Raw genomic sequence first — 49,175 nt, 5'->3', positions numbered from 1 at the left:
GTATGCGTTTCAACCTTGTTTGCCCTAAAGAATTGAATCCTACGGATGAATTATTGAACCGTTGTAAAGAAATCGCTGAAGAAAACGGTGGCGAAATCTTAGTAACAGACGACATCGATAAAGGTGTTAAAGATTCAGACGTACTTTACACAGACGTATGGGTATCTATGGGTGAACCCGATGAAGTTTGGGAAGAACGTATCAAATTATTGAAACCTTACCAAGTAAACCAAGACATGATCGAAAAAACAGGTAACCCACATGTTATTTTCGAACACTGCTTACCTTCATTCCACAACACTGACACAACAATCGGTAAACAAATTGAGGAAAAACACGGCTTAAAAGAAATGGAAGTTACAGATGAAGTATTCGAAGGTAAACACTCTGTTGTATTCCAAGAAGCTGAAAACCGTATGCACACTATCAAAGCTGTGATGGTTGCGACTCTAGGAGATATTGGATAATTCAATTTCACTTTATAAATAAAGAAATGCCATGGTAATGGGGTTCAATCCCTACCATGGCATTTTTACTTTAGACTACCCTCAGTCTTATTTATCTGTTTTTTCGTTCTTATTAAAGCGTCTTGCGATAAAACCTAAACCAAACAATGTCAACAATGAACCTAATAACGGCATTGATGATGTTTCATTACCTGTTTCAGGTAATGCTTGTTTATTAGTCTTACTTTCTTTTTTTATGAGTAAAAGTTTTAGAGTTTAAAGTTGTTGATTTTTTATCTTGAACATCTTTTTTCACTGATTTTGTTTTCACATTTTCTATGTCATTGTGTGTAGTTACTTCACCAGTGCTTTCTTTTGATGTGTCATTGTTTTCAACAGTAACTTCATCATTTTCTTCCTCTTTTTCAGACTCTACTACTGTATCTTCTTTAGAAGGAGAAATTTCAGTAGACGTTTCTTCTGTTTCTTTTACTGGTTCTTTCTCAACTGGAGTCTCTGATCCTGTCGATGTTGGTTCTTCTACCGGTTCCTCTGGCGTTACCCCTGATGTCGGTTCTGTCGGTGTTGCTTCTTCCACAGGTGCTTCCGGTATTACTTCTGGTGCCGGTTCTATTGGTGTTTCTGCCTCTGGCTCGGATGGCACTTCTGGAATCTCTTCAACTGGTACTTCCGGTGCTGTCGGTGTTGCTTCTTCTGCCGGTACTTCTGGTGTTACCTCTGGTACAGGTGTTGTCGGTGTTACCACCTCTGGCTCGGCTGGTACTTCAGGCACTTCTTCGACTGGAATTTCCGGCTCTGTTGGTGTTGTTTCTTCCACCGGTACTTCTGGTGTTACCTCCGGTGCTGGTTCTGTTGGTGTTTCTGGTTCCGGCTCGGCCGGTACTTCAGGCACTTCTTCGACTGGAATTTCCGGCTCTGTCGGTGTTGTTTCTTCCACCGGTACTTCTGGTGTTACGTCTGGTGCTGGTTCTGCTGGTGTTTCTACCTCCGGCTCGGCTGGCACTTCAACCAACACAATTTCACTTTCAACTGTGTCAGATTGATTTTCCGCTAAATCTTTAGCATATACTTTCACAGTTTCATTACCTATAAGAGATTGTCCATCTAGTAATTCAACATTCCAATTACCTTCTGCATCTGCTTTAGTTTCTAAAATCTTACCATTAGCTAATACTACAAACACATTTGAATTAGGCTCTGCCGAACCACCTATAGCTTGATCAGTAGATTTAATTTCATTCACAATAGGTGCTTTCGGCGCCACAGTATCTTTGACAGTTTGTGTTGCTTCTGGTGATTTGTTGTTCGCTACGTCTGATGTTACTGCTTTAATAACTTCATTATGTGCTAATGGAGTTTCTAGTGTAGTTGTCCAAACACCTTTATCGTCCGTCTTAACTTCTGCAGTTTTGCCGTTCGGTAATTTTAAAGTTACCGTGCTCAATGGTTCGCTTGTTCCGCTTACTTTTTTAGCTCCCGCTTCAATTGCATCGATTGTCGGAATGGTTGGAACTACTGTATCTTTCACAGTTTGTGTCGCTTCTGATGATTTGTTGTTCGCCACATCTGACGCCACTGCTTTGATCACTGCGTCATGTGCTAACGGTTCTGCCAATTCCGCTGTCCACTTGCCATCTGCATCTGCTTTCACTTCTGTTGTTTTACCATCCGGCAATGTCAATGTCACTGTGCTTAATGGTTCACTTGTGCCATTTACTACTTTAGCTCCTGCTTCAATCGTATCAATTGTCGGAACGGCTGGTGCTATTGTATCTTTCACAGTTTGTGTCGCTTCTGGCGATTTGTTGTTCGCTACGTCTGACGTAACTGCTTTAATTACTGCGTCATGTGTTAATGGTTCAACTAATTCTGTTGTCCACTTGCCGTCTGCATCTGCTTTTACTTCTGTTGTTTTACCGTCTGGCAACGTCAATGTTACTGTGCTCAGTGGTTCGCTTGTTCCGTTTACTACTTTGTCTCCCGCTTCAAGCTTATCGATTGTCGGAGTTGCTGGTGCTGTTGTATCTTTCACAGTTTGTGCCGCTTCTGGTGATTTATTACCTGCCATGTCTGAAGCTACTGCTTTGATTACTGCGTCATGTGCTAGTGGTGTTTCTAATGTAGTTGTCCAAACGCCTTTGTCATCTACCTTAACATCTTTAGTAGTGCCATCTGGCAACGTTAATGTCACCGTACTCAATGGCTCGCTTGTTCCATCCACTACTTTAGTTCCTGCTTCGATTGTGTTGATTACTGGTGCTTCTGGAACTACTGTATCTTTTACCGTTTGAGTCGCTTCTACTGATTTGTTTTCTGCTGCGTCTGAAGCTACTGCTTTGATTACTGCGTCATGTATTAACGGTGTTTCTAATGTAGTTGTCCAAACGCCTTTATCGTCTGCGTCGACTACTTTTGTTGTACCGTTTGGCAACGTTAACGTAACTTTACTTAATGGTTCACTTGTTCCAGTTACTGTCTGACTACCAGCTTCAATTGCGTTAATCACTGGTGCTTTAGGTGCTACTGTATCTAAAGCTTTGACAGAAATCGGTTCAGATACTGTACCGTGTTTACCTGTTGCATATACCTGTGTAACATCGTTATGTTCTAAAGATGTTCCTTCTGGTAATTGTGTTGTCCACTGCCCATCTTTATCAACTTCTACTTCTGCTTTTTTGCCATTCGCAAAAGTAAGTGTAATTGTGCTTTCTGGCTCACCTTTACCGCTGATGCTTGTCGCACCTGCTTCTACCTTGTCCACAGTTGGTGTATCAACTTGATAAACCGCAACTAATGGGTTTTAAGATTTGTAGCAATTCTTCCTTAATCGCAGGATCAGCATATTCAACACCTGTGAAGACATTAAATAGTTCTCTGCGATAATCTCTCTCAGGATGATTTTTAATTTCTTCTGCTACGTGTGTTACATCTTTTCTAATCTCTTCATCATAACGACGGTTTGCATCCGCTTGTGTTTCACCATCTACAATAAATCCTTTATCAGTTAGTGTATAAGTTAATATTTCTTTTTCAGCATTTTGTCTAGAAATCGCTACATTATCTTTGTTTTCATTTCTGACTAACACACGACGAGCCGCTGGTTCACGATGGCGAACGATAACTTTATCGCCATATTCTAAATCGAAAGTTTGCAGTTCTGATGCAAGACTTTTGTTACCAACTAATGTTCTATCTAATACTGTCGTACCATCTGCTTTTTGAATAGTTACATGTGCATATTCATCAGTGAAGTATAAATGTGGTTGTCCTGGATTTTGTTTATACGTTACTTGTTTAGTATCTGGATTATAGTTGACTGTAGCCATTTCCCAGTTGCCTAATCCTCTTAGTGAGATGGTTTGTGTAATGTTGTTTTGGATATCATCTTTTTTAGGATAATCAAGCGTTGCTTGATTATTACCGCCTTCTCTAACTACGAGATATTCACTTTCAGGTAATGCGTCTGTTGTTGAAAGAGGTGCGACAATTTTATAAACACCTGCACGTAAATTAGAGAATGCAGCTTTACCATCTACAACTTCTGCACTCGCAATTTCTTGTGTGCCTTCCATCAAGCTTACTTTGACGTTATCTGGTAAGACTTGTCCATTTAAATTCACATTCACTTGTGCATCTTCATGAATCGCCGTATCAGCTAAATCTGATGATTTTACAAGTTCATAAATCGTAGATAAACCTAATTTATCTTTAATACGTTGTTGTTCCTCAGGATTAGTAATCAATGCTGCTAATGGGTATGTGAATGTATTGTTGTAAGTGTCTAAATCATCTTTTAAAGCTTGTGGCATTTTCACTTTGTATAAATCAAAGTAGGCTGTGCCATTAATGCCGTTATCAGCTAACCAATACGTTGTAATCCATCTCGGTACATCTTGTTCAAATGGTTTACCTGCTTTGCCCATATCCGCTTCTTCTTGACGAATACCTTTCCACATATCCGCAAAGCCTTCAATGCCCGTTAAACGCACCATTTTTGTCATGAAATCAAGACTGCCACGGAAACCTGCATTATAGAAATTCATTCTTCCATCCATTACGCGCTCATGGAAATCTTTCTGCATGCTTTCTTGTCTGCCTTCATAAGCCCAACCGTCTTTGACACCCATGATAGTCGTTTGATATTGGTTGGCTAAAATATTGTTTTCAATTTCAATTAAATTCATTTTAGGATCATACGTCATTGCACCATCATAACCATGACCGACTTCATGCAGTGCTAACCAACCTCTTTCAAGATAACCTGACATAGATGGGTTATTAGATCCCATATTGTTTGTTGAGTAATAAGCAAGACCTGGCCCATGAGCATCCGCAATCGTAAAGTATTTTTGGCCGACATTATAGTGGACAGAATTAATGTCATCATTTAAGCCAACCCATTTATCATAATGATTAATAACATCCTCATAATAACCGATCATGTCATCTAAGTTCTTAAAGCCCCATTGGCCTGGGTTTTTACCTAAGTTTGCGATGCGTTCACGGTCCACATTCGGTACTAAGAAAGCAATTTTATCGCCGTCTACATAACCATAGCTTGTATTACGAGCAGCCCAATCTGCATCAAATGCTGCTTTATCTCCACCTTTACGGTAAGTAGGCAGTGTGACGCCAGCATCACCTTCAACATAGTATTCTACAACTGGTTTTTTAGTTAAACCTGTTGGAATACGTACGAAGGCACCGCTATCCATAGTTGTAGAGATTTGTGTCCAGCTTCCGTCTCTAGAAACTGTCGCATTACGAACTGTTTGTCTATCGTTAGTCATCAAATCTACACGTAAATCTTCTTCATTACTGCCTTGTGCTTGTCTGATATAGAGCTTTTTATTTTGCGGTACAATCAAACCTAAACTTTCTCTTGCTTGATAAATACCACGTTGCATTCTTGCTGTTCTTGCAGCTTCTGATTTTTCATATACAGGAATCTCTTTCGCATAAACTTGCTCATTAATTCCTTGGATTTTTTCAACAGGATGTGCGTTCGCAGCGGGTGCTGGTGCACTTGTATTCGTAATTGGTTGAGCAGGTGCTTCTGTCGTTGTTGTATCGGTAGTAGCGGCAGCTCTTGTCGCAACTTCAGCATCTGCAGGTTGAACAGCAGGTTCTGATGGCGTAACAGTAGTAGCTTTAACTTCAGTAGTCGCAGCTTCTTTTGGCGCATCTGTCGATGGCTCTGTTGCTTTTTGTGTATCAACTTTCGGCGCATCAGTTTGCGTTGTATCTGTTTTTGTAGGTTGTGATACTTCTGGTGCTGTTACAGGTTCAGGTTTTGTTGCTGTTTCGCTTGTTTGATTATCAACAGAAGGTTGTTGAATCGTAGTGTCTTGTGGAGTAGGAGAATCATTCACTGTTTCATTTGTTTGTGTTTTTGTTGACTCCGCAGTTGCAGTGTCACCGTTTGTTTCTGGTTGTGTTGTAGGATTTACAATAGCGGTATCAGTGTTTTCTGCAGCTTGTGCTTGTTGATCCAGGGATGTATAAACTAGTGTTCCAAATAGAACTGAAGCAATCCCTGCGCTAAATTTTCTAATGTGGTATTTATTTCGTAATTCTTTATCGAATAATACATCGTGTTGCTGTTTTCTAGGCATTAAATGTTTCACTTCTTTCGTGTGTAATTGTTCTACACAATTCTATCATTAATTTTTTGGAAGATGTAAAAAAATTTATTGATTTACACAAGTTTTACTAAAAATTTTAAAACCTTTTAAAAGAGATAACTTCCGACACACTTTTCAAAGCACTTGTGTTTAAAGCGTTTTCAACATAAAACAAAATCAATTAAAATAACTATCAATTCTCATATCATCTTAAACACAGTAAAAGAACTCATCTTGCTAGACTTATATTTCATTGAAAATATACAACAGAAAAAGTAAAAAACTTAAGGTATTGTTCTATTTTCAAAGCAGAATCTCTTTATCGGTATACATGATATGCTCGACCTTAATACATACAAAAACACGCCCTCAACTCAGCATGATCATATGCTTTGTTAAGCGCGTGTTTTGAGAATTATTTATTCTAATTTGTTATTAACGTTGAGATACAACACCAATAATAATCCTAATAATACGATAGATTGGAGTAACACTGAGACAATCATGAATGTGTCATTGTCTAAAAATAAGAATACTATATCAGCCAATAGCCAAAAGAATGAAGCGAACACCGTATACATAAATACCTTTGTAGACTGTTCACCATACTCTTTTTGAGCCAGCATCCAATTCTCTTTATTTTTCTTAGACTTTCTTGTTCGAAATCCCCAAAAATGATTAATATCATCTGGCGGTACTTGTCGAAATAATTTTCCTAGTATCCATAGAAAAATACTGCTAGGAAATAACACCATACTTAAAACATCCCTTCTCTGTTTTCTATCTCAGTAGACGTTTCATATCATTTAAGAGAATTGATTAATTTAGCGCAGTAAACCAAAGAAATCTATTATTTTTAATTCTTTTTCTTAATATTATCCTCAAAAATCATATATTTATCTTTAATTCCAAGCGTTATTGATATAGTATTAAACATAGGCGCATTATCTCCTTAATTATTGGTTGTAGGATACTTCTAATTATAGAGATAATTGCGCTTTTTTTGTATCAAAATAGGACTAGTGATTATCACCAGTCCTAAATAGTATAGAGCCAAAAAACACGCCCTCAACTTAGCATAATCATATGCTTTGTTAAGCGCGTGTTTTTTAGTTAGTTGTTTATTTACTTAATTATACGTTGAATCTGAAGTGAACAACATCGCCGTCTTGCATGATGTATTCTTTACCTTCTAAACGCATTTTACCTGCTTCTTTCGCACCTTGTTCACCGTTATTTTCAACATAGTCGTCATAACTTGTTACTTCTGCACGGATGAAGCCGCGTTCAAAGTCAGTGTGGATGATACCCGCACATTGTGGGGCAGTCATACCTTTTTTGAATGTCCAAGCACGTACTTCTTGTACACCTGCTGTGAAGTATGTCGCAAGACCTAACAAGTTGTATGTGCTACGGATTAAACGGTTCAAGCCAGGTTCTTCGATTCCTAAGTCTTCTAAGAACATGTCTTTATCTTCGTCATCTAATGTCGCAATTTCTTCTTCAATTTTCGCACTGATGACAATAACTTCTGAACCTTCTTTGTCAGCGTATTCTTTAATTGTTTGAACTTTTTCGTTGTCCGCTTCATTCACTTCATCTTCACCAACGTTTGCGATATAAATCATTGGTTTTGATGTTAATAATTGTGCTTGTTTCACATATTTCGCATCTTCTTCATTGAACTCTAAGCTGCGAATCGGTTCGCCGTTTTCTAATGCTTCTTTAATACGTTCTAAAATGCGTACTTCATTCAACGCATCTTTATCTTTTTGACGTGCCATTTTTTCAAGACGTGGTAAGCGTTTATCTACAGATTCTAAATCTGCAAGTACTAATTCCATATTGATAACTTCAATATCATCTAGTGGATCTACACGACCAGATACGTGTGTCACGTTATCATCATCGAATGCACGAACTACTTGGCAGATTGCATCTACTTCACGGATATGAGATAAGAATTTGTTTCCTAGACCTTCACCTTTTGAAGCACCTTTAACAATCCCTGCAATATCAGTGAATTCGAATGTTGTAGGAAGTACTTTTTTAGGATTAACGATATCTGCTAAAGCATCTAAACGTGAATCCGGAACTTCTACAATCCCGACGTTCGGGTCGATTGTAGCGAACGGGTAGTTCGCCGCAAGTGCACCCGCTTTTGTAATTGCGTTAAATAATGTAGACTTTCCGACGTTTGGTAAGCCTACGATACCAGCTGTTAAAGCCATTAGTCATTCTCCTTCTCTTGTATATCATGTGATACAAGTATTTTCTTTAATTTTTTATTAAACTCTGTACGAGGCATCATAATACTTCGATTGCAATGTTCGCATTTAATTCTGATATCTGCACCCATACGAATTATTTTAAATCGGTTTGCGCCACAAGCATGCGCCTTTTTCATCTCCACAATGTCATTCAGACCATACTGAGCTGCCATTTACAATCCTCCATCATTATGAATTCTTATTACTGAGATTTTTGTCCATTAAACTGCATCATAATAGGGGTTGGTGATTTAATTCCTTCTTGATTCAAGAAATTCGCAACCTCTTTACGTAAGATACGAGCGCCTGGCACAGTATTATTCGGTGTTGTTTCTGCCGCTATTTTCATTATATAAGCATTACCTGTTAAATCCTCGATACCAAGAATTTCAGGTTTTGAGACAAAGATAAAGTAATTGGAATGTAAGGATTCTAAGAAGTCTTTCAGCTTACTTTCTACCTTATCGACATTCTCTTCCATCGCAATCGGTACTTCTATCAATGCTTTACCGTTACTGATTGAGAAGTTGGTAATCTCTGACATTACACTGTTCGGCAACACGGTCAACTCTCCTGTATACGCATGTATACGTGTTGAGCGGATACCGATAGATTGAACTGTACCTTCTGTGATAGGTGCACCGTTCAAGTTGATTTTAACATAATCTCCCACATCAAATTGATTCTCAAATATAATAAAGAACCCTGTGATGATGTCTTTAACAATGGTTTGTGCACCAAAGCCGATTGCTAAACCGACTACACCAGCTCCGGCTAATAATCCTGTGACACTAATTCCGAATTTACCTAATATCGTTGTTAATACAATAAACCATACGACATAACGCACAATATTCTTCAACATCGCACTTAATGTATGAGATCGTTTTCTACCATGTGCATTGCGGTTTTGTAGTTTAAAGAACTGATCAATCGACTTATTGACTAAGTTGATAATAATCATCGCAACGACTACGTAGATGACAATCATGATGAGCTTGTTGAGTATCATTGCGTACGTTTCAGGCTTTGTAAACGGCTCAACGAGTGAGTTGAAAACACCTTGCATTGTATTCCAAAACGTATTCAAAAGTTCGTCCTCCTGTCATTTCACAACAATTATATATTTTACCATGAATACAACATAATTTCTTATGTTTCACTGTGTAATTGTTGAATCAAACGCTTAAATTCTTCTTCTGATTTGAATTCAAAAGTGATTTGTCCTTTATTTCGCTTAGTTGTGATCGCTACATTGGTACCAAAGCGCTCTTTAAGCAAGCGTTCCTGCCGTTCAATCATGCGCGGTTTCTTTGTCTTTTTCTTAGCATCATCTTCTGAAGTAGGTGAAGTCAGCTCTGCAATGTATTTTTCTAAGTAACGCACACTCCACTCTTCTTTCATGACTTGTTTAGCGATTTGTTTCATTTTGGTCTCGTCTTTTAGTATTAATAATGTGCGACCATGCGCACCTGATAATTTGCCGTCTTTTACCCACTCGGCGACAGCAGGCGGTAAATTCAACAATCGCAACATATTCGCGATATAAGGACGGGATTTACCTAAACGTTCAGCCACCTCTTTTTGTGTGATATGTAAATCATCCATCAGCTTACGATAACTTTCCGCTTCTTCAATCGCATTCAAATCTTCCCGCTGCAGGTTCTCTATAATGGCGAGTTCCATCATCTCAGCATCAGACATCTCTTTGACTATCGCTGGTACTGAGTTCAAGCCTGCTAAATGAGAGGCTCTGAAACGGCGTTCACCTACGACAATATGGTAACCTTGCACCGTTTTGCGTAAGATAATCGGTTGTAAGACGCCATGTTCACGAATAGAAGCTGCGAGATCTGCTAATTTTTCTTGATCAAAATGTTTTCTAGGCTGATAAGGGTTTGGCCGAATTGCATCTAAATCGATATATTCTACATGTCCATCGTTCTCATTTGTTATGTCACGCACGTTCCAGTCACCTCACTTTCGTCACTAAAATAGTGTTACATTTTTAATTTTTGCTCCTCTCTTATTGTAAGGAAAATCATGAATGCAATAAAGGAATTTTCATTCTTAAATTGAAAAATAATGACTGAAAAATGGCTTGATTCAAAAAAATTTTAAAAATTTTTCAGCAACGTCCAACCCTTGATACGCTTATGTTTCTCTCGTTTTTAATTGTCAGTAAAAACCTACTATTCTGAAAATTCTGTTGACAAACAAAACAGAACCAATATACAATGTGGTCATCAACAAAAAACAAACCTTTCAACACGAAAGAGAAACAATTGAATATCGTCTTGAAACACGATAATAAGGAAAGTAGAACTTACACTGCTGACACAGAGAGCTTCTGTCCGCTGAAAGGAAGCACAGAAAGAAAGTTTGAAAATGGCCTTGGAGTGGTGGTGTCGATATGAGGCATCAACGGGGGCGCCCGTTATAGCGCTACAGTATTAACATTTTTGCATAATGGCGTACTGGAATGACGCACACGTTATTGTTATTTACAGCAACAGCTGATACATATAACGGAACCGACCTTCAGTAGCTGCCATGAACAGATTTAGCGTACTGGAAGAGGTTGCTTTAGCAATAAAGCAGCGAATTAAGGTGGTACCGCGAAGCTCAAGCTTTCGTCCTTTACATCCGAATCTTTTTTCGGGTTTAAAGGACGGAAGCTTTTTTTCGTGGTCAGCTTCCCTCCTTAGTTCCAGAACTTCCGCAGCCAAAAGCAATCTCAATAACTAAAGGAGTGTATATGTATGTCACTATCATCAGAAACAAATTTAATTAAGTATCATCAATTCCCGCACATTTTAGCAGCCAACCCGCCACTTTATGACTCATCGACTTTCCCGACAGCATTGATTGGTTCAGAGGTCCCTTACGATTACGCAAGATCAGGCCACCCGAACCGAGCATTGTTAGAAGAAAAGCTTGCAGCACTTGAAGATGCCGAGTACGGTATCGCTTATAACTCAGGAATCGGAGCAATTTCAGCAGTTTTCTTCTTACTGAAATCAGGAGATCACTTAATTATTCCGAATGATGTTTACGGTGGGACATACCGCTTATGCGAACATGTTTTACCAGGATTTAATATCGAAGTCACAGCAGTAGATACGACAAACCCATTAGCAGTTGAACAAGCGATTCAGGAAAATACGAAACTAATTCATCTGGAAACACCGTCAAATCCATTATTTAAAGTGACAGATATTCAAGCCATTGCGGATGTCGCAAAGAAACATAATATCCTTGTTTCAGTCGACAATACATTCTTAACACCCCTATCACAAAAGCCATTGCATTTAGGTGCTGACATTGTGATTCATAGTGCCACTAAATTCTTAAGCGGCCACAGTGACTTAATTGCAGGGGCAGTTGTAACAAACAACGCGGAAGTTGCAGAATCATTACAATTCTTACAAAACACTTTAGGAAGCGGATTATCAGCTCAAGACAGCTGGACACTGACAAAGCATCTTAAAACGCTTTATGTACGATGGAATCAATCAGTGAAAAACACTGAAAAGATTGTTGAATTCTTAAAATCACGTCCTGAAATTACTGATGTATATTACCCAGGAAATGATGAAATCAATCAACGCCAAGCTGAAAATGGCGGTGCAGTACTTGGCTTCAGATTAAGCGAAGCAGAAAAGGTACCGACATTTGCGAAAGCATTAAAAATACCGCAAATCGCAGTCAGCCTAGGCGGTATTCAAACTATCGTCTCTCATCCAGCCACAATGTCACATGCTTCTGTTCCAGAAGATGTGCGTAACGAACGCGGAATTACGTTCGATCTCTTGAGACTGAGTGTGGGCTTAGAAGACCCAGACGAGTTGATTGCAGATTTTGAAGCAGCATTGGAGGAAGCATACTATGAGCCGGTTTCTACAAACTTTGAGCAAGAACGTATTAGTAGCTGACGGTGCAATAGGAACGATTCTCTACTCTGAAGGGATCGATACTTGCCCTGAAGCATATAATCTTACACATCCAAAGAAAATCGAACAAATTCATCGATCTTACATTGAAGCTGGTGCGGATGTCATTCAAACCAATACTTACGGTGCTAACTTCGAAAAGCTTCAAGCTTTCGGATTAGAACACCAAGTAAGAGACATAACACGTGCCGGTGTCAGAATAGCGAAACAAGCAGCCAATGAAGACACGTTTATTTTAGGAACTGTCGGAGGTTTTAAAGGCGTGAAACAAAATGACTTGTCGCTATCGACGATTTTGTATCACACAGATATTCAAATTGAAACACTGATTGACGAGGGTGTTGACGCACTCCTCTTTGAAACTTATTACGATTTAAACGAACTCTTGCAGGTGATCAGAGCGACGAAGAAAAAGTACAATATTCCAGTTATCGCACAGTTAACTGCTTCAAGCACCAACTACTTGCAAGATGGAACAGAAATTAACGAAGCACTTAAACAAGTTGAAGCAGAAGGCGCAGACGTTATCGGCTTGAATTGCCATCACGGTCCGCACCATATGCAACAATCTTTCACACATATTGAGATTCCGCAACATGCGATTCTCTCATGTTACCCGAACGCAAGTCTCTTAGACTTTGAAGATTCTACGATTCACTACAGCGACAACGCTTCTTACTTCGGTAAGATAGCTGAAACGCTAGTGAAAGAAGGCGTACACTTAATCGGCGGTTGTTGCGGTACTACACCTGAACATATCCGCTTCATCAAGCAAGCGGTTGAAGGTTTAAAACCAACTTTAGAAAAGAAAGTTATTCCGATCAGAAGAAAAAGTAATTACCCTTCTATTCCGGTCAAAAAGAATAACTTAACGACTAAAGTCAAAGCTGGTCCGACAGTCATCGTTGAACTAGATACACCAAAGCACTTAGATACAACGAAATTCTTTGCGAATGTCACAAAACTAGACAAAGCGAAAGTCGACGCTATCACACTTGCAGATAACTCACTCGCAACGGTACGCGTTAGCAACATCGCAGCAGCTAGTATTATTAAGCAGAATTACAACATTGAACCGCTGGTCCACATTACCTGCAGAGACAGGAACTTAATCGGTTTACAATCTCACTTACTCGGCTTATCACTGCTTGGTATTAACGAGATACTCGCGATTACAGGTGACCCATCTAAGGTGGGGCATCTGCCAGGTGCGACGAATGTTTATGATGTAAATTCAAGAGGTTTAACTGAACTCGCTGTTCGTTTCAACCAAGGACTTAATATTGACGGCGGCGCATTGAAAACGAAAACGAACTTCAATATTGCCGGTGCGTTCAACCCGAACGTCCGCAAGATGGAAGCAGCGGTGAAACGCTTAGACAAAAAAGTAGACTGCGGTATGAGTTACTTCATTACACAGCCTGTCTACACTGTCGAGCGTATTCAAGAAATTGCTGAAAAGACAGCACATCTTGATACCCCATTCTTTATCGGTATCATGCCAATAACAAGTTATAGAAATGCAACATTCTTACACAATGAAGTCCCTGGCATTTCATTGCCAGATGAAATATTAGATCAGTTCGAAGCGGTTAAAGATGATAAACAAAAAACCAAAGAACTGAGCTTGCGCATCTGTCGCAAATTGATAGATGAAGTTATCAAACACTTTAATGGACTCTATATCATTACACCATTTGAACAAGTAGACTTTTCACTCGAACTTACACATTACTTTAAAAAACAAACTGCAAAAAATCAGGAGGCAATAATATGACAATTACAACAGCTAATATCGGATTCCCACGTTTAGGACGCAAGAGAGAATGGAAGAAAGCAATCGAAAGTTACTGGGCAGGTAAAACAAACTATGATGAATTAACAACAACATTAAACGACCTGCATAAAGAAAACTTATTATTACAAAAACACTACAGTATCGACAGCGTACCTGTTGGAGACTTCTCATTATATGACCACGTATTAGACGTATCATTATTATTCAACATCATCCCAGAACGTTTCCAAGGTCAAGAAGTCAACGATGATTTATTATTCAATATCGCACGTGGTACAAAAGAAAATGTCGCAAGTGCCTTAATTAAATGGTTCAACACAAACTATCACTACATCGTACCTGAATGGGACAACGTAGAACCTAAATTAAACCGCAACGTTTTATTAGAACGTTTCGAATTCGCTAAACAATTAAACGTAAATGCACACCCAGTGATTTTAGGTCCTGTAACATTCGTTCAATTATCACGCGGCGGTGATCAAACATTTGAAGAGAAAGTTGAAGCATTGCTTCCATTATACAAAGAAGTATTACAATCACTTGTTGATGCAGGTGCTGAATACATTCAAATCGACGAACCTGTATTAGTAACTGATGATGCAGAACAATTACAAGACGTTACACGTCACGTCTATGAATACTTCGATAAAGCTGGGTTAGCTGATAAATTAGTCATCCAAACTTATTTCGAACATGTAGATTTAGACTTTGTGAATAGCTTACCTGTTAAAGGTTTCGGTTTAGACTTCGTACATGACGGTGGTAAAAACCTTGAACAAATCAAAGCAGGCAAATTATCTAAAGACAAAGCATTATACGCAGGTATTATTGATGGCCGTAATGTATGGGCTGCAGATATCGAAGCAAAAAAAGAATTGATTGAAACTTTAGAAAATTATACTGATGAGTTAGTTATCCAACCATCATCTTCATTACTTCATGTTCCTGTTTCATTAGACGATGAAGAATTAGATGAATCAATTGAAGAAGGTTTAAGCTTCGCAACTGAAAAATTAGACGAATTAGACGCTTTAAAACGTGTTATCAACAACGGCGACAGCGAAAAATACGATAAATTAAAAGCAGCTTACGAGCGCTTCCAAAACCAAGCATTCAAAAACCTTGAATACGACTTTGACAGCGTACGTACACAACGTGAGTCAGCATTCCCTGAACGTAAAAAAGTTCAAGATGCACGCTTAAAATTACCAGAATTACCAACAACTACAATTGGTTCATTCCCACAAACGAAAGAAGTTCGTAAAAAACGTGCTGACTGGAAAAACCAACGTATCAGTGATGAAGAATATAACCAATTCTTACGCGATGAAATCGCACGCTGGATTCAAATCCAAGAAGATATCGGCTTAGATGTATTTGTACATGGTGAGTTCGAACGTAATGACATGGTTGAGTTCTTCGGTGAACGTTTACAAGGCTTCTTAGTTACAAAATACGGTTGGGTTCAATCATACGGATCTCGTGCTGTTAAACCACCAGTTATCTATGGAGATGTTAAATGGACTAAACCAATCACAGTGGAAGAAACAGCTTATGCGCAAAGCTTAACTGACCACCCTGTAAAAGGTATGTTGACTGGTCCTGTAACTATCTTAAACTGGTCATTCGAACGTGTAGACATCCCACGCCATGAAGTACAAGACCAAATCGCTTTAGCTATCAACGAAGAAGTTTTAGCATTAGAAGATGCAGGCATTAAAATTATCCAAGTAGATGAACCAGCATTACGTGAAGGTTTACCATTACGCTCTGAATACCATGAAGAATACTTGAAACAAGCGTTACGTTCATTCCGCTTAGCAACATCTTCAGTGTCAGATGCGACGCAAATCCATACGCATATGTGCTATTCTCAATTCGGCGAAATCATCCATACTATCCACGACTTGGATGCAGATGTTATCTCAATCGAAACATCACGCAGCCATGGTGCTTTAATCAAAGACTTCGAGGATGTAACGTATGATTTAGGTATCGGATTAGGTGTATATGATATCCACAGTCCACGTATCCCGACTGAAGAAGAAATCACAGTCGCAATCAACCGTGGTTTACAAGAAATCGACCGTTCATTATTCTGGGTTAACCCAGACTGCGGTTTGAAAACACGTAACGAAGATCAAGTAAAAGAAGCATTAACAGTATTAGTTTCAGCAGTTAAAAAATTAAGAAACAAAGAAGGACAAGAAACAGCTTAATTCACTTGTCATGAGTGGTTTACGAGTGAGCCCGCAGTCTTAAAACTCACTCGTGAATACACTTATATCAGCCCTACACAATTTTAAGCAGTCATGAGGTGTTTATAATGAGTTATCCTTTATGGGATCAGCTGAAAAGTCTAAAAGAAAGTGAATGGGTCGATTTAACCCATACCTTTGACACAGACAGCCCACATTTCAGCGCATTAGAAGCTGCATATATTGATACAATCAGTACCGTTGCAGAAGATGGTTATTTTGTACAAAGATGGAGTGTTGCCACACAATACGGCACACATATCGATGCCCCCATCCACTTTGTCGAAAACAGAAGATATTTACATGAATTAGATTTGAAAGAATTAGTGTTACCGCTTATCGTACTTGATTACTCTAAAGAAGTTGCGGAAAACCCCGATTTCCGTTTAACTCGCGATCATTTACTTGAGTGGGAAGCACAACATGGCCGAATCGAACCTGATACGTTCGTCGCATTCCGCAGTGATTGGTCACACCGTTGGCCGAATGTGGAGCAATTTGAGAATAAAGATGCTGAAGGTAACCCTCACGCACCCGGATGGTCACTCGATGCATTACAATTCTTACTTGAAGAACGCGGTGTACGTTCAGTCGGTCATGAAACATTCGATACAGACGCTTCAGTCGATGTCGCAAAACACGGCGACTTAATCGGTGAACGTTATGTACTCGGACAAGACACGTACCAAATTGAGCTCCTAACGAATTTAGACCGCCTCCCAGAACGAGGCGCAGTGATTTATACAATATGTCCAAAACCGGCAGATGCGCCAGGATTCCCGGTCCGTGCATTTGCGATTAAGCCAAACGCATAGTCATGGACCCGCGATTATCCATGACATGCAGCCATTATTAAATCTTAAAAACGAAACTCCTTTAAAAGTTATGAATAAATACAATAAAAGTTGGCTACATTGCCCTGGGTCCACAGGAATTGGGGCAATGAATCGCCACTGTTCTTAACCCGATAAGAACAATTCTTTTCATAAACGTTACTATTTTGAACCCGATACAAAATAGTAAGTAAATTCCGATTACCCACTCTCCCGATAATGGGTAATCACTATACTCCTTTTTACTACTTATAAAAAATCACTGAATATAAAGTACATGTCCCACCACCCCGTGAACAAAAAACTTTATATTCAGTGCTTCATTTTTGTTTAAAAAGATAATAAATAATAGCCGATTGTGTTAGAGCACAATCGACTATCTCATAAGCCTAGGTAGAATATGGCTTAGACCATACGCCTAACATTTTTACACTCAGTCTTCTTCGCATAGACTTCTGAGTGTTTTTTTCTACACTAACATTTAACACCTTTTGAAAAATTTTATAATCAATAATATACGTATAAACATCTCTATGATAACGTTATGAGGGATTTTATTCACTACTTAAATAAAAGATTATTCTTTGTACATCGCACTAAGTGATTTCAACCGCTTCGCCGCTTCATCTAATTGCTCATCCTCTAACGCAAGAGACACCCTTACATAATGACGTCCATTTTCACCAAATGGAATACCTGGCGCCACTAAAATAGATTGATCTTGAAGTAAGAATTCCACAAATTGTTCTCCGTCATATCCTTTTGGTGCTTTCAACCATAAGAAGATGCCACCTGTCATCGGTTCATAAGGGATGTTTCCTTCATCTAAAATCGCAGTGAAACGATCGCGACGTGCTTTAAAGACTTCACTTTGTTTATCTAAGAAATAATCATAGTTGTTAAGCGCAAATGTCGCCGCATCTTGAAGCGCACCAAACATACCCGCATGGTGATGTGTATGATATTTCTTCAAAGCTTGAATCACATCTTTGTTGCCGACTGCGAAACCGACACGATAGCCAGACATATTATAGCCTTTAGAAAGTGAATACACCTCGATTGCGACTTCTTTGCCTCCAGCTGTCTGTAGGATACTCGGATTTTTATGGTCAAAACCGAACGCTGCATAGGCAAAATCATGTACAATTTTCGTTTGTGTACCTCTGAACTTTTGAACTACATCATCAAAGACATCTTGTGTAACAGTTGATCCAGTCGGGTTATTAGGATACGTTAAATAAATCAATTTAGTCTGACTTAAGACTTCCCCTGGCACTTTATCAAAGTCAGGTTGATAATATGGTGGTTCTAACTCTAACGCATAAGGTTTCGCATCTGCGAACAACACCCCTGCTAGGTAATCTGTATAACCTGGATCTGGCAATAAAACGTAATCTTCAGGGTTAACAATACAATTCGGCAAACCTACTAATCCATTCTTTGTGCCATATAAAATACAGACTTCATCATCTTTATCCAATTCAACATTATATTGTCGTTTATAGAAATCAACAATTGCTTGCTTAAAGCTTTCTTTACCATGAAACGCACCGTACTTTTGGTTTTCAGGCACACGTAATGCGTTCGCAAATTCATCGACAATGCCTTTAGGTGTTTCCCCATCTGGGATGCCTACTGCCATATTGATGAGAGGAAGCGGACCATGTTCTATCTTTCTCCCCATTGTTTTTCCGAAATAACTATCTGGTATCTTCGCTAATCTTCTTGAAATCACCATTTAAGTTCCCCCTTTGTTTGATGCGCCTATTAAAAAAGCTATATATCACCTATAAGCGACATATAGCTTTCTATGTATATGGCACCTATCTTTCAAGTTATACTTGTTGGATGTAGCACAGTCAGATTCAATGCCTGGATCTTCTGTTGCTGAAGTGTCATCGGGCCAATTCCCTCTACTTCTCTAGATAAGTTTTAATGACTTCTATTGTACTAAAAATTCTGACATTTATCAATTTAAGTTAAAATGAAAAACTCTACAGCTCAATGAAAGCCGTAGAGTCAATATTCTTTATTCAGGTTGGCCTTTTGAATCAAATTTCTCAACTGAACCATCCGCATTCACAATGTATGAGCCTGCTAAATCACCTGATTTATCTACAAATGAGAAGCCCCAGCTTCCATCACTCTTTTGTTCAGGTTCTTTATACGTATACGTGCTTGTATCTAGTTTGTGACCTTCATATTCTTCTACTTTATCAATGACATTTTCACGTGTGACTTTATCTTCAGAAGAAGATGAATGACTTTCAGAGCTAGAATTACTGTTGCTTTCTTGTGCTGCTGATTGTGCATCTTGATTTGTGATTCGGATTAAATTTGCTACTTGTTTAAAGTTCGGTTCATCTTTGTATTGTATATATAGATCTTTAAGATTATAAACTGCTCCCATGTTTGCTAATTGTTGATATGGATTGATACCTTGTGTTCCTGATACCAACACTTGTGTATCACTCACACCAATAACTGCCGCAAATGGACCTTTAGAGTTAGTTGTGCCATAAATTACCATATTTTGAGGTTTATTTGTTACGATTTCAGAACTACCTGTATAAAGTGTTAATTGCTGAATTTCTCGTTGTCGCGAACCTCCATTTCCATTTTGAACATAGCTATGGTTTAATAATTCATTCGCTGTCACTGTAAATTCAGCTGTTTTAGGTGCATATAACGCTAAAGCGACCTTTTCTTGTGGTGTCAGCTGGCTGATAGCTTGTTCTGTCGTTTGTTTATGAGTATGTGATTTTTCATGTTTTGATGTTTGTTCATGTTGTGTGTTTTCTTTTTTCTCTGTTTTTTGATGGTTTGCTTTGTCTTTTTCTTCGTGTTTTTGCGTATCTTCTTGTTTTTCATTTGAGCCGCAACCTGCTAGTAAAATTGAAAGTGCTGCAGCGGTAGTCAATACATGTTTAAATTTCATAGATAGCTTGCTCCTCTTTGTATATTTGAATATATAATTTCATTATATAGAAGGTACGGGACACATATTGTCCTGAATTAAAAGAAAGCATGAAAAAACCACTCGCAACGAGGCGAATGGTTGTTAACGTTTATATACTCTGATTTTAATTTCTAAATAATCATCGTGGTCGCGTTCTTTTTGTTCGACACGGATACCGCTTTGTTCGATAGTTTCAAAGCTGTTTTGTAGTGTTTCGCGTGCTTTCGTCAAATCTTTGGCGAATTGAAGCGGCACTGCTTTAACTTTTTCAGGTCCTACTTTGGCTTTGACTCTCGCTTCTGTTTGTTTCACGTTCAAGTGTTGATCAATAATAATTTGGACCATTTCTTCTTGTTCTTCGTGAGATAAACTTAACAAAGCACGTGCGTGACGTTCTGTAATCTTACCTTCTGAAAGTTTCGCAAGCACTTTAGGAGCAAGTTTCAGTAAACGCAATTTGTTTGCGATAAAGCTTTGGCTTTTACCAACACTTTGTGCTAATTCACTTTGTGTTGTGTCTCCAAGCTCTAACAGTTTCTGATAGGCTTCCGCTTCTTCAACTGCTGATAGATTCTCACGTTGAATATTTTCTATTAAAGCGACGACTGCTGTTTCTTCATCCGTCATATCACGAATAATCACATCTGCATAAGCCATATGAATACTGCTCATAGCTCTGAAGCGACGTTCCCCAGCTATGATTTCATACATTCCTTCTTCAATCGGTCGTACCACAATCGGTTGTAGCAATCCATGTTCTTGGATGGATTCCGCAAGTTCATTAATCTTGCTTTGATCAAAGACTTGTCTTGGTTGATAGCGGTTCGGCACAATCTTTTCAATTTGAATTGATTCAACATGATTATTGCGTTCATCTTCAGTAGCGCCTGTCATTTCTTCATCTTTATTTGTTAAACCGAATAGTTTAGAAAAAGGCTTTTTCATTCCGCAATCTCTCCCTCTAAATATAATTATATACTAATATTTATTTTTATTTTAGTAAAGGAGATTTGTTAGGCGTTCCGGCTTTTCTCGGATACTTTTTAGGCGTTTTACTACGCTTTTCAATGATAATAATTTGACGCTCACCTGCATCTTCAGGCAATTCAAAAGTTTCGATCGCTTCAACTCTGCCGCCGAAGACCCCAATCGCAAAGCGTGCTTCTTCTAACTCTTCTTCACCTTTAGAAGATTTCATCGCTACGAAATGACCGCCTGTTTTCACTAACGGCAAGCATAACTCACTTAACACTGTCAGACGTGCAACTGCACGTGCTGTCACAATGTCATAAGACTCCCGGTTGTCTCCACGGGTATTCCCAAAGTTCTCTGCACGCTCATGTACAAAGCTGACACCTTGTAACCCTAAAGCATCGGCAAGATGATTTAGGAATTGGATACGTTTATTCAACGAATCTACAATTGTCACTTTCAGCTGTGGAAAGACAATTTTTAACGGGATACTTGGGAACCCAGCACCAGCACCTACATCACAGATACTGAGTTCTTTTGTCATATCCACATAAAATGCGGCTGTAATTGAATCATAGAAGTGTTTCAAATATACTTCTGATTCATCTGTAATGCTTGTTAAGTTCATTTTTTCATTCCACTCTACAAGCATTTCATAATAAGTTTGAAACTGTTGTTTTTGTTGGTCGTTCAATGTAATGCCGTGTGTTTCTAGCTTGTCAGCCAACCATTCAACACTCATTTATTTCACCCTTTCAAGCTTACCTTGTTCTAGATAAATCAGTAAAATTGAAATATCAGCAGGGTTAACGCCTGAAATACGTGACGCTTGTGCAATGTTTAATGGTTTAACTTCTGCTAATTTTTCACGTGCTTCACTTGCTAAGCTGTCAATTTTACTATAGTCCAAGTCGTGTGGAATTTTCTTCTGTTCCATACGTTTTACTTTTTCTACTTGCTGTAATGATTTATTGATATAACCTTCATATTTCGTTTGAATTTCAACTTGTTCTTCAACGTCAGCTGGAATTTGATGTTCTTCTTCTAAGATATCAAGGATTGCTTGGTAATCCATTTCTGGACGACGTAGTAATTCAATCGCTAAGATACCGTCTTTTAATGGAGAACCGTTACGTGATTTAATCACAGATTGTGTGTGTTCATTCGGTTTAATACGAATGTTAGATAAACGATCAATTTCAGCTTGGATTTGATCACGTTTTTCATTGAAACGCGCGTAACGTTCTTCTGAAATCAAGCCTAATTCATGACCTAGGTCAGTCAAACGTAGGTCTGCATTATCGTGACGTAATAATAAACGATATTCTGCACGTGATGTTAAGAGACGGTATGGTTCATTCGTACCTTTTGTAATCAAGTCATCAATTAAGACACCAATATAAGCATCAGAACGACTTAATACTTTTTCGCCTGTGCCTAACACACGTCCTGCCGCATTGATACCCGCCATTAAACCTTGGCCAGCCGCTTCTTCATAACCTGAAGTTCCGTTAATTTGACCTGCAGTGTATAAGTTTTTGATTTTCTTAGTTTCAAGTGTCGGCCATAATTGTGTCGGTACTAACGCATCATATTCAATCGCATAACCCGCACGCATCATATCTGCTTTTTCTAAGCCAGGAATCGTTTGAAGCATTTCACGTTGTACATGTTCTGGCAAACTTGTTGAAAGACCTTGAACATATACTTCGTTCGTGTCACGACCTTCTGGTTCTAAGAATAATTGGTGACGTGGTTTATCATGGAAACGCACGTATTTATCTTCAATAGATGGACAGTAACGTGGCCCTTTACCTTTAATCATACCTGAGTACATCGCTGACAGATGTAAGTTGTCATCGATCACTTGGTGTGTCTTATCATTTGTATAAGTTAACCAGCATGGTAATTGATCTAAGATATATTCAGTTGTATCGAAACTGAATGCACGTCCTACATCGTCACCTGGTTGAATTTCTGTTTTATCATAATCAATCGTTTTTGAGTTTACACGTGGCGGTGTACCTGTTTTGAAACGTACGACTTCAAAACCAAGTTCACGTAAGTTATCCGCTAGTGTAATAGATGGTAATTGGTGATTAGGGCCACTTGAATATTTCAAGTTACCTAAAATAATTTCACCGCGTAAGAATGTACCTGTTGTGACGATAACGGCTTTTGAACGGTATTCTGTACCAATATTCGTACGCACACCTTTAATTTCGTCATCTTCAATAATTAATTCATCTACCATTCCTTGCATGATATGCAAGTTTTCTTCATCTTCTAATACACGTTTCATTTCACGTTGGTATAAAGCTTTATCTGCTTGTGCACGTAATGCACGTACTGCAGGTCCTTTACCTGTATTCAACATACGCATTTGAATATGCGTTCTATCGATTGTTTTAGCCATTTGACCGCCGAGTGCGTCGATTTCACGAACAACAATCCCTTTAGCTGGTCCCCCTACTGATGGGTTACATGGCATAAAACCAACGTTATCTAAATTAATTGTCAGCATCAATGTGTTGGCGCCGCGTCGTGCAGAAGCAAGTCCTGCTTCAATACCGGCATGCCCAGCACCGATGACAATTACATCATAATCCAAAGCCATACTTTGTCCTCCTTTTTATTTTCCGAGACAGAACTGACTGAATAACTGGTCAATCAATTCGTCGCTTGCAGAAGCACCGATAATCTCTCCTAAAATCTCCCAAGTTCTAGTTAAATCAATTTGAACCATATCCATAGGAATACCAGCTTCTGCTGCATCTATTGCATCTTGTATCGAGTGACGTGCTTGTTTCAGCAATGAAATGTGTCTTGAGTTTGAAACGTAAGTCATATCTTGGTTTTGAACTTCACCGCCGAAGAACAAGTCACGAATTTGTTCTTCTAATTGATCAATGCCTTCTTGTTTTAACATAGATGTTTCAATGACTGGCATATCTCCGACCATATCACGAACTTCATCTAAATCAAGATGTTGTTCTAAATCTGTTTTATTCACAATCACAATCGCATCTTCATTCTTGATGACTTCATATAATTTAACATCTTCTTCTGTTAATGCTTCATTGTAGTTTAAGACAAATAAGATTAAATCTGCTTCACTTAAAGCTTTGCGTGAACGTTCCACACCGATTTTTTCTACAATGTCCTCAGTCTCACGGATGCCTGCTGTGTCGACGAGACGAAGTGGTACACCACGCACATTGACGTATTCTTCTAAGACATCCCGTGTAGTACCCGCAACTTCTGTCACAATCGCTTTATTGTCTTGAATTAAGTTATTCAACATAGAAGACTTACCGACGTTAGGCTTACCGACTATAACTGTCGAAAGTCCTTCTCTCATGATTTTACCCTGTGTACCTGTTGCTAAAAGACGATCGATTTCTGATTTGATTTCTTCTGATTTCTCTAATAAGAATTCAGTTGTCGCATCTTCTACATCGTCATATTCTGGGTAATCAATATTCACTTCAACCTGTGCTAGGATTTCTAAAATAGATTGACGTTGACGCTTGATCATATCACTTAAACGTCCTTCAATCTGATTCATCGCAACTTTAGACGCTCGGTCTGTCTTAGAACGAATGAAATCCATGACTGCTTCAGCTTGAGATAAGTCAATACGGCCATTTAAGAATGCACGTTTTGTATACTCCCCAGGTTCAGCCATTCTAGCACCAGCCGTCATTGTAAGTTCTAATACACGATTAATCGTTAAGATTCCGCCGTGACAGTTAATTTCTACGATATCTTCTCTTGTAAATGTTTTTGGTGCACGCAGCACGGATACCATTACTTCTTCTACTACTTCATTCGTATCAGGATCGACAATATGTCCATAATTAATTGTATGCGAATCTACTTCAGCTAATGGTTTCTTTCCTTTATAGAGTTTATCAGTGATTTCGATTGCACGACTTCCTGATAAACGGACAATACCAATCGCACCCTCTCCCATCGGAGTAGAAATACTGGTAATTGTATCTAAATCCAACATGCTGCTTCGCCTCCTCTACTTAAATTTCTAACTCTATAATTGTAATGACTTTTATTGTAAATTGCCACATATGTGTTCGAATTCTATGGAGGTTAGACTGACGTTTGTCTGATATAAGACTTCGATTAGTCTACTTTATTCTCTTATTGAATAATTTTGCAATTTTAAGTACATGCTCTAAACTTTTTTGAATTTCCAGTACAGTCATATCTTTTGCAGGTTGTCTTGCAATAACAATAATCTTTTTCGCAATCATATCTTCTTTATGTACTTTAAAGTTTTCTCTGATTGCCCTTTTAATACGATTGCGTGTCACTGCATTGCCGAGTTTTTTAGAAACACTGATTCCTAATTGAAAATGAGTCAAATTTTTATCTGGCATGACATAAACGACAAATTGGCGATTTGCGAATGACTTTCCTCTTCTATAAATCGTTTGAAAATCGCTATTTCTTTTAATGCGATATGCTTTTTCCACTTCCATCACTCACTTATTTTTCTATTCTTGCTGCTCCCCTACCCTATCATTAAGTTCTAGTGTAAAGAATCAGAACTGTATTTTCCAACCCGTGTATCTTTTTTACCTGCATGAAAGCAAAAAAAAGACCACTGATAGGTCAGTGATCTTATGCTGATAAAACTTTACGGCCTTTGCGACGACGACGCGCTAATACTTTACGGCCATTTTTAGTGCTCATGCGTTTTCTGAAACCATGAACTTTACTGTGTTTACGTTTATTTGGTTGATAAGTACGTTTTACCATGTAAAAACACCTCCATATCGAATCTATCTTCATTTATAGTCGCTTTCTCATCTTAACAATGTGATGAGAGTCTTGGAAAAGATCTGCATCTACAGCCTCATCTAATATAACCGAGATATTACAGCCTTCTACCAAGTATCACCGAAGTATTTCTACGGTGTCTGCGAAAGGTTAAGCATCTATATCAAAAGGCTTACCTTACTTAGTTCAATTATCAATATCTTAGTCATAATTCAAGCAACTACTAAAATATAACAAATTCAACCTTATAAAGCAAGTACATTTTAAGTGAGATATATTCAAAAAGTTATCCACTTATTCACAGATGAACAGTGACATTCTGTGGATAATTATGTTACTATACACAGACGTTTGCACATAAAAACCACATATCCACAAGAGTTTGACAGGTAGATTTGTTAATAAGTATAATTGTGTGGATAAGTCTTGTAAGGTTTGATAAATAAACGGTTTACAACTTACAATTATCAACATTTTTTCTGTGTATAACGCAAAATTAAATAAAGTTATCCACCGATTGTGATTAACTTGTGGATAATTATTAACAGCCTGTGTGGAAAGTTATCCACGGGGTGTGATTTTGTGTATAAGTCAAAAAAATTTTAAAGAAAGATGGAGTTTATATGTCAAAAGAAGAAATTTGGGAAAAAGTTCTTGAATTAGCTAAAAGCGAATTGGCAGAAGTCAGTTACTCAACTTGGTTTGAGCCTCCAAAAACAAAGCTGATCGACATCGAAGATTCTGAAGCGATTATTTTAGTCGAAGATAACTTCATTCAAAATTTTCTAAAGAAGCAATACATGGATATTGTAGAAAATTTATTCGAAAAAGCGATTGGAACGCCGCTTAAACCTCGATTTGTCATTCAAAGCGATTTAACAGCTGATAAAAAACTTAAAGACGATCAAAAAGACAAGCAACCAGAAAAAGAAACGGAAACTCCTGGTTTCCTAAGCAGCAGCGAAGATCAATTTAACGCACACAACACATTCGAAACTTTTGTTATCGGACCTGGGAACCGCTTCCCTCATGCTGCAAGTCTTGCAGTCGCGGAAGCACCCGCAAAAGCTTACAACCCACTCTTCATCTACGGAGGCGTAGGTTTAGGCAAAACTCACTTGATGCATGCTATCGGTCATTATGTTCTACAAAATAATAAAGATGCGAAAGTTATCTACACATCAAGTGAAAAATTCACGAATGAATTTATTAAATCTATTCGTGATAACGAAACGGAACAATTCCGTGAAAAATACAGAAACATTGATGTTCTATTGATTGATGATATTCAATTCATTCAAAACAAAGAACAAACACAAGAAGAATTCTTCCATACTTTCAATGACTTACACCAAGCAGAAAAACAAATTGTGATTTCAAGTGACCGACCACCAAAGGAAATTTCGAAATTAGAAGATCGCCTACGTTCACGCTTCGAATGGGGCTTGATCGTTGATATCACACCGCCTGATTATGAAACAAGAATGGCTATTCTGCAGAAAAAATTAGAGGAAGAAGATGTGGATATTCCATTAGAATCTTTAACCTATATCGCAAATCAAATTCAGTCGAACATTCGTGAATTAGAAGGTGCATTAACACGTGTCATCGCCTATTCAAGATTACAAGGTGAACCGATTACGACTGAACTGACTGCTGAAGCACTAAAAGATATTATTCAAACACCGAAATCTAAGAAAATCACAATTCAAGATATTCAAAAAGTAGTCGGTCAATATTACAATGTACGCCAAGAAGATTTCATTGCGAAAAAACGTACGAAATCCATTGCCTATCCGCGTCAAATCGCGATGTATCTATCACGCGAACTTACAGATTTCTCCCTTCCTAAAATCGGAGAAGAGTTCGGGGGACGTGATCATACAACTGTGATTCATGCTCATAGAACAATTCGGGTAGATATGGAAAAAGATCCGATTTTCAAACAAGAAGTTGAAAATTTGGAGAAAGAAATTCGAAATCAGTAAACATTTAAATAATTTTACTAGCAATTCGGGTAAAAATAAGTGAGAAATCGAAGCTGTTATAATACAGTGGACTAAATCGTCATTGTGGACAATGTGTAAAAGTTGTACACACCATACACAGTTTATCCACATGTGTATAACTTTGTGTGACAAGGTTTTAACTCGGTTATCCACTTATCCACAGCCCCTACTACTATTACTACGCTTTTAAAACCTATATAATTAAGTTATAAACGACTGGAAGGAGTTTAAAATTTATGATGGAATTCACGATTAAAAGAGACTATTTCATAAATCAATTAAATGACACATTAAAAGCCATTTCACCAAGAACAACATTGCCGATCTTAACGGGTATCAAAATCGATGCAAAAGAAGAAGGCATTATTTTAACAGGTTCAGATTCTGAGATTTCAATTGAAATTTCAATCCCTAAAGAAGTTGACGGAGAAGAGATTGTAACGATTGCTGAAACAGGATCCGTTGTACTTCCTGGTCGTTTCTTTGTAGATATTATTAAAAAATTACCAGGCAAAGATGTGAAGTTATCAACAAATGAGCAATTCCAAACATTGATTACTTCAGGTCATTCAGAGTTCAACTTGAGCGGCTTAGACCCAGATCAATACCCATTATTACCTCAAGTTTCTCAAGATGACGCAATTCAATTACCAATTAAAGTACTTAAAAACGTGATTGCACAAACAAACTTCGCAGTGTCCACCTCAGAAACACGGCCAGTTTTAACTGGTGTGAACTGGTTGATTCAAGATAATGAATTAATATGCACTGCAACAGACTCACACCGTTTAGCAGTTCGCAAACTTAAACTAGAAGACGAAGACATTGATAATAAAAATGTCATCATTCCAGGTAAAGCTTTAGCTGAACTTAATAAAATTGTCACTGATTCAGAAGATGACATTAATATCTTCTTCGCATCTAACCAAGTGTTATTTAAAGTCGGCAACATCAATTTCATTTCAAGATTGCTTGAAGGACATTATCCAGATACATCTCGTTTGTTCCCAGAGAACTACGAAACAAAAATTGAAATGAGCAACAGTGATTTCTATCACGCAATTGATCGTGCGTCATTACTTGCGCGTGAAGGCGGTAATAACGTAATCAAATTAAGCACTGGCAATCAAGAAGTCGAACTTTCTTCTACATCACCAGAAATCGGTACGGTAAAAGAAGATGTTGATGCAAACAGTGTGGAAGGCAGCAGCTTGAAAATCTCATTCAACTCTAAGTACATGATGGATGCTTTAAAAGCAATCGATAATGACGAAGTAGAAGTTGAATTCTTCGGTACGATGAAACCATTCACATTAAAGCCAAAAGATGACGATTCAGTTGTGCAATTAATCTTGCCAATCAGAACATACTAATCTCAAAAACAAAAGGTGATATTCACTTTAAAAAACGGAAATCCTCTTTGCAGGGTTTCCGTTTTTTTATGGCAGATTTAAAATAACAACGTGAAATTCATTTTAAAGTGTCTCAGATGTCGCTGAATGCATTTTAAAATTATTTAGGATAAAAATATCGATGCGCTTAAAATGTTCAATGTCACCTTTTAAAATGCGAAAAATGAGTGTTAAAGAAGCTGAAAAATTCAAAATCTGAGATTAACGTGAAAAAATGATGAGAAAACGCTAGATTTCAACCGCTCAAACATGAAATTTATTACGAAAAAAGGTATAATATATTAATGACCTTATAAAGAAATGGAGTGAGTGTGTTGACTGAAAAAATCATGGTTGAAGGTGACATTACTTTAGGACAATTCCTGAAAACTGAAGGCATTATTGAATCAGGTGGACAGGCAAAATGGTTTTTAAAAGATTTCGAAGTTTTCTTAAACGGTGAGCGTGAAACACGTCGTGGTAAAAAACTCGAAGATGGCGATCAAATTGAAATACCTGAAGTGGGTTCTTTTGTAATTGCTCATCAAGGTGACCAATGAAATTAAATGCACTCCAACTTGAAAATTATCGCAATTATGAAGAAGTCGCATTGGATTGCCATCCAGATGTGAATATTTTGATTGGTGAAAATGCGCAAGGCAAAACTAATTTATTAGAATCCATTTACACACTTGCATTAGCGAAAAGCCATCGAACTTCAAATGATAAAGAGCTCATACGCTTTGGGGCTGAGTATGCTAAAATAGAAGGTGAGCTGAGTTATCGACATGGGAAGATGCCATTGACCATGTTTATAACTAAAAAAGGCAAAAAGGTTAAAGTAAATCATTTAGAACAACATCGTCTGACACAATATATCGGACACTTGAATGTTGTTCTTTTTGCCCCAGAGGACCTGAATATTGTCAAAGGATCACCGCAAGTCAGACGTCGCTTTATTGATATGGAGCTAGGTCAGATGTCTGCGGTTTACCTGAATGATTTGTCTCAATATCAACGGATTTTGAAACAAAAGAACAATTACTTAAAACAGCTTCAGATTAAGCAGAAAACAGACCGCACAATGCTTGAGGTATTAAATCAGCAGTTTGCGGAGTATGCGCTTAAAGTCACTTTGAAGCGTGCGCACTTTATCGAGGAATTAGAAGTGCTTGCACAACCGATTCATGCCAGCATTACAGACAACAGAGAAAGCTTAGAGGTTAAATATCGTCCGAGCTTGAAGTTGTCTGATACTGAGGATGAAGCGGCTTTGTTTGAAGAAGTGCAGCAATTGATGGCTGACAATATGGACAGAGAAATAGAACGCGGCGTGGCCCTTTATGGTCCGCACCGTGATGATTTAGGTTTTAACGTTAATGGGATGGATGCTCAGACTTATGGCTCACAAGGTCAACAGCGGACATCTGCATTATCAATTAAGCTGGCTGAGATTGAACTGATTAACAAAGAAGTCGGCGAATACCCTATCTTATTGCTTGATGATGTGCTGAGTGAATTAGATGACTCTCGTCAGACTCACCTGCTGAGTACAATTCAAGATAAGGTGCAGACATTTGTGACTACAACGTCTGTAGAAGGTATTGATCATGAAATTATGAAACATGCAAAACTTTACCGAATCAATCAAGGTGAAATTATCAAGTGATAGAAAGTGAAGGTGGAAGCATTGTCAGATGTGAACAACACGGAAGATTATGGTGCTGGACAAATACAGGTATTAGAAGGACTTGAAGCCGTTCGTAAACGTCCAGGTATGTATATCGGATCGACTTCAGAAAGAGGTCTGCACCATCTTGTATGGGAAATTGTAGATAATAGTATTGACGAAGCATTGGCTGGCTATGCTGATACAATCGAAGTCATTATCGAGAAAGATAACTGGATTCGTGTAACAGATAACGGCCGTGGTATTCCAGTTGATATTCAAGAAAAAATGGGCCGTCCAGCAGTTGAGGTTATCTTAACTGTATTGCATGCCGGCGGTAAATTCGGCGGTGGCGGATACAAAGTATCAGGCGGTCTGCATGGTGTAGGATCTTCAGTTGTTAACGCACTTTCTGAAACATTAGAAGTGTTTGTACACCGTAATAATAAAATTTATAACCAAGCGTATAAACGCGGGGTTCCTCAATATGATTTAAAAGTGGTTGGCGAAACAGAACATACAGGAACTGAAATCCGCTTTAAAGCTGACCCTGAAATCTTTACTGAAACAACAACGTATCAGTATGAATTGCTTCAAAAACGTATTCGTGAGTTGGCTTTCTTAAACAAAGGCATTCAGCTTACTTTACGTGATGAACGCGGTGAAGAAGTAAAAGAAGACTCATATCACTATGAAGGCGGTATTAAATCTTACGTTGAGTTGATCAATGAGAATAAAGAGCCTTTATTTGATGAGCCAGTTTACTTACATGACCGTAAAGATGACGTGGAAGTAGAAATTGCATTGCAATACAACAGCGGTTTCTCAACAAACTTATTATCTTATGCGAACAATATCCATACTTACGAAGGCGGTACACATGAAGACGGCTTTAAACGTGCGTTAACACGTGTATTGAACAGTTATGGTATTCAACAAGGCATTATGAAAGATGATAAAGAGCGTTTATCTGGTGAAGATACACGTGAAGGTTTAACAGCGGTTGTCTCAATTAAGCACAGCAACCCTCAATTCGAAGGACAAACAAAAACAAAACTCGGCAACTCTGAAGTTCGTCAAATCGTAGACAGACTCTTCACAGAGGATATGGAGCGTTTCTTGTTAGAACATCCACAAGTTGCTCGTATTATTGTCGAAAAAGGTATGATGGCTTCTCGTGCACGTATCGCAGCTAAAAAAGCACGTGAAGTAACTCGTAGAAAATCAGCATTAGAAGTTTCAAGCTTACCAGGTAAATTAGCTGACTGTTCAAGTAAAAACCCTGAAGAGAGTGAAATCTTCATCGTCGAAGGTGACTCTGCCGGGGGGTCTACAAAACTTGGTCGTGATTCAAGAACACAAGCGATTTTACCGCTACGTGGTAAGATCTTGAACGTTGAAAAATCACGTTTAGACAGAATCTTAAATAATAATGAAATCCGTTCTATGATTACTGCATTCGGTACCGGTATCGGAGAAGAATTCGATATTTCGAAAGCACGTTATCACAAAATCGTTATCATGACAGATGCCGATGTGGATGGTGCGCATATCAGAACACTGTTATTGACATTCTTCTATCGCTTCATGCGTCCGTTGATTGAAGCGGGTTATGTATACATTGCACAACCGCCTTTATTCAAATTGACACAAGGTAAACAGAAATACTATGTCTTTAACGAACGTGAATTAGAGAAATTGAAATCTGAATTGAAACCGACACCGAAATGGTCTATTGCCCGTTATAAAGGTTTAGGTGAAATGGATGCAGATCAATTATGGGAAACAACAATGAATCCAGAACATCGTTCAATGTTACAAGTGACATTAGAAGATGCGATTGAAGCGGATTTAACTTTCGAAATGTTAATGGGCGATGTTGTAGAAAACCGTCGTCAATTCATCGAAGAAAATGCGGTTTACGCGAACTTGGATTTCTAATTTTGGAAGCTATGAATCAGCGAAACAGCTACGGAATTAATAACTTAAGGAGGCAATCTTGATGGCTGAATATCCTGAATCAAGAATAATTGAACGAAATATTAGTAACGAGATGCGTGAATCGTTCTTAGACTATGCGATGAGTGTTATCGTATCTCGTGCTTTGCCAGATGTCAGAGATGGTTTGAAACCGGTACATCGTCGTATTTTGTACGGGTTGAACGAACAAGGGATGACGCCTGATAAACCGTATAAGAAATCCGCACGTATCGTAGGTGACGTAATGGGTAAGTATCACCCTCACGGTGACTCATCTATTTATGAAGCCATGGTACGTATGGCTCAGGATTTCAGCTATCGTTATCCTCTTGTAGACGGTCAAGGTAACTTCGGTTCCATGGATGGCGATGGTGCAGCAGCAATGCGTTATACAGAAGCACGTATGACAAAACTTGCGACTGAATTATTAAGAGATATCAATAAAGATACAATCAACTTTATCGATAACTATGATGGTACAGAAAGAGAGCCGGAAGTCTTACCGGCACGTTTCCCTAACCTCTTAGTGAACGGTGCTGCAGGTATCGCGGTAGGTATGGCGACGAATATTCCACCTCACAACATGACAGAAGTCATCAATGGTGTATTAAGTTTAAGTCATAATCCTGATATCACAATCGCAGAATTGATGGAAGACATTACTGGACCTGACTTCCCGACTGCTGGTTTAATTTTAGGTAAGAGCGGTATCCGTCGTGCTTATGAAACAGGACGTGGATCTATTCAAATGCGTGCACGTGCTGAAATTGAAGAACGTGGCGGCGGTCGTCAACGTATCGTTGTGACTGAAATTCCGTTCCAAGTCAACAAAGCGCGTATGATTGAGAAAATCGCAGAATTAGTACGTGACAAGAAAATCGATGGTATTACAGACTTACGTGATGAAACAAGTTTACGTACTGGCGTACGTGTCGTAATCGATGTCCGTAAAGATGCGAATGCGAGTGTTATTTTAAATAACTTATACAAACAAACACCACTTCAAACTTCATTCGGTGTGAACATGATTGCCTTAATCAATGGCAGACCGAAATTAATTAATTTAAAAGAAGCATTGGTCGAATACTTAGAACATCAAAAAGTAGTCGTGCGTAGACGTACGGAATACAACTTGAAAAAAGCTGAAGACCGTGCACATATCTTAGAAGGTTTACGTATTGCGTTAGATCATATTGATGAAATCATCACAACAATCCGTGAATCTGATACAGATAAAGTAGCAATGGAACGTTTACAAGAACGCTTCAAATTATCTGAGCGTCAAGCACAAGCTATCTTAGATATGCGTTTAAGACGTTTAACAGGTTTAGAAAGAGATAAAATTGAATCTGAATATAACGACTTGATTGCATACATTGAAGAATTAAGAGCGATTCTTGCTGACGAAGAAAAATTATTACAACTTGTTCGTGACGAATTAATCGAAGTCAGAGAACGATATGGTGATGAACGTCGTACTGAAATTCAACTTGGCGGTTTAGACCATATTGAAGATGAAGACTTAATTCCAGAAGAACAAATTGTAATCACATTAAGTCATAATAACTACATCAAACGTTTACCTGTTTCTACGTACCGTGCACAAAATCGTGGCGGTCGCGGTGTGCAAGGTATGAATACATTAGAAGAAGACTTCGTGAGTCAAATTGTCACATTGAGTACCCACGACCATGTATTGTTCTTTACGAACCAAGGACGTGTCTACAAACTTAAAGGGTACGAGGTGCCGGAACTCTCACGTCAGTCTAAAGGTATTCCAGTTATCAACGCAATTGAGCTTGAAAATGGTGAAGTCATCAGTACGATGATTGCGGTGAAAGATTTAGAGAAAGAAGATGCCTTCTTAATCTTCGCAACGAAACACGGTATCGTGAAACGTTCATCTCTAAGCAACTTCTCACACATCAATAGAAACGGTAAGATTGCGATCAACTTCAGAGATGAAGATGAACTCGTAGCAGTACGTCTTACAGATGGCTCAAAAGATGTCTTACTTGGTACATCACGTGCATCACTTATCCGCTTCAAAGAATCACTCTTACGTCCACTTGGCCGAACAGCTGCCGGCGTAAAAGGTATCACTTTACGTGAAGGTGATGAAGTCATCGGACTCGCAGTCGCAAATGGCGATAGTGAAGATGAAGTATTAGTAGTCACTGAAAATGGTTACGGTAAACGTACACCACTTGAAGAATACCGTGTGTCTAACCGTGGCGGTAAAGGTATCAAAACAGCTACGATTACTGAGAAAAATGGTGATATCGTCTGCATCACAACAGTAACAGGCGAAGAGGACTTAATGATTGTCACAAACCATGGTGTGATTATCCGTATCGATGTCGGTGACATTTCACAAAACGGACGTTCAGCACAAGGGGTAAGATTAATCCGCTTGAGTGATGAACAATTTGTTTCTACGGTTGCGAAAGTTCAAGAAGAACCAGAAGATGAATTAGAAGGTACTTCTGAAGATGAAACAGAACCAGGTGAAAATGGTCCAACACCAACAATCAGTGAACAAGTCGTCGAATCAGAAGATGATGACCGTACAATTCATACAGAAGAATTAGATGAAACTGTAGAAGAAGACGGTGAACGCACTGAATTAAGACAAGACTTCATGGATCGCGTGAACGAAGATATTGAAAACGCAGATTCAGAAGATGAAGATAACGAAGAAGAATAATTTAAGTGAATAGATAAAATAAAAGCTTTCTGCAAAACCACTAGGTTAAGCAGAAAGCTTTTTTATTACTCTTAATAGATTAAGTTTAATTTTCTTTTTCTTCTAAACGCTTCATCGCATATGGGATTTCCGCGATTAAGTTTGATGGCGGAACAACGTACATTTCTTTAGATAAGTGTTCACCAATATAACTATGCACATAAGTCGCAGTTTTAACCGCATAATCAAAGTCGTCAAACTGACCGATAAAACTTGTGATAATACCTGATAATGTATCACCCATACCGCCAGTAGCCATAGCTGGTGTACCAATCTCTAATTTGTACGTGTTATCTTTTAAATAGATTTCTGTGCCATGTTGTTTTAAGACAACTGCAGAGTGTATTTGATCTACAGCTTCACGGTTACGTTCATAAGTTTGTTCCTCAATTGGAATGCCGCTTAATCTTTCCCATTCCATTTGGTGTGGTGTGAACACAACATTTTGACACTTAGGTACTTCCACTTTTAATTTACTCATAATTGTAATCGCATCACCATCAATAATCAGGTTCTGATGCGGTTGGATATTTTGAAGCAAGAATGTCATCGCATTATTGCCTTTAAAGTCTAAACCAAGTCCAGGGCCGATTAAAATACTGTCTGATGTTTCAATGAGTTTTGTTAACATCTTGGTATCATTAATGTCCACGACCATCGCTTCAGGACAGCGTGAGTGCAAAGCCGCATGATTCGTCGGGTGTGTTGCAACTGTAATCAAACCGCTTCCGCTATACACACATGCACGTGCAGCCATAATAATTGCGCCGCCTAAATTTGCGTTTCCACCAATTAATAAGATTCTGCCGTAATCTCCTTTGTGCGTCTCATCTTTTCGTTTTGGAATCGTAACATCTGTTAAAATTTCCACCATAATCCCTCCATAACCCATTCATTTTACACTTAAGCTTCATACAATGGAGCTTTAGGTTTTCGATGTATTTGATTATTTATAAAATTTAAGCACACTCCTGTCATTGGAGTGAGCCTTTCATACCTGTAATGTTGATTGTTTCTCAATGCATTACAACATCTTATACCTATCGTTTAGGTAAGTCAACACTTTCCTTGCGAAGACTTATTGAACGTTTTGTAAAGTCTTGTGCGCGTAAGGATGAACGGGTGAAGATTACCTTTGTTTAACTCATATTGTCTGGTTGGATAGAAAACTGTTATTTAAATTTAGCGTGCTAAACTAGTGACGTATTAACACGCTACGGCTTTGGCAGAATCTATTGTCCTTCTAAAAATGTAAGCGTATACTTGGGATAATTGTATACATTTATTTTTTGAGGGGGTAATTCAATTGACACTAGAATTAAACGGAGCATCGCTCACAATTGAAGATATAAAAAAATTTTTACACCAGCAAGATAAGGTAACAATCTCATCTGATGCGATGGAACGCGTTAAACAAAGTCGTGCTATTGTAGAAGATATTATTAAAAATAAAGAAACGATTTACGGAATTACAACAGGCTTCGGCTTGTTTAGTGATGTCTTAATCGATCCACAGCAATATAATCAACTTCAAGTGAACTTGATTCGTTCACATGCTTGCGGTACAGGTGATCCGTTTTCTCACGATGTTGCACTTGTGATGATGATTTTACGTTTGAATACAATGTTGAAAGGTCATTCAGGTGTCACAACTGATTTAGTTGATCAATTAGTTTATTTTATTAATGAACGTATTATTCCGATTATTCCACAACAAGGTTCATTAGGCGCTTCAGGTGACTTAGCACCTCTATCTCATCTTGCGTTAGCTTTAATTGGAGAAGGCAAAGTCTTTTATCAACAAGAAGAAAAAGAGAGTATTGAGGTCTTACATGAATTAGGTCGTGAACCGTTAGCGTTATCTGCCAAAGAAGGTTTGGCGTTGATTAACGGGACACAAGCTATGACAGCACAAGGTGTCATCAGCTGGATTGAAGCGGAAGCGTTAGCTTATCAATCAGAATGGATTGCATCGTTAACACATCAAGCGTTAAACGGTATTACGGATGCGTATCGTCCTGAAGTACATGATGCGCGTAATTTCCCTGAACAAAGTGCAGTCGCAGATCGTATGTTGTATTGGTTAGAGGATTCTCAGTTAACGACGACACAAGGTGAAATCAGAGTTCAAGATGCGTATACGTTACGTTGTATTCCGCAAGTTCATGGCGCAAGCTTTGAAACATTGAAATTTGTGAAACAACAATTAGAACGTGAAATGAATGCGGCGAATGATAATCCGTTAATCTTCCATGAAGGTGATGAAACATTAGTTATTTCAGGCGGCAACTTCCATGGTCAACCTGTTGCATATGCGTTAGACTTCTTGAAAATTGCGGTAAGTGAACTTGCGAATATCGCAGAACGTCGTTTAGAACGTTTAGTAAATCCACAATTGAATGGTGGTTTACCTGCTTTCTTAAGTCCTGAACCAGGCTTACAAAGTGGTGCGATGATTATGCAGTATGCGGCAGCGAGTTTAGTATCAGAAAATAAAACATTGGCGCATCCTGCGAGTGTGGATTCTATTCCTTCATCTGCGAACCAAGAAGATCATGTCTCTATGGGTACAATTGGTTCAAGACATGGCTATCAAATTGTGGATAATGCGCGTAGAGTGTTATCGATTGAATTAATTATTGCGCTGCAAGCGGTAGAATTAAAAGGTATTGATCAATTATCGCCACGCTCACTTGAGAAATATGAGACGTTAAGAAATATTACGCCATCCATTACAGAAGACCGTCAATTCCATCATGATATCATGCAAGTATCGCGTTATTTACAGCAAGCAGCGTATACTGATGCAGAATGCAAATAACATGAATTTTTCTTGAATTCAGAAAAATTTTATATTTGAGTTGCAATTTAAATAACTATTTGCTATAGTGAAGTTAAGTTCATAAGACATTGTTCGCAGGATAAGTAATCCTAGTTATTAATTCCAGAGAGCTTATGGTTGGTGTGAATAAGCAATTAAGACTACGTGACGAATCTACCTGCATTTGAGAGAACAACCGGTTTAACCGTTATTTTAGAGAGAGTGCAGTGTGCATCAATTAATTTGATACATACTGTTAAATAGGGTGGCAACACGTAATACCACGTCCCTTGTAGGGGCGTGGTATTTTTTTATTCTTTTTTCAGCTGCTCTAATTATATTATTAATTTGAATTTAAATACCCCTACACTTATTTTGAAAGGATGACTGACACATGTTAGATATTAAATTGTTTAGAAACGAAACGGATCGCTTGAAAGAGAAAGTAAGATTACGCGGAATGGACCCACAAATCGTGGACAAAGTATTAGAACTTGATGGTAAACGCCGTGAGTTAATCGGTAAAGCAGAAGAAATGAAAGCTGAACGTAACCGAGTAAGCGGTGAAATCGCTGAGAAAAAACGCAATCAAGAAAATGCGGATGATGTCATTAAACAAATGAGAGAACTTGGCGATAAAATCAAAGATATCGATACTGAGTTAAACGAAGTGGATGATGACTTACATTATAAATTATCTACAATCCCTAATATCATGCATGATGATGTGCCAGAAGGCGAAACTGATGAAGAAAACATCGAAGTGAAAAAATGGGGTACGCCTCGTGAATTCGACTTCGAAGCGAAAGCACACTGGGATTTAGTTGAAGAATTAGGTATGGCAGATTTCGAACGTGCTGCACGTGTATCTGGTGCGCGTTTCGTCTTCTTAACAAATGAAGGTGCACAGTTAGAACGTGCATTAATGAACTACATGTTAACAAAACATACAACACAGCACGGCTATACTGAAATGATGGTACCACAACTTGTGAATGCAAATTCTATGTACGGTACAGGTCAACTTCCAAAATTCGAAGAAGACTTATTCAAGATTGAAAAAGAAGGACTTTACATGATTCCTACTGCGGAAGTACCGTTAACTAACTTCTACCGCGAAGAAGTCTTGTCTGCAGATAAATTGCCAGGCAAGTTCACTGGACAGTCAGCTTGCTTCAGAAGTGAAGCGGGTTCTGCCGGACGTGACACACGTGGCTTAATCCGTTTACACCAATTCGATAAAGTTGAGTTGGTACGTTTTGAAAAACCTGAAGATTCTTGGGATGCATTAGAACAGTTAACAAGCGACGCAGAAGCAATCTTGGAAGAACTTGAATTACCATATCGTCGTGTCATTCTTTGTACTGGCGACTTAGGTTTCAGTTCAAGTAAAACATATGACTTAGAAGTTTGGCTTCCAAGTTATCAAGATTACAAAGAAATCAGCTCATGCTCTAACATGACAGATTTCCAAGCACGTCGTGCTAACATTCGTTTCAAACGCGACAAAGATGCTAAACCAGAATTAGTTCATACATTGAACGGAAGCGGCTTAGCAGTAGGTCGTACGTTTGCAGCAATTGTTGAAAATTACCAAAACGCTGATGGATCAATTACGATTCCTAAAGCATTGGTACCGTTCATGGGCGGAAAAGAAAAAATCGGCCCTGCAACAAAATAAATGGGATCATCGAGTAGTTGGAAAACGAATTAAGATGATCCAACCTCGTTCCAATATATATATTTACCTACCACATGGACGCTATGCCTTACCAACATAGCGTCCTCTTTTTATATGGAAAATTAATATTTCCCCGTCTTGTTATTTCCTGAAACACAAAGAAAAACCGACTACCCTCTAAGGATAATCGGTTGAAATAGAATAGTTTGAAAGTGTTGCTGTTAAAGAGTTTGTAGACGAATGGGTGTCTTACTTCAGACAAGCGTCAGTCTAACTTTATCACTCTTGGTTTTGTGTTTCTGATTGCTCAGCGGTATCAACATATAGAAATGCGATGACACTCATAATACTTAGTGTCACAAATGCACAACCTAATGGAATCAGAAAATTTCCTGCGTTTAAAAAGATGAGACCTGTAATGCTCATTTTAATTAAGGCATGCAATACGAAACATAAAATGCTTGTGAAGAACAGCGCAAGACTGCTTCCAGCTAAGAAAACTTTCTGCATACTTCTGGTACTCCTTCTTCGTTTAAATCTTTTTTTATCACTCTCATTATAACGTGGTTTGCAATATATTACGATAGCGTTTTCGGGAATTAATAAAAATTTAACAAATGGATAGAGTCCAAGTCTTTCTTATTTAGTTAAGAGAGTGATTGAATCAAACTAAAAATGAAGATGATTAGAGTTGATGCGGTAGTGAGTAATAAAGCAATGGTCGTCATTTTTTGATTTCTTACTTGCTTAGGTTTTTCGTTTCAATAAATAGAATGATCATCGCTGCAATTAATAACAGACCTACAATAGAATATGTAATGATACTTCCAGCTGCCATAAAATCTCCTCCATAGTTGTTATAACATAAATACTTTATTTATTATATACCTCACTTTTCTGAAGGGAAACATTATAAAATATTGGGTATAGTTGATAAGATACAACTGAAGAAATTGAACTTTATCTATGCTGTTAAAAACATGTAGCAAGCTAGTGATATCAAGTAGGTGATTCTTGCCAACTATGTTAAAATAATTCTTATAGTTACTAAAGTATAGGAGTGGCGAATTTGTTTGCAAAAATAGACCTGAAGGCGACGCTACTTGCAACATTGGCATTGCTGATTATTGTGGCAGTCACCTATGTTATACCGGTTGCCGGACTCATCTTATTTTTTATTGCAACGGTGCCTGGTATTATTCTATGGCATAAGTCTATTATGTCTTTCGGTATTGCCGCACTGATTACAGTTATTTTAACTGTCCTGTTCGGAAGTGAGGGTGTACTGAGTTATATCATCTTCATTTTGATTTTGAGTTTGATAGTAGGGCAATTATTAAAAGAACGTACATCGAAAGAACGTATACTCTATATCGCAACTACATATATGAGTATCATCAGTTTGGCAGGCTTTATGCTGCTTCAAGTCTTCGATAAACTTCCGCTTTCACAAGTGCTTGTGAAACCATTTAAAGATCAAATGTATCAAGCAATGGCAATGAGTGGACTAGATGCTTCTTCACGTAGTGTGTTAGAAGAAGGTTTTAGACAATTAGCAGTTCAATTACCTAGTTATACGATTATCGTTATTTTTATTATGATACTCATTAACTTGATTGTATCGTTTCCGATTTTACGTAAGTTTAAAATAGCAACCCCAGTGTTTAAACCGTTATATGCATGGCAGTTTAAACGTGTACTCGCATACATTTACTTTATAGTATTGCTTTGTGTCATGTTCGCAACGCAACCTGGCACGTTCCAAAGTATCGTTTTAAATATGCAAGTTATCTTATCATTCATTATGTTCATCCAAGGTTTAAGTTTCATTGCTTACTTTGCGAAAGCGAAACGTATGCCGGTAGGTGTGGGCATTTTATTAATGGTTATAGGATTTTTACTGACACCTGTGATACCGATTATCGGCTTACTGGGTGTTGTAGATATTACATTCAATTTAAAACGATTTATTAAAAAATGATTTGAGGTGACAGAATGAATCGTCAATCTACGAAGAAAGCACTGTTTATTCCTTTCTTGCTTATGGTATTAACTGCAATCGCATTAGTTGTTGTTTGGTTTATCTTTAACCAATTGATTGCTGGTATCGCAACTGCAGTCTTACTTGTGATGATTATTATCAGTGCATTTGCGTTTCGTAATGCATTCATACGATTAGATCAATATGTAGATGATTTAAGCGGACAGATATCAGCTGGCAATAGTATCGCGATTAAAAGTTTGCCGATTGGCATCATTGTTCTTGATGAGAATGAAGATGTAGAATGGATGAACCATTTCATGTCTGAACGATTGGATCGTAATGTTATCTCAGATCCGATAAATGAAGTGTACCCGAACATTCTGAAACAATTAGAGAAGACGCAAGAGATTGAAATTACAGATGGCAATTATCATTATCGTGTGCGTTATTCAGAAGATGAACATGTCTTATATTTCTTTGATATTACTGAAGAAGTACACACGTATGAATTATATGAAGAATCGAAACCGGTTATCGCAACCTTATTCCTTGATAACTACGATGAAATCACACAAAATATGAACGATACACAGCGTTCTGAAATCAACTCTATGGTCACACGTGTCATCAGTCGTTGGGCTTCTGAGTATGATATCTATTTCAAGCGGTATAGTTCAGACCAATTCGTAGCGTATTTAAACCGTCGTATTCTTGACCAATTAGAAGAATCAAATTTCGACTTGTTGCGAAACCTACGTGAAAAGAGTGTAGGTTACCGCGCACAATTGACATTAAGTATTGGTGTCGGTGAAGGTTCAGAGAACTTGATTGACTTAGGGGAATTATCACAATCAGGTTTAGACTTAGCCCTTGGCCGTGGTGGTGACCAAGTCGCAATCAAACATATCAATGGTAATGTAAGATTCTATGGTGGTAAGACTGACCCGATGGAAAAACGTACACGTGTACGTGCGCGTGTTATCTCACATGCTTTAAAAGATATCTTGATGGAAGGCGACAAAGTTATCATTATGGGACATAAACGTCCTGACTTAGACGCAATCGGTGCAGCTATCGGTGTTTCACGCTTTGCGATGATGAATAACTTAGATGCTTATGTTGTGTTAAATGAAGAAGATATCGATCCGACATTACGTCGTGTGATGGATGAAATTGATAAGAAACCAGAATTAAAAGAACGTTTCATCACATCAGATGATGCGTGGGATATTATGACATCAAAAACGACATTAGTTGTTGTTGATACACATAAACCAGAAATGGTATTAGATGAGAACATTTTAAATAAAGCAAACCGTAAAGTCGTGATCGACCATCACCGTCGTGGTGAAAGCTTTATTTCTCATCCATTATTGGTATATATGGAACCTTATGCCAGCTCTACAGCTGAGCTTGTGACGGAACTCCTTGAATACCAACCGACAGAACAACGTCTGACAAGATTAGAATCAACGATTATGTATGCGGGTATTATTGTCGATACGCGTAACTTCACATTACGTACAGGTTCAAGAACCTTTGATGCGGCAAGTTACTTAAGAGCACATGGTGCAGATACGATCTTGACGCAGCACTTCTTAAAAGATGATATTGATACGTACATTAATCGTTCAGAACTTATCCGTACTGTGAAACTACAAAGCAATGGTATTGCAGTGGCACACGGATCTAATGATAAAATCTATCACCCTGTTACAGTTGCACAAGCTGCAGACGAATTGTTAAGTTTAGATGGTGTAGAGGCCTCTTATGTAGTGGCTAGACGAGAAGATGACTTAGTGGGTATTTCAGCCCGTTCACTCGGCTCTATCAACGTCCAACTGACAATGGAAGCTTTAGGCGGCGGTGGACATTTAACAAATGCTGCCACGCAAATTAAAGGTGTAACAGTAGATGAAGCAGTAGAACAATTACAACAAGCAATAGATGAACAAATTAGTAGGAGTGAAGGACAATGAAAGTAATTTTCACACAAGATGTTAAAGGTAAAGGTAAGAAAGGCGAAGTTAAAGACGTACCTGTAGGCTACGCACAAAACTTCTTATTCAAGAAAAATGTTGCAGTAGAAGCAACACCAGGTAACTTGAAACAATTAGAACTTAAAAACAAACGTGCTGAAGAAGAAAGAGAACAAGAAATCGAAGATGCGAAAGCATTAGCAAAACGTCTTGAAGACATCGAAGTAGAAGTCACAGCTAAATCAGGTGAAGGCGGCAAATTATTCGGTTCTGTCAGCACAAAACAAATTGCACAAGCCTTACAAAAACAACACGATATCAAAATTGATAAACGTAAAATGGACTTACCTAACGGTATCCATGCCTTAGGTTATACAAATGTACCAGTAAAATTAGACAAAAAAGTCGATGGTACAATCCGTGTTCACACTGTTGAACAAAAATAAGCAATGAAATAATTAGAGGTGTAATCAAAAAATGGATGGAATGTATGAACAAAACCAGATGCCGCATAACAACGAAGCTGAGCAATCTGTCTTAGGTGCCATTATTATTGATCCACAGCTCATGGGGGAAACTCAGGGAGTCTTACTTCCTGAGTCCTTTTATAGAGGCGCTCACCAACACATCTTCCGTGCGATGATGCACCTCTTTGAGGAAAATAGTGAAATAGATGTCGTAACCTTAATGGACCAGCTGACATCTGAAGGGACATTGAGTGAAGCGGGTGGCCCGCAATATCTTGCGGAGCTCGCTAGCAATGTGCCGACGACAAGAAATATTGAGTACTATCGCGAGATTGTTTATAAATTAGCTGCGAAACGTAATTTGATTCGTGTCGCAGATCAAATCGCGAAAGACGGTTATGATTCAGAACTTGATTTAGATGATATTTTAAGTGATGCAGAGCGTAAGATTTTAGAACTCGCATCTACGAGAGAATCTGAAGGGTTTAAAGATATCAGAGACGTCTTAGGACAAGTTTATGAGAATGCTGAAGAGTTAGACCAAAATAGTGGTCAAACACCAGGTATCCCGACAGGCTATCGTGATTTAGACCAGATGACTGCAGGCTTTAACCGAAATGATTTAATTATTTTAGCTGCACGTCCTTCGGTAGGTAAGACTGCCTTCGCATTGAATATTGCGCAAAAAGTTGCGACCCATGAAAGTAATTATACGGTCGGTATCTTCTCGCTAGAGATGGGTGCAGACCAATTAGCAACACGTATGATTTGTAGTTCAGGAAATGTAGACTCGAACCGTTTACGTACTGGGACGATGACAGATGAAGACTGGAATCGTTTCACAGTGGCAGTCGGTAAGTTATCTAAAACGAAAATCTTTATTGATGATACACCGGGTATCAGAATTACAGATTTACGTTCTAAGTGTCGTCGACTCAAACAAGAGCATGGTTTAGATATGATTGTGATCGACTACTTACAGTTGATTATGGGAAGCGGTTCTCGTATGTCTGATAACCGTCAACAAGAAGTATCTGAAATCTCAAGAACGTTAAAAGCGATTGCACGTGAATTAGAATGTCCGGTTATTGCACTAAGTCAGTTATCTCGTGGTGTTGAACAACGACAAGATAAACGCCCAATGATGAGTGACATCCGTGAATCAGGTTCTATCGAGCAAGATGCGGATATCGTTGCTTTCTTATATCGTGATGATTACTATAATCGTGAAGACGGTGAAGAAGATGACGATGGCGGCATGGAACCTGTCACAAATGATGATAATGGTGAAATTGAAGTCATTATTGCGAAGCAGCGTAACGGCCCGACAGGAACTGTTAAATTACACTTCATGAAGCAATACAACAAATTCACGGACATTGATTATGCACATGCAGATATGATGTAAAAATTAAAAATGAAATTATAGATGAATTTAAAAGACCAAACGCGCGTTTTGGTCTTTTTTTAATGGGAAATTAGAAAAAATAAGGCGAAATAGAAACGAATTTAAAAATATTTTTACGTACAATAAACTGGTATTAGGTTTTAATGTACGGTTTTAAGTCGATTTAAAAGGGTTATTTTGTCAATAAGTATGTGTAATATAAAGTGTGATAAACGGTATAAAACATTGGTATTAAAGGATTTATATTACTTTTTCGGAAGTTTGAGTGTTCACTGAACTGCCAAAAATCTGTGATATTTAATGTTCGTTTTCTATTTGCATTACACGCTTACAATTGATAGAATATTGAATGGTTAATTGAGAATAACTTGGAGGTGCTCTTATGTCATCAATCGTAGTTGTTGGGACACAATGGGGAGACGAAGGTAAAGGTAAAATCACAGACTTTTTAGCAGAACAAGCGGACGTTATTGCACGTTTTTCAGGCGGAAATAACGCAGGACATACAATCAAATTCGGCGGAGAAACTTATAAATTACACTTAGTGCCATCAGGCATTTTCTATCAAGATAAACTATCTGTTATCGGTAACGGTGTTGTAGTTGATCCGGTTGCATTATTAAAAGAGTTGGACGCATTAAATGAACGCGGCATTCCAACAAATAATTTGCGCATTTCAAATCGTGCACAGGTTATTTTGCCTTACCACTTATTACAAGATGAGTATGAAGAACGTCTTCGTGGTGATAACAAAATCGGTACGACTAAGAAAGGTATCGGCCCAGCATATGTTGATAAAGCACAAAGAATCGGTATCCGTATGGCGGATTTATTAGACAAAGAAACATTCGAACGCTTATTAAAAGCAAATCTTGAACACAAAGCAGCATACTTTAAAGGTATGTTTAATGAAGAAGCACCAGCTTTCGAAGATATCTTCGAAGAATACTATGCAGCTGGTCAACGCTTAAAAGAATATGTAACAGACACACCTAAATTATTAGATGATGCACTTGTAGCTAATGAACGTGTATTATTCGAAGGTGCACAAGGGGTTATGTTAGACATCGACCATGGTACATACCCATTCGTTACATCAAGTAACCCGATTGCTGGTAACGTTACTGTCGGCGGCGGTATCGGACCAACATCAGTATCTAAAGTAATCGGTGTATGTAAAGCGTATACGTCACGTGTAGGTGATGGTCCATTCCCTACTGAATTATTCGATGAAGATGGTCATCATATCCGTGAAGTAGGTCGTGAATATGGTACAACTACAGGACGCCCACGTCGTGTCGGCTGGTTCGACTCAGTGGTATTACGTCATTCACGTCGTGTAAGTGGTATTACTGACTTATCTATCAACTCAATCGACGTTTTAACTGGTTTAGATACAGTTAAAATCTGTGTTGCGTATGAGTTAGATGGTGAAGAAATCACTGAATACCCAGCAAACTTAAACGCGTTGAACCGTTGTAAACCAATTTACGAAGAATTACCAGGTTGGTCTGAAGATATTACAGGCGTACAATCATTAGAAGAATTACCAGATAACGCACGTCGTTACTTAGAACGTATTTCTGAGTTATGTAACGTAGGTATCTCAATCTTCTCTGTAGGTCCAGACCGTACACAAACAAATATGTTAAAACCTTTATGGTCATAATTTAAAATAACAAGTTGTAATTACAGCAACTTAAAATCAATGATATAGAAAAATGCAATGCGGGTATGAACCTGCATTGCATTTTTTGTATTCATAAAGCTTATAATGAAGTTTAATGAATTTTTTTCTTACGATGATGTCCGCCACGTACTTCAGAAACATTACCGAAGGATAAGAAGGCGTTCGGATCGATTTGAATAACGACTTCTTTTAATTTCGCTTCCTCAACACGTGTAATGACCGTGAAGACGACTTTACGCGGATCGCCTGTATAGGCACCCTCTGCGTGTAAGTACGTCACACCACGCCCTAAACGGTCGTTAATCGCTTCTCCAATTTCTTTATACTCATCACTGATAATCCAGACCGCTTTTGATTCATCTAAACCGATTAAAATTAAATCAATCATTTTAAAAGCGATGAAATAAGCGACAACACTATACATGGCACTTTCCCATGTGAATACAAAACCAGCGACTGCGAAAATAAAGAAGTTGAAGATCATCACGATTTCACCGACTGAAAATGGCAAACGGTTATGCACGAGAATGGACATAATTTCTGTTCCATCCATACTACCGCCGGCACGGATGACTAAACCGACACCGATACCGACAATGGCACCACCGAAGATGGTGATAAGTAAAGGTTCTCTAACGACTGCAGGGATATCATGGAGCAACATAGTTCCGATAGATAAGACAGTAATCGCATAAAGCGTAGATACCGCAAATGTTTTACCGATCTGTTTATAACCTAAGAAGAAAAACGGTAAGTTAAGAATAAAGATAAACACACCGAGTGATAAACCTGTTAGATGAGATAAGATAATCGAAACACCGACGATCCCGCCATCTAACAATTTATTTGGAACTAAGAAGAGTTCAAGTCCTACTGCCGTAAGCATTGAACCTATCGTTAAGAAAAGGATACGTATAATAATTTGTGTGAGAGACAGTTTTTTCTCTTTCTTTGTATGACCCCCAGAGTGCGTGGATTGATTCATAATTTGCCTCCTAAAATGGGTTATGTAAAAATTATACAAAAAAACTTTAAAAATTGCTTGTGTTTTTTTAAAGAGCTGTGCTATAATCTATCTTGTGCTTGAAAAACGGCTCCTTGGTCAAGCGGTTAAGACACCGCCCTTTCACGGCGGTAACACGGGTTCGAGTCCCGTAGGAGTCACCATTTTAGGTCTCGTAGTGTAGCGGTTAACACGCCTGCCTGTCACGCAGGAGATCGCGGGTTCGATTCCCGTCGAGACCGTACAATGCTCATCCAATAGGGTGGGCATTTTTATTTTGTCTTTTTCTTGTTTTATGTTTAAGATAGTTAGTTTTATAATTAAATAACGTGCTATTAAAAAACAAAATCAAGGTATAAAATGTAATGAAATGTTACAATAGCATAAACATGCATGAATCCTCTCTTTTAGAC

Annotated in this window: 37 protein-coding genes, 2 tRNA genes, 1 riboswitch and 2 other annotated features; of the genes, 20 read left to right on the top strand and 19 right to left on the bottom strand. The window is 38.3% G+C overall.

The genetic code is table 11. The annotated features are described in order from the left end of the window. A partial coding sequence (locus CD112_RS07280; RefSeq protein WP_506546930.1) for a Rossmann-fold NAD(P)-binding domain-containing protein occupies positions 1–467 on the top strand: 467 nt, incomplete at its 5' end. Between the two features lie 87 nt (positions 468–554). Here the strand turns inward: CD112_RS07280 and CD112_RS13970 are convergent. The 8 genes from CD112_RS13970 to CD112_RS07240 all read right to left on the bottom strand — a co-directional run bounded on the left by CD112_RS13970 (position 555) and on the right by CD112_RS07240 (position 10,326). Further along, entirely contained in the window at positions 555–704 is a 150-nt protein-coding gene (locus CD112_RS13970; RefSeq protein ID WP_103364078.1) for an LPXTG cell wall anchor domain-containing protein, read from the bottom strand. Beyond that, positions 688–3,228 (bottom strand): Ig-like domain-containing protein, encoded by a 2,541-nt coding sequence (locus CD112_RS07270; RefSeq protein ID WP_103364077.1) that lies wholly within the window; start codon positions 3,226–3,228, stop codon positions 688–690. The genes CD112_RS13970 and CD112_RS07270 overlap by 17 nt, the downstream gene beginning before the upstream one ends. A 10-nt stretch (positions 3,229–3,238) precedes the next feature. After that, positions 3,239–6,082 carry a putative mucin/carbohydrate-binding domain-containing protein gene (locus CD112_RS07265; RefSeq protein WP_103364076.1) on the bottom strand — a complete coding sequence of 948 codons (2,844 nt, stop codon included), beginning with the start codon at positions 6,080–6,082 and terminating at the stop codon, positions 3,239–3,241. A gap of 428 nt (positions 6,083–6,510) precedes the next feature. Further along, on the bottom strand, positions 6,511–6,846 hold the full coding sequence (locus tag CD112_RS07260) for an SdpI family protein (protein WP_057510722.1): 336 nt from the start codon (positions 6,844–6,846) through the stop codon (positions 6,511–6,513). Positions 6,847–7,224: 378 nt separating this feature from the next. Beyond that, positions 7,225–8,322, bottom strand: coding sequence for a redox-regulated ATPase YchF (ychF, locus tag CD112_RS07255; protein ID WP_002480312.1), 1,098 nt, complete (start codon positions 8,320–8,322; stop codon positions 7,225–7,227). Beyond that, a complete protein-coding gene (locus CD112_RS07250; protein ID WP_103364075.1) occupies positions 8,322–8,534 on the bottom strand; it encodes a DUF951 domain-containing protein in 213 nt (70 codons plus the stop codon). Before CD112_RS07250 ends, ychF begins: the two co-directional genes overlap by 1 nt. 29 nt (positions 8,535–8,563) lie before the next feature. Next, positions 8,564–9,430, bottom strand: coding sequence for a mechanosensitive ion channel family protein (locus CD112_RS07245; RefSeq protein WP_031262363.1), 867 nt, complete (start codon positions 9,428–9,430; stop codon positions 8,564–8,566). A gap of 83 nt (positions 9,431–9,513) precedes the next feature. Further along, entirely contained in the window at positions 9,514–10,326 is an 813-nt protein-coding gene (locus CD112_RS07240; RefSeq protein ID WP_103364074.1) for a ParB/RepB/Spo0J family partition protein, read from the bottom strand. Positions 10,327–10,659: 333 nt separating this feature from the next. After that, positions 10,660–11,005, top strand: a binding site (T-box leader). A gap of 118 nt (positions 11,006–11,123) precedes the next feature. Here CD112_RS07240 and CD112_RS07235 point away from each other — a divergent pair. From CD112_RS07235 to CD112_RS07220, 4 genes are all read left to right on the top strand, one after another. After that, positions 11,124–12,296 carry a trans-sulfuration enzyme family protein gene (locus tag CD112_RS07235; RefSeq protein WP_002480308.1) on the top strand — a complete coding sequence of 391 codons (1,173 nt, stop codon included), beginning with the start codon at positions 11,124–11,126 and terminating at the stop codon, positions 12,294–12,296. Then, complete coding sequence (locus CD112_RS07230) at positions 12,250–14,091, top strand: bifunctional homocysteine S-methyltransferase/methylenetetrahydrofolate reductase (RefSeq protein WP_031262361.1); 1,842 nt, start codon at positions 12,250–12,252, stop codon at positions 14,089–14,091. The genes CD112_RS07235 and CD112_RS07230 overlap by 47 nt, the downstream gene beginning before the upstream one ends. Then, positions 14,088–16,331 carry a 5-methyltetrahydropteroyltriglutamate--homocysteine S-methyltransferase gene (gene metE, locus CD112_RS07225; protein ID WP_023014882.1) on the top strand — a complete coding sequence of 748 codons (2,244 nt, stop codon included), beginning with the start codon at positions 14,088–14,090 and terminating at the stop codon, positions 16,329–16,331. Before CD112_RS07230 ends, metE begins: the two co-directional genes overlap by 4 nt. A 104-nt stretch (positions 16,332–16,435) precedes the next feature. Then, positions 16,436–17,185 (top strand): cyclase family protein, encoded by a 750-nt coding sequence (locus tag CD112_RS07220; protein WP_031262359.1) that lies wholly within the window; start codon positions 16,436–16,438, stop codon positions 17,183–17,185. Between the two features lie 595 nt (positions 17,186–17,780). Here CD112_RS07220 and CD112_RS07215 read toward each other — a convergent pair. The 8 genes from CD112_RS07215 to rpmH all read right to left on the bottom strand — a co-directional run bounded on the left by CD112_RS07215 (position 17,781) and on the right by rpmH (position 25,913). Further along, positions 17,781–18,941: an aminotransferase class I/II-fold pyridoxal phosphate-dependent enzyme gene (locus CD112_RS07215; RefSeq protein WP_057510716.1), complete on the bottom strand. Its 1,161-nt coding sequence runs from the start codon at positions 18,939–18,941 to the stop codon at positions 17,781–17,783. Between the two features lie 82 nt (positions 18,942–19,023). Next, positions 19,024–19,135, bottom strand: a riboswitch (SAM riboswitch). A gap of 97 nt (positions 19,136–19,232) precedes the next feature. After that, the gene (locus CD112_RS07210; protein WP_103364073.1) at positions 19,233–20,141 is read right to left on the bottom strand and encodes a hypothetical protein; all 909 of its coding nucleotides are present in this window, start codon (positions 20,139–20,141) and stop codon (positions 19,233–19,235) included. A 123-nt stretch (positions 20,142–20,264) separates the two neighbouring features. After that, the gene (noc, locus tag CD112_RS07205; RefSeq protein ID WP_023014877.1) at positions 20,265–21,107 is read right to left on the bottom strand and encodes a nucleoid occlusion protein; all 843 of its coding nucleotides are present in this window, start codon (positions 21,105–21,107) and stop codon (positions 20,265–20,267) included. 46 nt (positions 21,108–21,153) lie between these two features. Beyond that, positions 21,154–21,876, bottom strand: a complete 723-nt coding sequence (rsmG, locus tag CD112_RS07200; protein ID WP_060803761.1) for a 16S rRNA (guanine(527)-N(7))-methyltransferase RsmG — start codon at positions 21,874–21,876, stop codon at positions 21,154–21,156. Next, on the bottom strand, positions 21,877–23,751 hold the full coding sequence (gene mnmG / locus CD112_RS07195; RefSeq protein ID WP_002480299.1) for a tRNA uridine-5-carboxymethylaminomethyl(34) synthesis enzyme MnmG: 1,875 nt from the start codon (positions 23,749–23,751) through the stop codon (positions 21,877–21,879). A gap of 15 nt (positions 23,752–23,766) precedes the next feature. Then, complete coding sequence (mnmE, locus tag CD112_RS07190) at positions 23,767–25,146, bottom strand: tRNA uridine-5-carboxymethylaminomethyl(34) synthesis GTPase MnmE (RefSeq protein ID WP_096754688.1); 1,380 nt, start codon at positions 25,144–25,146, stop codon at positions 23,767–23,769. 133 nt (positions 25,147–25,279) lie between these two features. Then, positions 25,280–25,633, bottom strand: a complete 354-nt coding sequence (rnpA, locus tag CD112_RS07185) for a ribonuclease P protein component (protein ID WP_023014874.1) — start codon at positions 25,631–25,633, stop codon at positions 25,280–25,282. A gap of 142 nt (positions 25,634–25,775) precedes the next feature. After that, complete coding sequence (gene rpmH, locus CD112_RS07180; RefSeq protein ID WP_000240855.1) at positions 25,776–25,913, bottom strand: 50S ribosomal protein L34; 138 nt, start codon at positions 25,911–25,913, stop codon at positions 25,776–25,778. A gap of 644 nt (positions 25,914–26,557) precedes the next feature. Here rpmH and dnaA point away from each other — a divergent pair. The 6 genes from dnaA (at position 26,558) to gyrA (ending at position 35,690) form a co-directional block, all read left to right on the top strand. Further along, positions 26,558–27,922: a chromosomal replication initiator protein DnaA gene (gene dnaA / locus CD112_RS07175; RefSeq protein ID WP_002480296.1), complete on the top strand. Its 1,365-nt coding sequence runs from the start codon at positions 26,558–26,560 to the stop codon at positions 27,920–27,922. A 257-nt stretch (positions 27,923–28,179) separates the two neighbouring features. Then, positions 28,180–29,316 (top strand): DNA polymerase III subunit beta, encoded by a 1,137-nt coding sequence (gene dnaN, locus CD112_RS07170; RefSeq protein ID WP_060803763.1) that lies wholly within the window; start codon positions 28,180–28,182, stop codon positions 29,314–29,316. 368 nt (positions 29,317–29,684) lie between these two features. Further along, complete coding sequence (gene yaaA / locus CD112_RS07165) at positions 29,685–29,894, top strand: S4 domain-containing protein YaaA (protein WP_199790672.1); 210 nt, start codon at positions 29,685–29,687, stop codon at positions 29,892–29,894. Further along, positions 29,891–31,003: a DNA replication/repair protein RecF gene (recF, locus tag CD112_RS07160; RefSeq protein ID WP_002480293.1), complete on the top strand. Its 1,113-nt coding sequence runs from the start codon at positions 29,891–29,893 to the stop codon at positions 31,001–31,003. Before yaaA ends, recF begins: the two co-directional genes overlap by 4 nt. Positions 31,004–31,015: 12 nt before the next feature. Further along, on the top strand, positions 31,016–32,944 hold the full coding sequence (gyrB, locus tag CD112_RS07155) for a DNA topoisomerase (ATP-hydrolyzing) subunit B (RefSeq protein WP_031262353.1): 1,929 nt from the start codon (positions 31,016–31,018) through the stop codon (positions 32,942–32,944). 61 nt (positions 32,945–33,005) lie between these two features. Continuing rightward, positions 33,006–35,690: a DNA gyrase subunit A gene (gene gyrA / locus CD112_RS07150; RefSeq protein WP_061054970.1), complete on the top strand. Its 2,685-nt coding sequence runs from the start codon at positions 33,006–33,008 to the stop codon at positions 35,688–35,690. Positions 35,691–35,775: 85 nt separating this feature from the next. On the opposite strand, the gene CD112_RS07145 is transcribed toward gyrA, so the two are convergent. Next, positions 35,776–36,600 (bottom strand): NAD(P)H-hydrate dehydratase, encoded by an 825-nt coding sequence (locus CD112_RS07145; RefSeq protein WP_023014869.1) that lies wholly within the window; start codon positions 36,598–36,600, stop codon positions 35,776–35,778. A 435-nt stretch (positions 36,601–37,035) separates the two neighbouring features. Between CD112_RS07145 and hutH the strand changes: the two genes are divergently transcribed. Next, complete coding sequence (gene hutH / locus CD112_RS07140) at positions 37,036–38,550, top strand: histidine ammonia-lyase (protein ID WP_061054972.1); 1,515 nt, start codon at positions 37,036–37,038, stop codon at positions 38,548–38,550. Positions 38,551–38,639: 89 nt separating this feature from the next. Next, positions 38,640–38,844 (top strand) — a binding site (T-box leader). Between the two features lie 100 nt (positions 38,845–38,944). Further along, entirely contained in the window at positions 38,945–40,231 is a 1,287-nt protein-coding gene (gene serS / locus CD112_RS07135) for a serine--tRNA ligase (RefSeq protein ID WP_002480288.1), read from the top strand. A 279-nt stretch (positions 40,232–40,510) separates the two neighbouring features. On the opposite strand, the gene CD112_RS07130 is transcribed toward serS, so the two are convergent. Continuing rightward, positions 40,511–40,741, bottom strand: a complete 231-nt coding sequence (locus tag CD112_RS07130) for a hypothetical protein (protein WP_002480287.1) — start codon at positions 40,739–40,741, stop codon at positions 40,511–40,513. Positions 40,742–41,285: 544 nt separating this feature from the next. Between CD112_RS07130 and CD112_RS07125 the strand changes: the two genes are divergently transcribed. From CD112_RS07125 to CD112_RS07105, 5 genes are all read left to right on the top strand, one after another. Continuing rightward, complete coding sequence (locus CD112_RS07125) at positions 41,286–42,212, top strand: DUF2232 domain-containing protein (RefSeq protein WP_172954256.1); 927 nt, start codon at positions 41,286–41,288, stop codon at positions 42,210–42,212. Between the two features lie 14 nt (positions 42,213–42,226). Continuing rightward, complete coding sequence (locus CD112_RS07120; RefSeq protein ID WP_002480284.1) at positions 42,227–44,194, top strand: DHH family phosphoesterase; 1,968 nt, start codon at positions 42,227–42,229, stop codon at positions 44,192–44,194. Beyond that, positions 44,191–44,640 carry a 50S ribosomal protein L9 gene (gene rplI, locus CD112_RS07115; protein WP_002480283.1) on the top strand — a complete coding sequence of 150 codons (450 nt, stop codon included), beginning with the start codon at positions 44,191–44,193 and terminating at the stop codon, positions 44,638–44,640. The genes CD112_RS07120 and rplI overlap by 4 nt, the downstream gene beginning before the upstream one ends. A 31-nt stretch (positions 44,641–44,671) precedes the next feature. Further along, on the top strand, positions 44,672–46,069 hold the full coding sequence (dnaB, locus tag CD112_RS07110) for a replicative DNA helicase (protein ID WP_002480282.1): 1,398 nt from the start codon (positions 44,672–44,674) through the stop codon (positions 46,067–46,069). 382 nt (positions 46,070–46,451) lie between these two features. Continuing rightward, on the top strand, positions 46,452–47,738 hold the full coding sequence (locus CD112_RS07105) for an adenylosuccinate synthase (RefSeq protein WP_002480281.1): 1,287 nt from the start codon (positions 46,452–46,454) through the stop codon (positions 47,736–47,738). A gap of 112 nt (positions 47,739–47,850) precedes the next feature. On the opposite strand, the gene CD112_RS07100 is transcribed toward CD112_RS07105, so the two are convergent. Beyond that, complete coding sequence (locus tag CD112_RS07100) at positions 47,851–48,744, bottom strand: YitT family protein (protein ID WP_002480280.1); 894 nt, start codon at positions 48,742–48,744, stop codon at positions 47,851–47,853. A 107-nt stretch (positions 48,745–48,851) separates the two neighbouring features. On the opposite strand from CD112_RS07100, the gene CD112_RS07095 reads away from it, so the two are divergent. Continuing rightward, positions 48,852–48,926, top strand: a tRNA-Glu gene (locus CD112_RS07095). Positions 48,927–48,931: 5 nt separating this feature from the next. Further along, positions 48,932–49,004 (top strand) — tRNA-Asp (locus tag CD112_RS07090). Positions 49,005–49,175 lie beyond the last annotated feature (171 nt).

It is taken from the genome of Staphylococcus simulans, from assembly GCF_002902285.1.
In the GTDB taxonomy this organism is placed as follows: domain Bacteria; phylum Bacillota; class Bacilli; order Staphylococcales; family Staphylococcaceae; genus Staphylococcus; species Staphylococcus simulans.
Note: the sequence above shows the minus strand (reverse complement) of the source record. Positions and strands in the feature narration are given on the sequence as shown.

Coding starts and splice junctions, on each gene's coding strand:
- recF (WP_002480293.1), top strand. CDS start 29,891: ATGAAATTAAATGCACTCCAACTTGAAAATTATCGCAATTATGAAGAA.
- yaaA (WP_199790672.1), top strand. CDS start 29,685: ATGGTTGAAGGTGACATTACTTTAGGACAATTCCTGAAAACTGAAGGC.
- CD112_RS07230 (WP_031262361.1), top strand. CDS start 12,250: ATGAGCCGGTTTCTACAAACTTTGAGCAAGAACGTATTAGTAGCTGAC.
- CD112_RS07130 (WP_002480287.1), bottom strand. CDS start 40,741: ATGCAGAAAGTTTTCTTAGCTGGAAGCAGTCTTGCGCTGTTCTTCACA.
- rpmH (WP_000240855.1), bottom strand. CDS start 25,913: ATGGTAAAACGTACTTATCAACCAAATAAACGTAAACACAGTAAAGTT.
- rsmG (WP_060803761.1), bottom strand. CDS start 21,876: ATGAGTGTTGAATGGTTGGCTGACAAGCTAGAAACACACGGCATTACA.
- rplI (WP_002480283.1), top strand. CDS start 44,191: ATGAAAGTAATTTTCACACAAGATGTTAAAGGTAAAGGTAAGAAAGGC.
- CD112_RS07105 (WP_002480281.1), top strand. CDS start 46,452: ATGTCATCAATCGTAGTTGTTGGGACACAATGGGGAGACGAAGGTAAA.
- dnaN (WP_060803763.1), top strand. CDS start 28,180: ATGATGGAATTCACGATTAAAAGAGACTATTTCATAAATCAATTAAAT.
- CD112_RS07235 (WP_002480308.1), top strand. CDS start 11,124: ATGTCACTATCATCAGAAACAAATTTAATTAAGTATCATCAATTCCCG.
- gyrA (WP_061054970.1), top strand. CDS start 33,006: ATGGCTGAATATCCTGAATCAAGAATAATTGAACGAAATATTAGTAAC.
- dnaA (WP_002480296.1), top strand. CDS start 26,558: ATGTCAAAAGAAGAAATTTGGGAAAAAGTTCTTGAATTAGCTAAAAGC.
- dnaB (WP_002480282.1), top strand. CDS start 44,672: ATGGATGGAATGTATGAACAAAACCAGATGCCGCATAACAACGAAGCT.
- serS (WP_002480288.1), top strand. CDS start 38,945: ATGTTAGATATTAAATTGTTTAGAAACGAAACGGATCGCTTGAAAGAG.
- noc (WP_023014877.1), bottom strand. CDS start 21,107: ATGAAAAAGCCTTTTTCTAAACTATTCGGTTTAACAAATAAAGATGAA.
- rnpA (WP_023014874.1), bottom strand. CDS start 25,633: ATGGAAGTGGAAAAAGCATATCGCATTAAAAGAAATAGCGATTTTCAA.
- metE (WP_023014882.1), top strand. CDS start 14,088: ATGACAATTACAACAGCTAATATCGGATTCCCACGTTTAGGACGCAAG.
- mnmG (WP_002480299.1), bottom strand. CDS start 23,751: ATGGCTTTGGATTATGATGTAATTGTCATCGGTGCTGGGCATGCCGGT.
- CD112_RS07260 (WP_057510722.1), bottom strand. CDS start 6,846: ATGGTGTTATTTCCTAGCAGTATTTTTCTATGGATACTAGGAAAATTA.
- CD112_RS07245 (WP_031262363.1), bottom strand. CDS start 9,430: ATGCAAGGTGTTTTCAACTCACTCGTTGAGCCGTTTACAAAGCCTGAA.
- CD112_RS07100 (WP_002480280.1), bottom strand. CDS start 48,744: ATGAATCAATCCACGCACTCTGGGGGTCATACAAAGAAAGAGAAAAAA.
- CD112_RS07250 (WP_103364075.1), bottom strand. CDS start 8,534: ATGGCAGCTCAGTATGGTCTGAATGACATTGTGGAGATGAAAAAGGCG.
- CD112_RS07120 (WP_002480284.1), top strand. CDS start 42,227: ATGAATCGTCAATCTACGAAGAAAGCACTGTTTATTCCTTTCTTGCTT.
- CD112_RS07265 (WP_103364076.1), bottom strand. CDS start 6,082: ATGCCTAGAAAACAGCAACACGATGTATTATTCGATAAAGAATTACGA.
- CD112_RS07210 (WP_103364073.1), bottom strand. CDS start 20,141: ATGAAATTTAAACATGTATTGACTACCGCTGCAGCACTTTCAATTTTA.
- CD112_RS07215 (WP_057510716.1), bottom strand. CDS start 18,941: ATGGTGATTTCAAGAAGATTAGCGAAGATACCAGATAGTTATTTCGGA.
- ychF (WP_002480312.1), bottom strand. CDS start 8,322: ATGGCTTTAACAGCTGGTATCGTAGGCTTACCAAACGTCGGAAAGTCT.